Consider the following 41,671-nt stretch of genomic DNA (forward strand, 5'->3'; position numbering starts at 1 on the left):
AGATACTTACGGCTTTGATAAAGACCGAATTGCCGTAATGGGATTTTCCGCAGGGGGTCATCTGGCTTCATTAATGGGACTTTCCAAGAACAATGACGTTACCGATTTCTTTGTGTCGAAAACCACTAAAGCGTTTGATTTTAAGGCCGTGGTGGATTTCTACGGACCTGCCGAACTGATTTTATTCCCAGGGGCCAATGATGCTAAATCGCCTGAAGCTTTATTGATAGGTGCTCCTCCTCTTGATAGACCTGACTTGGCCAAGATTGCTAGTCCGGTAACCTATGTTGATGAAAACGACCCACCTTTTCTGATTGTTCATGGGGAAAAAGATGATTTGGTTTCATTAAGGCAGTCCCATCTGTTAAGTTCATGGTTGACGGCAAAAGGAGTTGAAAACGAATTAATCGTAGTTAAGGATGCACCTCATTTTGGAGAAATGTTCGATGTACAAGAGATACGAACAAAGGTTCTTGCCTTTTTGCAAAGACACCTACAGAACTAAGTAGTATTAATTAAAATGAACGCATATGAAAGCGAAGGGAAATAATTTAAATAGAAGAAATTTTATATCAAAATCTGCCCTTCTGGGAGCGGGTATGGTGGCAGGCCCAATGGCCTTTGCCAATGGGAAAAATTCACCTAGTACAATTGAGGGTTTAAAAGCAGCTTCCAACCCTGAAAAGCGGATGTTGGGCACACTTGAGGTCTCGGCAATCGGGCTGGGCTGTATGAGCATGAAAAGTGGCAGCTACAATCCACCAAGGGATACCAAGGATATGATTCCCGTAATTCGTGGGGCTTATGATTTGGGTGTTACCTTTTTTGATACGGCCGAAGTGTACGGCCCGTTTACAGATGAGGAATTGGTTGGTGAGGCACTGCAGCCCATTAGGGACAAAGTGGTCATTGCCAGTAAATTCGGGTTTGAGCTTTCGACCGGAAGTCGTGGGGGAAGAAATAGCAGGCCAGAAAATATTAGAAAAGCGGTTGAAGGTATGCTGAAACGCCTTCGTACCGATCGTATCGATTTGTTGTACCTACATCGTTTGGACCCAAACGTTCCGATTGAGGACGTTGCCGGAACGGTCAAGGATTTGATAGAGGAAGGGAAGGCGCTCCATTTCGGACTTTCAGAAGTTTCACCAACGACCATACGAAAGGCCCATGCCGAGCAGCCCGTTGCTGCCCTTCAGAGCGAATACTCCATTATTCAGCGTACCCTTGAAAATGAAGTGATAGATACCTGTGGAGAATTAGGAATTGGTTTTGTTCCTTGGGGACCGGTATGTCGTGGATTTTTAGGCGATAAGTTCAACGAGCATAGCCGTTTTTCAAGTGATTCCCGCTTATCTCAAGTGCCCTATTTTACACCGGAAGCTATTGAAGCGCACATGGAGGTGCTCACGTTGGTACGCGAATGGGGTCGAAAAAAAGATGCCACTCCGGCCCAGATAGCTTTGGCCTGGGTCATGGCACAAAAGCCTTTTATTGTTCCTATTCCAGGAACTACGAAACTGCATCATGTGAAACAGAACCAAGGTGCACTGAACGTTGCTTTTTCCGATACGGAATTAAAGGAGTTCAGGAATGCTTTGGAACAGATACAACTGGTAGGTGTCCGTGGGCCGGAAACTGCCTTGGTAGACCAATAGAAGGATACGTCAAAAAACTGTAGTTATCGATATTAAAAATATGGATTCTTCCCTCTCAACAAATCAAAAAACCTATATTCATATAGCCCAAAATTTTTTGATGCACCTGAGAGGACAATTCCCCATTAGAGAGGACACACAACCCATAAAGTTGCGCAAAGCTTCAGATTTTGCGGAAATATTAAATATTCATGTAAACTCTTTGAACAGAGTTGTAAAATTATATACGGGTAAAACGACTACCCAAAATATTAATGAACGTTTCATTAAGGAAGCAAGGGGATTGCTCAAAAGAACCGACTGGTCAATTACTAAGATAGCCGCGGTCTTAGGCTTTATGGAAGTAAATCATTTTAGTGCCTTTTTCAAAAAACATGTGGGACATACGCCAACAGATTACCGGAAATTAAAGATTAAGAAATGATAATATCTCGTTTACTATTCCTTATTTTCTTGGTATCCGGATGGTGCAGTGCCCAAGGGACCGTGAACGAAGCGGACAACATACTGATTGTATATTTATCAAGGACGAATAACACTAAGGTTGTGGCCGAAATGATCCATGAAAATGTGGGCGGTAATCTGGTGGCGCTGGAATTAAAAAATCCTTATCCACAAAACTACAAGTCGATTGTGGCACAAGTGGCAGAAGAAAATCGCACCGGGTTTCTTCCGCCCTTAAAAACACAGATAAATATAGACAAGTATGAAACCGTTTTTTTAGGCTTCCCCACATGGGGAATGCAACTGCCTCCGCCAATTAAAAGCTTTTTGACCCGGCACGACCTTAAGGATAAAACGGTCATTCCTTTTAACACCAATGCTGGGTACGGTATTGGAAGTAGCTTTAGAACGGTGGAAAGCCTTTGCTCCGATTGCAACATTTTAGAGGGGTTTTCGGTAACCGGGGGTATTGAGAGGGATGGAATTTACTTGGCCATAAAAGGGAACCGTAAAGTAGAAGTGAAAGAATTACTTGTGGAATGGCTTGAAAAGATTAAACCCCTGACTATCAAAAACTAAAAACAATTAGGATTTTGACAAAGTAGGTTAAAACTGTTTGAATTTCGTAGGCAACACCCAATATATAATCTTTATTTTTAAGTAAATTTTTTAAAAATGGCAATATTCAACTTAAATATTAACGGATCGGAACACAGTGTAGATGTTGATTCAAATACTCCAATGCTATGGGTACTTAGAGACCATATTAAATTGGTAGGTACTAAATATGGTTGCGGTATCGCTCAATGTGGTGCCTGTACGGTGCATTTAGGTGACAATGCGGTACGTTCTTGCCAATTACCTGTTTCGGCTGTTGGGGAGCAAAAAATCACGACCATTGAAGGACTGTCGGAACATGGTGATCATCCTGTACAAAATGCTTGGCTTGAAATCGATGTACCCCAATGCGGATATTGCCAGGCAGGGCAGATAATGTCGGCCTCGGCCTTGTTGAAAAGGAATCCCAATCCGTCGGACGAAGAAATTGAAAGCGCTATGAACGGGAATATCTGTAGGTGTGGAACGTATACGCGAATCAAAAAAGCAATAAAAACAGCCGCTAGTTCGGAAAACGTTTAATTAAAAAAATTAGGAGATGACAAAGCTAAAGACGCATATGGGACGTAGGGCCTTTATCAAGAATACAAGTTTGGCAAGTGGAGGTTTGGTACTTGGCTTTAGTATTTTAAACTCCTGCAAATCTGAGCAGGCAAAAGAGATGGCTGTCAGGGAAATGCCCAAAGAATGGTTCGAGATGAATTCGTATTTGAAAATCGGTGATAACGGGGTTGTAACCATTTATACGCCCAATCCGGAATTCGGTCAGAATATAAGAACATCTATGCCCATGTTGGTAGCAGAAGAGTTGGATGTAGATTGGAAAAATGTACTGGTTGAACAGGCGCCCTATCATGCAGACAAATATGGATTTCAATTTACGGGGGGCAGTAGGGGAATAAGTGCCCGATGGGAGCCGCTTAGAATGGCCGGAGCAACCGCAAGGCAGATGTTGATAGCGGCGGCGGCAGAAACCTGGCAGGTACCCAAGGAAGAGATTACCGCAGAAGCAGGAGTATTACAACATGCAGCCACCAAAAAATCGGCCGGTTACGGAGAAATGGCTTCAGTTGCAGCAACACTTACCGTACCCGAAGAAGTACAACTAAAAGAGGTAAAGGATTTTAAACTGGTCAGCCGTTCGCAAAAAAATGTAGATGCAAAAAGCATTGTAACCGGTAGGCCTCTATTTGGCATGGATATTCAAGAGGAAGGAATGTTGATCGCCATGATCGAACATCCACCAGCTTTTGGTTTGACCTTAAAATCAGTGGATGGTGAAGCGGCCAAAGCCATGCCTGGAATCAAGGATGTGGTTACGATCAAGAGTTTTAAGGACGGATATGAAAAAGGCGGTTTCGACACCAACGCATTTCCTGAATTGGTTGCGATAGTGGGCAACTCAACTTGGGAGGTGATGCAAGCTAAAAAGAAATTAAAAGTTGAATGGCAACCCATTACCGCCTATTCGGAAACAATCGCTGGGTTTGGTGGAAAACAAACGATTAACATACCCGCAGGACTGGAATCTACCACGACCCATAAATCACAAATGGAAGCACTTGCTGCAAAACCGGGAAAAGTTGTCCGAAAAGATGGAAATCCAGAAGTAGCCTTCAAAAATGCAACAACAATTTTGGAAAGAAGTTACTCGGCGCCTTTTCTTGCTCATAATAACATGGAGCCCTTGAATGCTTTTGCCCATGTAGCAGGCGAAAAGGCGAAAATTGCAGCACCAATACAGATTCCGTCTTTGATCATCCCTACCATTGCTAGTAGTCTGGGAATACCGAAAGAGAATATTGAGATGGACCTTCCAAGAATGGGCGGTGGTTTTGGACGCAAGGCCTATGCCCACTTTGTAGTGGAAGCGGCCCTGATTTCACAAAAAGTCAATGCACCTATCAAGTTAGTATATAGCCGTGAAGACGATATGACCAATGGTATTTATCGCCCAACCTATCACGCAACCTATCGCGCGGCATTTGATGAAAACAAAAATTTAACGGCATTACATGTTAAAGCAGGCGGGGTGCCGGAGAGTCCATTGTTCGCCAATCGTTTTCCGGCAGGGGCCATTGATAATTATATGGCAGAAGAGTGGACCATTGATTCCAACATTTCCATAGGTGCCTTTAGAGCTCCACGATCTAATTTTATGGCCGGTGCCGAACAAGCGTTCTTGGATGAAGTTGCTGAAACCATGGGCAAGGACGCCATTCAATTTCGCTTGGACCTGCTAAAACGCGCCAAGGAAAATCCTGTAGGCGAACGGAATGATTATGATGCTGATAGGTACGCCGGAGTCCTGGAATTGGTTCGTGAAAAATCGGCTTGGAAAGAAAATGATACAACAAAACATCGAGGAGTATCGGCCTATTTTTGCCATAACTCCTATGCGGCGCATGTACTGGATTTAAAGATGGAAAACGGTAAACCCGTAGTTGAAAAAGTAGTTTGTGCCATTGATTGTGGAGTGGTGGTAAATCCTGATGCAGCAACAAACATGGCCGAGGGAGCCATTACCGATGGTATTGGTAACGCCTTTTATGGGGAATTGACCTTTCAGGATGGGGTGCCACAGAAAAACAATTTCCACCAATATCAAATGATTCGCATGAACGACGCGCCGAAAGAAATCGACGTACATTTTGTGCAGAATGAAATCGACCCAACGGGTATGGGAGAACCTCCGTTTCCCCCTGTTTTTGGAGCGGTGGCCAATGCTTTGTACAAAGCAACGGGCCAACGGCATTATGAACAACCTTTTGTTACTGGAAATCAAATAGTAGGATAACCGATTATACCTAACTTAACGGTTGGCCTTTAATAAACAGCTATATACAAACGTTCATTTATTGCCGGATTCATTTTTTGAAAGATGGTCTTAAGAATTGAACTTTTTTTGGGACAATCAAAAACTGACCTTTTTGCACATTTCGTCCCAAATACTTACCCCAAAACTTTGCGCTTGGATCCTGTGGAATTTTTGTAGTGTTCCGGCAGATAAGCGTCAAGTAAAAATTCCATAGGGCGCAACCTACTCCTGGTCTGGAACACTATCTTTTTCCCTTAACCATTTACGGTACGATTCGTAGTGCTGAGGATATAGGTCGAAATATCCTTTTAAATGGGAAATTACTTCTTGCTCTCCCTTCGCAAAGGCCTTTTCCTGGATTTTGTCAATTCGAGATGATTTGAAAGCCAGATAACCTATGACAACCAAGGATATGAACCAAATCGAGTAATGAATCCACAACTGTATCTTTGGAACCAATCTTGCTTTTGAAATCTTATTCCCGATATCCTGAACAGATTTCTGTAGTCTTTCGGTTTTGGTCTTCTCGGAATTCAAATGTTCCCGGAGCAATCGTTCGATTTCCGAAGTATCGGGCATTACTTTGATGTTGTCCATATTTTGGGTCAGCTGTTCCAATCTAACGATGGACTTGTTGAACCCGTCCAGCTCGTCGGTGAGCAGTTCCATTATCTCGTCCAGTTTTTTATATCCCATAATTCTCGGTTTTAAATTCCAATTCCCGTGTCGATGGCCTTTTTTATGGTTTTCTTGATGATGTTCTTGGCGATGCCCGTAGCGAGGTTGGTACCCAGTTCCACCGTTTTCCCTAGTAGTTGGACCGATTTTCCGATTTCTTTTGGTTTGGCGATCCCTTTGTTCCGGGATAGTTGTGCCATTATCCTTCCCCCGGACATGGAACGGTGTACCTCGCTGGCCTTGAAATTATGGCCTTCATATTGGAACCGGAATCCCTGTAACTTATTGGCCCGGTTTATTGTCGGGATGACTTCCACGTTCCTTTCTTGCATGACCTTGATGTAGGAGTCCAATGTTCTTGGTCTATCGCTTTCCATTACTTTATGATGGATGTCCTTTATTTCCAGCCGGACCTTTATGGAATCCAGTTCCTTTTCCAGTTGTACCTCCTTGACCGTCGTCAGCCCCATTTCCTTGGCCACGCTCTCCGCCGCCAGTTGGCTGCGCTTCCCGATAAAGCTGTCGTTATAGGTCTTGCCATCGAAACCGATACGGTTCACGTACAGATGCACGTGGGTATGTGCCTTGTCCCTGTGTACGAAGGCGATGGCCTGCCGTTCCTTCAGCTGCATTTCTTTTATGAACCGTTGGGTCATTTCCCTTAGTTGTGCCTTGGTCAAGTTCCTGCCATCCTCCCGGGTCGGGCTGAGGACAAAGCTCAGGGTGTTCTTTTGGCAACGCGTGTTCTCCTCCTGGACCAGCCTGAACTCTTCGGTGATCTCTTTGGGGTTTTCCCCTGCCAGGTGTTGACTGAAGACTACCTCGGCACCCTTCTCCTGGTTCCAACCGTAATCGATACTTGTCCCAGTGTGTGCTATGGATGTCCCTTTTCCTATCATTTCTTTGTTCTTTTGAAGTTATAGAGGTGTTTTCTTATTTCCGCTGCCAAGGTCTCGACCTCGTTGGCCAGTTTCGGATTGTGCTTCCTGAACATATTACCGATGCGTGTAAAATTCCCCTTGTACTTCACCAGCATTCTATAGTGGGCCAATTGTTCCTCGGTCAAACGTTCGATGACCGAATTTCCAAAAGTCGAACTGCGGCAATATTCGGAGAGGGAAATACCGGCCCTTTCCGCCCTTTTCTTGAGCAGTTTCTTCTCGTAGACGGAGCACCGGAACTTGATATAGGTCCTTTTCATTTCTTTTTTACTTTGCGACCGCCGGGAGCAAAGCAAGATCGTTTTTGTGGCAACAAAAACACATCTTGCGCTTCCTGACCAAATCCATTTTTAGCCTTAAAAATCAACCATTCGTTCATGTCCTTATACCCCTCGTATAAACTTGATTTGTCCAAACAGTTATTGGAACGGGCCATCAAGTTTTGGGTCGTTGCTTTACCGGTCGTATCATTGTCCAGATAAAGGTCGATTCGGTCGTAAGGATCCATTAGCTTAATCGCTTTTTTGACCAATGCCGTGGAGTTCAGGACCAGAAAATCATATACCAAATTTGATTCTTCAGTACCCTCTAAAATGGATAATAGGTCGAACATGCCTTCTGTAACGATGAGTTTTCGGTTTCCATTTTTGATGTGGGTAATATCCTTGGGCGAGCTGGAATTCTTATAGTATTTGTTCCGCAGTTCCCATCCACCGGAATCGTTCTTCAATCCTATGGCGAAGTATCGTCGTCCCTTATGAAGATGATGGACCTCCCTACAAATGGTCGATGCCGTAGAAATGGAAATTTTTCTTTCCGACAAATATTTAATTAGTCCATAATGCCGAATAGGACGTGCATGGAGAATTTCTAGCCCTGTATCCTTCTGGATTCCAACAGGAGGCCGCTGCTGAAAAGAAAAAGAGGTCTGGCCCTGTTCCAAGAACCTTAAGGCCTCTCTGACGGAAGATCCGTCGATTTGGCATATCAGGTCGATTACATTGCCACCTATGCCCGCCCCATGGTCGTACCATCTGTTCAGTTTCTTGGACACCTTGAAAGAGGCTTGGGTCTCCGGCCGGAACGGACTCAGGAACCAAGCTTCTTTTTCGGTCGATCTGGTCGGTAAGTGCCCGAGTTTTGCCAGCGCTTTTTCGATGGGAAAAGCTCGGGCTCTTTCACATGTTAACTTGTTTGTTCTTTCTTTTTTCATAAGCCGAATGGTTTTGGGCAAATTTTTGATTTTTTGATGAAAAACTATCGGGAAGCCAGTATTTGCAATGGTTTCCTTGGCATCGTTTTCTTCATCGATTCATCGTTTTCATGTTTTTTCCATTTTTTTCTGTCATCGTTTTATTTTTTGATGAACAAATGATGATATAATGATGACGGCCTCGACACCGATAGCCATTGGGAACAGCTCAATCCGTCATCGATTCATCGAAATTTTCAAGCAAAAAGGATTTTTCCACGGTAAAGTAGCGACCCTTGGCGTCCACTAGCTGCATGGAGGCGTCCTGCCAGATGACCGGTTTTTGATAGCTTAGGGAATTGTCCTTGTTTTTCAATTTCCAATCCCTTTTCAGCAACCTTCTGAGCTGGGTCAGATCGGTCTTTATCCTTGTCCGGTTCAACAACTGCAATGCATCCAAGGGGCAAAGGTGTATTTCATCGGTATCGAACTGTTCCATGGCACCAAGAAGAATCGTAGCAAGTTCCTTTTCAACCCTATTACGGTTGTTCTGCACCAACTTTTTTAACGCAGCTGTTCTAATCTGTTTTGGGGTAAACCACATTCTAGTGGTATGCTCGGACGATAATCGTCGTTTTTGCAGATAGTACAGGAAAGCCGGTATTTCGGATACGAGTTGTTGGAGGAAATCCGTTTTCTCTTTTTTGAGCACTGGTATCTTCAGTACCCAAAACCGGGTCTCGTTCCCGTCTATCTTGATAAAATTGTCCTCGTTGTTGCTACAAAGGACGAACTTACCGAAGAACTCCACTTCCCGCTTGTCCTTTCCCTTGGCCTCCAATTTGTTGATATTGGTCGTGCTCAGGTACTTGATGCGCTCGGTAAGCTCTTCCTTGTTGAACAGTACCTCGTCGATACAGATGAGAAGCTTGTTGGCCCAATCCGCATTGAACTGGCTGCTGAAACTGTCATTGGTCAGATAGGTCAGGTTGTTTTCGAAGATGGCCTTCAACCACTTTAAAAAAGTGCTCTTGCCCGTGGAACGTTCCTTGGAGACCAGGCAGAGAATGGGCAGTACCTGTACCGGTTTTGTATACAGTAATTGCAGGTAGTCCAATCCCAGTTCATAGTGCTTCCCGAATATGTGTTCGACGAATCCCAATGAGGTATGGTATTCCCCTTCTTTGGGTATTGCCGGTAACGGGGAATAGGTATTGTAGAACCCTTTGTATTCCTGCTTGAAATCGATATGGCTCGGGATACAGGTAAAGCCATCGTACTTGGGCACCTTGCTCAAATAATCCTTCCCATGGTCCTGACGGATGGTCTCGATGTTCCAATGGACCAAGATCTCGTTGAAATGTCCGGCGATAGTTGGTGCCTGTACCAATTTGTAGTACGAAGTGCCCACCCTTAAATAAGGAATTGATTTCATATGATAAGGTTTTAGAAGCCAAAGGTGATTCCAAAGGCATGCTGTGAATCGACATAAAATTGACAATCGGTAATGCCTAACGAAGAGGTTCCGCTATAGTTCCGGTTTCGGGAACGGGTCTGCGTTCGTTCTGGAGCAGCCAATCGACGATTTTCTTCCTTTCGAAAAATATCAGTTTCCCGTTGGGTTTGGAGTGCGGGATATGCCCCGCGGCGGTAAGTTTGTACAGATAGCTTCTGGATATTCCCGTATAGTCACAGGTTTCCTCAAAGGTCAGTACCTCTTTATTGGCCATCAACAGTCTTTCCAAACGGTCGAGCCGTTCGAGTATTAAAAAATTGTCCATTTTGTTTCTTTTTTGGGTTGCGAAATGAACAAAAGCGCTTTTGTTTTCTTTTAAAGAATTCCTGGTATAAAGGTAAAAAGAAGGAGGTGTAAAGGTAAGGTCGACCGTTTTATTTTATCCACAACTATTTGACAAACAATGACTTGTACCAAATCGGTATAAATGAAACCAAATATCATTTAGTGAATAAAAGTTGGTTTCAAAACGATACAAATGGTACCATTTGCGCTTTTCTTAAAACGGAGGGATTTTGGAGTTATCAACAATTGAAATTGAGGATTAAGAAAATAGGGCCTTATTTGAAAAGATTCAAACCAGTTTATTCTAGAGCTTCAAAATCCTATAATCGGCAGGAATTATCTTCCAGAAGTTTTGAAAATCGAAAGCTTTACAGTGCAATGAAAAATCGTAAAGCATTTAAATTTTGATGAGAAATCCGTATCTCCTACTGATTTGGTTTCAAATACATCCAAATAGTACCAATTAAAACTATACAAGAATTAAAATGGATTATGTGCAAATTATGTGCAAATAAAAAAGGCTCCAGGAGTGAAAACTCTCTGAAGCCTTGCTATTGCTAGCTCCTCCTCTTGGGCTCGAACCAAGGACCCTCTGATTAACAGTCAGATGCTCTAACCAACTGAGCTAAGGAGGAAAATACCGTACTTTATCCTTTAAAGCGGCTGCAAATATAATTGTTTTTTAAAATTTGCCAAACAAAAAAAAGCGGTTTTTCTATTTAAATAACCATTTATACAAATCGTTTCCGTTTGCAAACAACAATAGCGCTATTAAAAGGAAGAATCCAGTCATTTGGGCATATTCCAAAAACTTGTCACTTGGTTTCCTTCCCGTAATCATTTCATATAAAAGGAACATCACATGCCCTCCATCCAATGCTGGAATTGGAAGAATATTCATAAAGGCAAGTATGATGGAAATAAAGGCTGTAGCGCTCCAAAATGCAGGCCAATCCCAACCATCGGGAAAAAGACCTCCAATAGCCGCAAATCCTCCTACACCCTTGTAGGCTCCAGTAGAAGGATTAAAAATCTTCTTCATCTGTTTTACGTATCCGCCTAGTGTACTTACACCTTTATCAATTCCAGCTGGAATCGATTCCAAAAAGGAATACTTCACTTTCTCAATATCAAAATATCCCTTTTCCGAGTAGTCCTCAAAAGTTTTAAATCCAACGATTACACCCAATTTCCCTTCATCAGAAACTTGGGCTTCCATGGGAATATTTTTTCCGTTTCTGTTTACAGTCAACTGAACTTTACTCCCTTTGCTTTTTTCTAAAATGGGAACTACCTCATCTTGATACTGTACCGTTATCCCATTAATAGCTACAATGGCGTCTTTTTCCTGCAACCCTAGGCTTTTGTTAGGTGAATCTTCCGGTACTTCACGAATAACAAAAGGTGTTCTTAAACTTAAGAAGCGAGCCTTGTCCTCATCTTCCAACAATGTGGCAATGAAATCCACGGGGATTTCTTGGTCAAAGGTTCTCCCATCTCGTTTAATGGTTATCGTATTTCCATTAATGATCTCCAGGGGAAGGGCTCCAAATTTTTCCACCTTTTCACCATCCACGGCAACAATCAAATCTCCAGTTTGTATCCCTAATTCATCTCCAATAGCTTTTTGAGTTACAAGGAAACCGTCTTTAAGACTATCTGCAGGAATATATTCTTCCCCATAGGAAAAGGCCATACCTATATAAATAATAACGGCCAAAATAAAATTGACCGTAACGCCACCTAACATGATTATTAATCGTTGCCAGGCGGGCTTACTTCTAAATTCCCAAGGTTTAGGTTCTTCTTTCATGGCTTCGGTATCCATACTTTCGTCGATCATACCGGCAATTTTAACATAACCCCCTAAAGGAAGCCAACCTATTCCATATACCGTTTCACCAATTTTCTTTTTAAAAAGGGAAAATTTTACATCAAAGAATAAATAGAATTTCTCTACGCGTGTCTTAAATAATTTTGCGGGTATAAAATGACCAAGTTCATGAAGCACAATCAGTAAGGAAAGGCTTAAGAAAAATTGAATAGTCTTTATAACTATGGGGCTCATTAGCGTCTTCTAAAAATTAAATCGGACAAAAGTACATTTTTACAAGGTCTTAAAAAAAGAAAGTCGTTAGCCTCCTTCTATTTTTAAGAATATTTTGGCTTCCTCGACGTCATATTATTTGAATCGATCCATGCGCTAACGTACCTTTACAAAAAAATTGGCATGCGCTCTTTCTTTGGAAAGTTTAAAATTTTTGGACTGGTAATGTTGGGGATTTCAGCTGTTATCATCTATTTATTCTATAACGCCCTACAGCCAAAACAAATTCTACCTATTTACACACCAGCTATGGTAAACACCGAATTGGTGGCCGAGGAAATACAACATGTACGTAAATACCATACCATTGAAGATTTCGCTTTGGTCAACCAAAATGGAGACACAATAACACAGGAAGATTATAAGGATAAGATTTATATTGCCGATTTTTTCTTTACCACTTGCCCTACGATTTGTCCTATCATGACCAAGAATATGGCCTCAATACAAGACAAAATTGGAGATGATGTTATGCTGTTATCCCATTCCGTTACTCCACAAATTGATTCTGTGGCCCAGCTTAAAAAATACGCTCTAGAAAAAGGGGTTGATGACTCTAAATGGAACTTGGTCACTGGAGATAAAAAGCAAATCTATGAATTGGCCAGAAAATCTTACTTAGCTGTAAAAACCGATGGTGATGGAGGTCCTTTCGATATGATTCATACAGAAAACTTTATTTTGGTCGATAAAAAAAAGAGAATACGCGGGTTCTATGATGGAACCAATAAGGAAGATGTTCAACAATTATTGGAAGACCTAGAGATACTCAAATCGAGCTATACCGAATAAAGGGTATAAAATGAATCCTTAAACTCGCTACAACAGATATATGTTCGATAATCCTTGGTTTTGATAAAATTTGGGTTACTTTTGCTTAATTATATTGAATCTAAATAAGAATTGGAGACAACAGTCGCACGTTTAAAGAGAGGTCAGAAAGGAATTATCAAGGAGTTTACCGAGGATTTACTTCCCATTAAACTACTAGAATTGGGCTGTCTTCCTGGCAACGAAATAGAACTTGTACAAGTTGCCCCTTTAAAGGATCCTATATATATCAATGTAAATGGTTCCCACATTGCTATAAGGCGAATTATCGCCGAACAAATTGCCTTGGAAATTATTGAAGATGATGTTGCGTTATGAGCAAACAAATCAATGTAGCCCTTATTGGAAATCCAAATACAGGTAAAACTTCGGTCTTCAACCAACTTACCGGTCTTAATCAAAAAGTTGGTAATTATCCAGGTATAACCGTTGAAAAAAAAGAAGGAATTTGTAAGCTTCCTAGAGGTGTTAGAGCGCATATCATTGACCTTCCTGGAACTTACAGCTTAAACACAACTTCCCTTGACGAGAGTGTTGCAGTGGAACTTTTGCTCAATAAAAATGACAGGGACCACCCCGATGTTGCCTTAGTCGTATCTGATGTAGAGAACCTTAAAAGAAATCTCCTTCTTTTTACACAGATAAAGGATTTAAAAATCCCGGCCATCTTAGTAATCAATATGGCCGATAGAATGACCCGAAAGGGCATTAGCATCGATATCGAACTTTTAGAGGAAAAACTCGATGCCAAGATTGCCTTGGTAAGTACGCGAAAAGGTACGGGTATAGATAAGCTAAAAGAGCTTATTTCGGATTATAAAAACTTATCAAAAGTTCCAAATGTAGATACTACCGTTATCGCCCCGGAATATTTTGAAAAGCTCAAAAAAACATTTCCAAAAGAGGATATTTATAAGCTATGGTTGGTCATAACTCAGGATGTCAATTTCATGCCCATCCAAAAAAACTTGATTAAGGATGCCTCCTCCTTTAGCACAAAGTCAAAGTCCGAATTAAAAAGATTACAGCAAAAAGAAACCATATTAAGGTATCAGTTTATCAACGGCATCCTAAAAGAAACGTATAAGGTAGACATCAATGCCGCCAAAGGATTCAGGGCTACCCTTGACAAAGTACTGACGCATAAAATCTTTGGCTATCTAATTTTCTTTATCATACTATTAACCATTTTTCAAGCCATTTATGGTTGGAGCGAATATCCGATGGATATGATCGATGGATTCTTTGCCTCCGCTACGGAATGGGTGAAGGAAACCTTACCGCCTGGTGTATTTACCAATCTTATTGCTGAGGGTGTTTTGGCTGGTATTGGTGGAATTGTCATATTCATACCCCAAATAGCTTTTCTATTTCTGTTCATTGCCCTTTTGGAAGAAACAGGGTATATGAGTAGGGTGGTATTTCTGATGGATAGAATCATGAGACCCTTTGGGCTAAGTGGAAAAAGTGTGGTCCCATTAATATCTGGAACGGCTTGTGCCATTCCTGCTGTAATGGCGACAAGAACCATTGAAAACTGGAAAGAGCGGTTGATTACCATCTTGGTAACCCCATTTACTACATGTTCCGCACGGTTGCCGGTGTACCTCATTATTATTGCTTTAGTCATTCCCGAAGGGAGTTTTTTAGGATTGAGTTTTAAGGCTCTAACCTTAATGCTCTTATATCTTTTGGGGTTTGCCGCGGCCATTTTATCCGCTATGGCACTCAATAAAATATTGAAAATAAAAAGTAGGTCTTTCTTCGTAATTGAACTTCCAAACTACAAACTACCCCTACTTAAAAATGTGGGATATACGGTACTGGAAAAAACCAAAAGTTTTGTCTTTGGCGCAGGTAAGATAATTTTGGCCATCTCCATTATTCTTTGGTTTCTGGGTTCTAACGGATACTCCGACAATTTTAAAAATGCAGAGTCGATCGTAGCGAACCGTATAGAAGAAAATGGCTTTTCGGATAACAGCAAAACCTATATTGAAAACAATTTAGCACAGTATCAAGCTTCATTGAAGAATGAAAAAATAGACAGAATGTCACCTGAATTTAAGGATTCTGTACAGGTAATGAACTCCAATTTAGAAGAGAAGGCATTGAATCAAGAAATAGCTAGTTATAAATTAGAACATTCTTATATGGGCTATATGGGAAAAGCAATAGAACCCATTGTACGACCCTTGGGATATGATTGGAAAATCGGAATTGCTGTATTAACATCCTTTGCCGCAAGAGAGGTTTTTGTGGGTACTTTGGCAACAATCTATAGTGTTGGCAACGATGAAGAGGAAACCATTAAAAACAGAATGGCCGCAGAGGTAAACCCAGTAACCAAGGAACCCTTGTTCAATTTAGCTTCCGGTATTTCATTATTGTTATTTTATGCCTTTGCCATGCAATGCATGAGCACATTAGCTGTAGTGAAAAGGGAGACCAATTCTTGGAAATGGCCCACTTTCCAATTGGTATTTATGAGTCTGTTTGCTTATATTGTTGCTTTGATTGCCTATCAAATCTTAAAATAAATGGAGATACTACAACACATATTGGTTTACTTGACCGTGGCGATTTCTTTAGGCTATCTAGTTTTTAAATTTTTATTGCCCAAAACACTGTTCTCGAGTGGAAAGGATAATTCAAAAGCCTGTGGCCAGGATGATTGTGGTTGCCACTAAAGAAGTTCAAACCTCAACACTGGGCCTTTGCTTTGTTAAGGAATCAATAAAAATTTCACAATAATATCCAAAAGGATATGGTTTTATACATAGGGATACTTTAGTTTGTACTCTAGTCGAATCACCGTATGAATAAAGCGAAAACCTTTTTTATTTGGGGCCTTTATATTTTATTTACTCCTTTTCTTTTGGCCCAAACCTTAACTTCCACGGTATTGGATAGTACTACTCAAAAACCTGTTCCTTATGCCACGGTTTTACTAAACAACAAGGGAGTAATTACGAATGAAGAGGGGAAATTTACTTTTTTGATGGATGAAGGAGTGCAGGAAATGGACTCGCTTTTCATTTCCTGTATCGGATATGAGTCCATTGGCAAACCCCTGAAGGAGTTCAAAGGAAAAACTATTCTTTTAGCCCCTAAAGCCATAGAACTCAGAGAGGTTATTGTGTCCAATAAGGACTATACACCAGAGGAAATACTGAAATTGGTGGAGGACAACATCGAAAAAAATTATCACTATGGTTTCACCAAAAAAAGACTGTTCTTAAGAGAGTCCTATTCGAACTATATCGAAAAATCTGATTATCGCATAAAGGAGTCCACAATACCGGCGTTGAACAGGGAGTTTTTAGATAGTGTACTAAGGTCCGTACCCACAAATGACACCTATTATACGGAAGTCCTCGGTGATCTTTACGGAAACGAAGAGGAAGACGATCAGAAGTTAGACTTGATAAAAGCTTCGGAACTCTATGATAAAAGCAGTCGCCTGGACCTAGAAAACTTGGAAGAACGATTTAATGAGATTGTCAAGAAAAATGTAAAAACGGATTCCTACTTTAAGGTAAAATCTGGGTTGTTCGGAACCAAGATGGACGCAGATGAACTTTTTGAAGCCGAAGTGGACTCCAATGACGTTAAATCCCTAAATAAAGAGCTCGAGGAAACTACGGAACGTAAAAAGTTCTTTTCTAACTATAAAAAAAGAACTTTGGCCAACTTATATACCAACCTTCCCATTTTTGAGGATTCGGATTATAATGTACTCTGGAAATCCAGACGGTATGACCTTACTCTGGAGGCATTCACCTTTATTGGGGACAAGGCCTTATATGTCATTGAATTTAAACCAAAAAGATCCGAAGAATTTAGAGGCAAACTATATATAGACGCCAATGATTTTGCACTCGTTAAAATGGATTTTGAAAATGTAGAGCCTCTAAGGAAATTTAAACTTCTTGGCATTTCCTTAAACGAATACTTGGCTAAGGGAAGTATTCTCTTCGGTAAGGATGGCGACGGTAAATACAGTCTTCGCTATTACGAAATTACCAAAGGAAATAGGGTCGGTTTCAAAAGGCCCGTAAAAATCATTGAAAAAAATAAAAACGTAAAGGGACGAAGGAAGCAAAATGAACTTCATCTAAAAATAGATGCAGCTTTTAACGGTCGCAACAAATATGAAGTAGTCGTATTTGAAACGAATCCCATATCTGAATCTGCGTTCGAATCCTTTACAGAAAAAAAGAATGTACTCCCGCAGTACATGCCCAATTATGATCCTGAATTTTGGCAAGGATATAGTATTATGGAACCCAACACGGCCATCAAGGAATTCACTTCTGAAGTGAAAGAAGAAGAATAATCCCATAATATTATTTGAAAAACTAAAAATCGCTTCTTGAGAAGCGATTTTTTTATGTCTCGTTGTAACCTTTTGTAAATTCCTGACTATATAGTGTAAAGGATCAATTAAAAAATACCTTTTGAAGGAACTAACCAACGAAGAATTAATGACATCCGTTTCCAACGGGCAATTGGACACTTTAAAGATTCTCTTTGAAAGGCATCACGTTCATGTTTTTAACTTTTTGTACAAAATGTGCGGCGATAAAATGTTGAGTGAAGATTTGACCCAAGAGGTCTTTTATAAAATCATGAAGTATAGAAACTCCTATCATCATGGGAATTTCGTTTCCTGGATGTTCACTATCGCCCGCAACAGTTTAAAAACACATTTTAAAAGAAACAAACCACATGACGATATTGAAAATGTTTCGTTTAATCTCATTGCCGAAAATGAGGACAATTCCGAGGAATATTCGCAGTTACAATTGGCACTGGCAAAACTAAACACTTCTGATCGAGAATTACTGGTTCTGAATCGTTTTCAGGAGTTAAAATATAATGAACTGGCGGAAATAACGGGAAGTACACCAGGGGCCGTAAAAACTAAAGTCAGTCGGGCACTAAAAAAATTGAGGACCATTTATTTTAAAGAATTATGAAGGTATCACACGAAAAAATAGATTCTTTATTACCATTATATCTAGCAGGTGAATTAGACCTCATAGAGATAGAAATGGTAGAAAAGCACTTGGAAGATTGTAAGGAATGTAGAGATGCTCTTGATTCGTTCAAAAGTCTAACAGAAACCTTTCAACAAGAAGAGGTACAGGTTCCTTCCCAGAACCTCCGCCTTAAATTTCTGGAAGCTTTGGAAGAAGAAAAGAAAAACCAGGGAAGGGTTATTTCAATGAACAAAAAACCTAGTGGACTTACCTTAATTTCATTAGCCAAAATTGCAGCTGGTTTTGCCATTTTGGTCGGCACTTTCATGATGGGTAAAGGTTATGAATCAAAACAAGCAGAATTGGAGTATGCCCTTTTGGAAAACGAGGTATTAAAATCTAAGGAAATGGCCATGCTTTCCCTTATGGATAATCAATCCGCAAGTAAACGAATTCAAGGAGTCAACTTTATTGAGGCCTTTAGGGAGCCTGATGTAGAAATTTTAAATGCCTTAACGGAAAGAATGTTATTCGACGAAAACACCAACGTACGTATTGCAGCCGTAGAAGCCCTGTCTAACTTTTCCGTTTCAGAACGTGTTAAATCGGCCTTTATAACTGCCTTGGAAAAGGAAAAGAACCCAAGTGTACAAATTGCAATCATAAAAAACTTGGTAAGGGTTCAAGAGAAGAAAGCTACTGAACCTATGAAAAAATTATTGGAGTTGGAGGAAACCCAACCCTTTATTAAAGAAGAAATCAAAAAAGGATTACCACAAATTATGTAAACATAAGTGCTGAGCGTAGGCGAAGCATCAAAAAACGAAAAATCATGAAAAAAACCACCTTATTCCTATTTACAATTGCCCTATCCCTTGGATTGCAGGCACAGTCAGAATTTAGTAAGTCTTTAAACGGAATCGAATGGGTAAAAATTGAAACAAAATCGAGCATCACACTTACAACGCACGACAAAAATGAAGTGTTGATCAAAATAAGCGACCCCAATCCCAAGCCCGAAAAGGCGGCAGGACTAAAACTCCTTGGAGCTTCCGGCGTAGACAATACCAATGTTGGGTTTAACGTGGCCCAAGTAGGGAACAACCTGATAGTAGAGAACATTAGAAAAAACCAAGAGGCCACAATTTATTTACCTAAATCACAAAATGTTTCCATCACGAATTCTTGGGGAGGACGTATTACCATTTCCGGATTCTCAGGAGAAGTAGAAGCCAATTCCAATTTAAACGGGGAGCTCGTCTTGGAAAACCTTTCTGGTCCTGTTACGGCGTATTCCCTAAATCATGGAATTAAAATATCATTCGACGACGTAAATCAAAATGCTCCCATTGTGCTTAGTACTACGAACGGTGAAATTGATGTCACCATTCCTTCCTCAGCCAAAGCAGACTTGGAACTTAGCACTTGGAACGGAGATATTTACTCCAACTTTGACATTGCAACGCCTAACAAAGATGGACTCAAATCTATATCCAGTAAGAATATTAAAGGAGCCATCAATGGAGGTGGAACCAACTTAAGACTTAAATCTACCAATGGAAACATTTATTTAAGAAAAAAATAGAACAATCAATAAAACGAACAGTCATGAAAAAACTACACATCACTTTGGTGTTGGGCTTGATCAGCCTTACGCTTTCCGCCCAAAAAATAATTGAGGAAAACATCGATTACAAGAATCAGTATATAGAAATCGTTGTAAAATTTGCTTCGGATATCAAAATACAAACATGGGACAAGTCATTCATTTACTTTAAGGGGGACATAAGCATGAAGGAAGCGAAATACCAAGACGTCTTTAAAATCAATATTGAAAAAAATGCGGATGAAATAAAAATTAGCTCAAATTCCGAGAAAGTCTTTAAGCAGGTATGGGAGGATTATGAAAAGAAATATGGAAAAAAGAAATACTATTTCTCACAAGAAAACGAATATAGGTTCGACTATGTAATTTATATCCCAAAAAACGCAAAATTTAAAATAAGCAGCATTAATGGGGATATGAAGTCCGATATTATAGAAGGAAATTTTACGGCAGACTTAATCAATGGCAATATCGATATAGCAAAATATTCGGGTGACTTGAATCTAACGACGATAAATGGAGAAATAGACCTTAAAATGATGGATGCCAGTTTGGTTGCCGAAACCATCCATGGCGATATCTACGCAGATGAAAAGTTAAAATTTAAATACGCTGACCGTCATGTGGGTTCTAAAATTTCAGGAATAACGGCAAGTGGCAAAAATCGACTCAAGTTGAATACCATAAATGGTAATATGTATCTAAGGTATTAGATCAAATTTTTAATCAGATTATAGAGTAGCAAGCACCAACCTGCTACTAATAGAAGGCCCCCAAGGGGAGTAACTGGACCTAAAAATTTCAGCTTCTTCCCTTTTGATGTGCCTATACATAAACCATATATACTAAAGGAAAAGAGCAATATTCCCAGTATAAAACAATAGACCATGTAACGCTCCGTGGATGTTTCAAGGTTTAGATTAAAACTAATCATTAAAAGTACCAAGGCATGATACATTTGATATTTGACCCCGGTTTCAAAACTTGTCAATTGTTCCGGTGTAAAAGATTTTTTAAGGATATGTGCACCAAAAGCTCCAAAAACAACAGCCAATAGACCATATAGCGCACCTATAAATTGAGCTAAGAGAACCATATTTTAAATTTGGTTGTAAGATAAGTATTCAAAAGAAAAGAGGCCTTCAAAAAAGTAGGCCTCATATGAAATGATATTTCTAGCTTAGTACAATTTATGCTTCGTCATAAAAAAATTGCTCTTTTACGATTTTACCATCCTTAACTTGGTAAACGGCTATTTCAGACGTTTTAGATCTCTGCCCGGATGGTTTGTGCGTGGTATCCATTTCAAAACGAAGTGAAAACCAATTATCCGCAACTATAGGCTCGGATACAGATGTGTCATGCACTTCAAAATTCTCTTGCCACCACTCTCCTTTTTTTTGTATGCCTTCAAAACCTTCAACACGTCCACCCTCTGCGGTTCCATCGTTTTCAATACTCACGATGTTGGGACTGTACAATTCTTGATAGGGTTTTTCAAAGTCTCCTTCCTTACACCACTTAACGAGCTTTTCTGCAATTTCACTGGTTTCCATATTTTTAGATTTTAGGTTGTTTGCTTCAAATTACAAAATCTAAATAAATTGTTGTAGACTAAAACAACCTAATATGTAGATTATCTTAAGTCAAATAAAAATGGTTTCATAACGAATTTATTAAAAAACTTCACCTTTCCTTCTATACATTCTTTTATAAAAGCTTAGAACATAAATCCTGAGATATAGTTAACTTTAGGGGAGAAATAAATAAAATGAAAAAACTCCCATTAATCACTTTGATTGTAATCTCCATTTTTTTATACAATTGTGGAACTCCAAAAAATACTATGGAAAATAGTTCCAAAACGGAAACCATAGATAGAGAACGAACGGATATTTCCTTATTGGACAGAATACGAAAAAAAGGTGGGGTTATTGTTAGAAATGGTGTACCACTAATTAATAAAGCTGCCAATTCATTTAGTTCGGAAGGTAGTCAGGAACCCTTATATGTGCTAAACTCGCAGGTTATAGGTAATTCGTTTGATTCTGTAAATGACCTTGTTGACAGTTTTAATGTAAAATCGATAAGGATATTGTCCGGTTCGGAAGCATCGAGCTATGGTACACAAGGAGGTAAAGGTGTAATCCTTATAACTACTTTTAAATAAAACAAACTTTAGTTGGGAGTCATTCTCATCTTGAGTTTTTCCTGTAAGCCATGAAATAAATTAACGGTCTCCACAGAATCTTTAAGGTTAAGATATAATTTAAGGGAGTCCATATAGACGAGCTTTATCTTGGGTTGCGATATGTTGTCCACAAAAACGTAGGCTTTTTTATCGGTTAAAGAGTCCTGGAACTCCCGAAATATTCCCTTTTCCTTTTCCAGGGCAGAAAACCCATTCAAGCGTTCCATAGGTGGAATTCTTTCTAAGAAAACAACACTGTCCAACTCGGAATATGGTACGGTTTCCACATAAAATCCTGATACAATTCGAATACTATCAGGAGCCGTTTTAATCCAGTTTTTGTAATGCATGGTCAATGCGGAGAGACAGGTAATTATAGTCAATACCAATAATAAATTCCAAAACCAATGTCTCTTTTTGGCAGCCATATCGATCTATTCCATTTTTTTTATAAAGGCAGTCCTCACAATTCTTTTCTCTGAAGAAAACGCTATACAATATCTATAACTTGGTAATTTTAGAAAAATTATTCGGATATCTATCTTTCAACAATATAGTATTGGTTTAACCTAAACCTACATCCAAAGTCATCATAATTATAAATCCCGCTATGAAGCCCATTACGGCAACATCTGAATGTTTATCCTGTTGGGTTTCGGGAATAACTTCTTCAACTACAACAAAAATCATGGCACCAGCGGCAAATGCAAGCGCATAGGGTAAGATGGGTTGAAAAGTTATTACTGCCCAAGCCCCGACAACAGCGGCAAATGGCTCTACCAATGCCGAAGCTTGTCCATACATAAAGCTTTTTCCTCGACTAAGCCCCTGTCTTCTTAATGGCATGGCAACGGCGAATCCTTCAGGAAAATTTTGAAGCCCTATACCCAGTGCCAAGGCTACGGCCCCTCCAATGGAAGCACCTTCAAAACCTGCAGCTACTCCACCAAACAAGACTCCTACTGCAAGACCTTCGGGAATATTGTGCAAAGTAATTGCAAGTGTTAGCAAAGTTGTTCTGTGCCAAGGGGTTTTGACACCCTCTGCCTCACTTTCCTTAAAATTAATGTGCAAATGGGGCAATACCTTATCCAATCCAAAAAGAAAAAATGCACCCAAAAGAAATCCTACGGCCGCAGGAATTACTTTAACGAACCCTTCACCAGGGCTCAATTCTATACCTGGTGCCAAAAGGCTCCAAAAACTTGCGGCTACCATGACACCACCCGTGAAACCCAGCATGGCATCCATCACCGCCCTATTGGGGTTTTTAAAAAAGAATACCAAACCAGCTCCCAAAGCCGTTAACCCCCATGTGAATAGCGTTGCATAAAATGCAGCTAAAATCGGATTTATCGATTCAAAATAATCTATTACCTGACCCATATCAATGCAATTAATTTTTCTCCAAAACTTCCAAAAATAGGTTGGAAGCTATTTGATCGGATATTCTCATTTCTTTATTATTCACCTCAATACTAACGGAACCATCGAAATCCTCTTTTTCCAAAATTTTCAGTGTATCTCCAAGTGAAATTCCATTTTTATCCAAAAACTTTAAAAATGCAGCAGAAGAATCATTTACACCCACACAAACACCTTCAGATCCTAAAGGCAGTTCGCTGATCAGTTTTTTCACTGATTTTTTAAACTCCCCTTCTTTGGATGGTATGGGGTCGCCATGGGGATCAACCCGCGGGTTACCCAAATAGGTATCCAATTTATCTATAAGCTTATCGCTCTTTATATGCTCCAACTGTTCCGCAACCTCATGTACCTCATCCCAGGCAAATCCTAACTTATCCACTAAAAAAACCTCCCATAGTCTGTGTTTCCTAATTATGGAAAGTGCGGTCAATTCCCCATGTTCGGTAAGCGAAACACCTTTATACTTTTTGTATTTCACCATGTTTTTCCCGGACAATTTTTTAAGCATATCAGTGACCGAAGACGGTTTGGTCTCCATTTGAACTGCAATGGCGTTTGTGGATATGGGCTGTTCCTTTCCACTACCCAAATGATATATCGCCTTTATATAATCTTCCTCTGAGAGTGTCATTTCGAATTTTATAAAAGACTAAATTACATTTTTATATCTAAAAACAAATATTTAGATTTGTCTAAATTTATATTTAGTAAAACTAAAATTATATTTTAGGGCATGCTTTTGAGGTTGTTTTTATTCTATGTATTCATTTTCAATTGTTTTCTGGTCTTTACCCAAGATGCCAGTGTTTCTGGTATGATTACCTCTGAAAATGAGACATTACCCTTTGCGAACATTTTTCTAAAGAACACGGAAATAGGAACTTCTTCAAACGAGACTGGAAAATTCGTATTAGAAGGTATTACACCAGGAACATATACTTTGGTCACCTCTGTTTTAGGTTTTAGACCATTTACGAAGAAAATAACCCTGACCAAAAATCAAAACCTGCTTCTTGACATTAGCTTAGAGCCAACAGCTGAAAATCTGGATGAAATGGTGGTGACGGGGACCTTAAAAGCAGTGAGCCGTTCTGAAAGCCCAGTTCCCGTAGAAGTTTACAGTCCAACATTTTTAAAAAAGAATCCAACGGCAAGTATATTCGAAGCCTTGCAAAACGTAAACGGGGTCAGACCGCAAATAAATTGTAACGTATGCAATACTGGGGATATTCATATCAACGGTTTGGAAGGGCCATATACCTTGGTATTGATAGACGGTATGCCCATTGTTAGTGGATTAGGGACCGTATACGGTCTATCTGGTATTCCTAATTCCCTAATTGAACAGATAGAAATCGTTAAGGGACCGGCTTCCAGTCTTTATGGTAGTGAAGCCGTGGGAGGCTTAATCAATATTATCACCAAAAACAATTTAGAGGCGCCCGACTTTGCCGCCGATACCTTTTTAACGGGATGGGGAGAGTACAATTTGGATATAGGTGCTAAAATTGATGTTGGTAAAAAAACGAATGTCCTTTTGGGCGTCAACTATTTCAATTTTGACCAATTGGTGGATAACAATGGAGATAATTTTACGGATTTAACCCTTCAAAATCGTATATCCATTTTTCAAAAATGGAGTTTTGAACGACGGGACAACCGAATATTTTCATTGGCCGCGAGATATTTCTACGAAGACCGATGGGGTGGAGAATTGCAGTGGACACCAGAGTACCGAGGCGGAGACGAAATCTATGGCGAAAGTATTTATACCAGCCGATGGGAAATACTGGGAAACTATCAATTACCCTTCAAAGAAAAATTGTTATTCTCCTTTTCCTACAACGATCATAGCCAAAATTCGGTTTATGGGGATATACCCTACATCGCAGACCAGCGGATTGGGTTTTCACAATTGACTTGGGATAAAAAATTGGGCAAGCACGACCTTTTGTTGGGCACATCACTCCGATATAATTTTTACAATGACAATACGACGGCCACCGTTGTTGCCGACGAGGTTCTAATTCCCAGTGTATTCCTCCAAGATGAAATCAGCCTGGCCAAAAGACACTCCTTGCTGTTAGGTCTTCGCTATGATTATGACAAAAGGCACGGCGCTATTTTTACGCCTAGGACGGCCTATCGATTTAAGGTATCCGAAAATGACATTCTTCGTTTGAACGCGGGAACCGGTTTTAGGGTGGTTAACCTTTTTACCGAAGAACACGCCGCGTTAACTGGAGCTAGAGATGTAATCGTTACCGAAGAATTAGAGCCAGAGCGCTCGTTCAACATCAACCTCAACTATCTTAAAAAGATATATGGGTCTAACGGGACATTTGCAAGTATCGATGCATCGCTTTTTTATACCAACTTCAGCAATGCCATTTTACCGGATTATGACACGAATCCAAATCAGATTATTTATGACAATTTAGATGGCAGGTCAGTTTCCAAAGGGGTAAGCGCAAATATTGATGTCGTCTTTCCTAACGGATTTAAATTTTTATTGGGAGCTACATTGCAGGACGTAAGTCAGACCGAAAATGGCGTCACAACAAGGCAAATTCTTACGGAAAGCTATACCGGAACCTGGAATCTAGGGTATACGTTCAATAGTCTTGACATTACCATAGATTACACAGGGAATTTATACGGTCCTATGCGTTTACCAACTTTGGGGGAAAGTGACCCTAGAAGTGACTATTCACCGCTTTGGAGTGTCCAGAACATCCAGTTTACCTATAAGGGATGGGATAATTTTGAATTCTACGGAGGTATAAAGAATTTGTTGAATTGGACTCCAAACCGAGGAAACCCCTTTATTATAGCCAGGGCTAACGACCCTTTTGACCGGGAGGTTACGTTTGATAACAATGGAAACCCAGTTGCCACACCGAATAATCCAAATGCGCTAACGTTCGACCCCTCTTATGTCTATGGGCCCAACCAAGGTATCCGTGGTTTTTTCGGGATGCGATATAGACTTAATTAATACGTTTTCTTTCCGATAAGATCCCATCTTAAATCCCTATTTTTGGATATGGCCAATTTGGACTACGATTACATTATTATTGGGGCGGGAGCAGCAGGTCTTATGCTAGCCGACGCCATGGGAAAGGATACGTATTTTTCAGATATGTCCATTTTGCTTTTGGATAAGAACAGCAAAAATTCTAACGATAGAACTTGGTGCTTTTGGGAAAAAGGAAAAGGTACATTTGATGATATCCTCTTTAAAAAATGGAATCATATTACTTTTAAGAGTCAAAATTTCTCTAAGAATTATGATATCGGGCCCTATTCCTATAAAATGGTCAGAGGCATCGATTTTTATTCCAATTATTTGAAAAGGATAAAGGATTATGCCAACATTACATTTCTACAGGAAGGAGTAAAAGATATCAAGGAAAACCCGGAAAGGGTACTTGTATCGACACCAACAAACACCTATACTTGTCAAAAAGTGTTTGATAGTCGTTTTGAATACGGTTTAACGAATTCTTCAGGCAAATACCCCGTACTACAACAACACTTTGTAGGCTGGGTCATTAAAACCAAAACCCCAATTTTTGATGTGGACCAAGCGACATATATGGATTTCTCCGTCCCTCAAAGAGAAAATACCAGGTTTATGTATGTACTCCCTTTAGAAGAAAATGTGGCCTTGGTAGAGTACACGCTGTTCTCAGAAAATGTATTGCCCAAAAAGGAATACGAAGCGGCAATTCAAGATTATATTAAGGAACAGCTGAATTGTGAGGGGTTTGAAATTTTAGAAAAAGAGCAAGGTAATATACCCATGACGTGCTTCGATTTCTCAGAGAACAATACGGAGAGAGTTTTGCATATAGGAACGGGGGGAGGCTGGGCCAAACCGAGCACGGGATATACTTTTATGAGTACTTCCAAAAAAATTCCTCAGCTAGTAAACAATCTTAAATCAGAGAAAGATTTCAAGCCTATAAAATCAAAAAAACGCTTTTGGTTTTACGATCTCTTGTTCTTGGATGTGCTCCACTCCAACAATGCAATTGGGCATCAAATTTTTACGAGTCTATTCCAAAGTAGACGACCTCAATTGATTTTTAAGTTTCTGGATGAGGAAACCAATCTTTGGGAAGAAATATATTATATATTGGGTTGCCCCAAAATGCCATTCTTAAGAGCCTTTTTCAGAAGGCTACTTTAAACCGTCCTTCGCATTAGGTTCTCCCCAAATTCTCTAAGTATTATTTTTTTATTATTCGTGATATCTAGGGAATCAAGAATTTTAAAAGCCTTTTCGGTGTAGGATGCTATGGCTTCTTGTGTGGATTTTGCGGCTCCACTTTCTTTAAATATCGACTTTACGGCTTCAATCTTGTCCTCAGGTTCCTTGGGTTGTATGGAATATAAATCTAAAAGTTCCTTTTTGAATGTTGTAGAACCGGACTCAATCGCTTTTATAAAGAGATAGGTTTTTTTATTTTCTATAATATCTCCCCCTACTTGCTTACCAAAAGTTTTTGGATTCCCAAAAACATCTAGAAAATCGTCCTGTAATTGAAAGGCAATTCCAAGATTTAACCCGAAGCTATATATAAATTCTTGATTCTGTTTGCTGGTGTTGGCCACTATGCCACCCATTTTCATGGCCGCGGCAACCAAAACAGCGGTTTTGTACTCGATCATTTTCAAATACTCCGGTAATGAAACATCGTCTCGTGTCTCAAAATCTACATCGTACTGTTGTCCTTCACAAACCTGTAGTGCAGTTTTACTGAACAATTCCGCCAAAGCCCTAAAAGTTTTGGGCTCATAATTTTCGAAAAGCTGATAGGCACAAATAAGCATCGCGTCTCCTGAAAGAATTCCCGTATTGGTATCCCACTTTTCATGAACCGTAGTCATACCCCTTCTTACAGGGGCAGCATCCATGATATCATCATGGACCAAAGAGAAATTATGGAAAACTTCAATGGCCAAGGCTGCATTTAGGGCCTCTTTAAAGTTACCATTAAAAATTTCTGCCGTTAACAATGCCAATACAGGTCTAAGACGCTTGCCTCCCAGTTTTAAAATATAGTTGATGGGTTCATAAAGATTGGTAGGCTCCTGAACAACAAACTTGGAATCCAAATAATCAATGAATTCGGCCCTGTAATAATCAATGGAATGCATGCACCTTTTTTTTCAAAAATACATCCATTGTTACAAAAAGCAGATACATACGTCAGATGTTATAGAAAAAAGATTCAAAAAAATGCAATAGTTTTTAAAATCATCGTCTCTACTATTGAAGACCTAAAGAAAAACCACCAGTGGTTTCTAGAAAACAACAGAATAACAACCTAACCGATTTCTTTGAAGAGGAATATAGTTCACTCAAAGGCTATGTGCGCTCAAAAATAACGCATACAGCAGAAAGTGATGCAGAAGATATTATTCAGGATGTTGCCCTGCGGATATTCTCTAGGCCTTTGGACGCATTACCTATCCAAAATATTGGAGGATTTGTATACAACGCCATAAGAAATAGGATTATCGATGTAATGCGTACCAAAAAGGAAAGGATAGATAACGAAAAAACCCTAGAGCTGCTTTGGACGGAATTTGCAAGCATGTTCTATGAAGATTTTACGGAAGAATATCCGGACCAACTCAAGGAAAGGCTAAAAGAAGCTATTGCAGAACTTAAACCTGTTTATAGAGACATCGTAATCGCCGTAGATTTTGAAGGGTATACCTACCGAGAAATCTCCAAGCAAACAGGAATACCCCCGGGAACATTAATGTCAAGGAGGCACAGGGCCATGTCCCTATTATTAAAAAAATTGGAATTGGTAAAAAAATAAAAACAAAGAATTATGGAAACGAACCAAAACATTGAGAGACACGTTGAAGACACCGTAAAAAAGTCAGTAAAAAAAGGGGTGAAAATATTCTTCTTTATCCTTCTAGGCATAGCTATCGCATTTTTGGTTGGCTATATAGTCATGCGCTTATGGAATTGGTTAATGCCCCATTTGTTCGGGCTGCCACAGGTTACTTATTGGGAAGCCGTGGGTGTTTTAATCCTCGCCAAAATAATCTTTGGATTTGGCGGAGGCGGAAGTCATGACAATAAGAAAAAATCCAAAAAGAAGGAGTTTTTTACAAATCGATGTAAAAGCATGCGCAGGGACTTTTCGGATTGGGACCATTATGATGAATTTTGGAAGGAAGAAGGAGAACAGGCCTATAAAAACTATGTTGAAAGAATTAAAAATAACAATCATGAAGAAGGAGGAGCATAAATCCAAAAAGAAATATAACCTTTTAAATAAAGCCTTCTTTTGGAGCTTGAACAGTTCCAATCTAGGTGACGAGAATCGCAAATCCATATTTCCGGAACAACCTATACTAGAAAATGGAAACAATTAAAGCCTTGAGGTGTTAACAAATTGTAAAACTTTGGAAACTTTTATTGTTTTTAAAGTTTCCATAACTATCTTTGACGTCCAATATGAAAGATAAGATAAGAGAAAAAGCAACGGATATGTTCTTAAACTACGGGTTTAAAAGCATTACCATGGATGACATTGCAAATACCTTGGGAATTTCAAAAAAGACGATTTATTCCGAATACAATAACAAAACGTCCTTGGTAGAAGATTGTGTAATGGGCAAATTCTGTAACATGAGCGACGGAATCAATGAAATCACGGCACAGGAAAAGAATCCAATCGAAGAGCTTTTTGAGATAAAAAAATATGTGTTAAGTCACCTAAAGGACGAAAAGGCCTCCCCGCAATTTCAATTGATGAAGTACTATCCTAAGATTTTTGGCAAGCTAAAAGAACTTCAATATGAGATGATGCAACATTGTGTGACCTCAAATATTGAAAGAGGAATGGAGCTAGGGCTTTATAGACCCAACCTGCATGTTGATTTTATCTCTAGAATATACTTTGCCGGTATGGATAGTATCAAAGACCAGACTCTATTTCCTATAGACCGTTTTCCTACCATTTTTTTAATGGAATCCTATCTGGAGTATCATTTAAGGGGCATTGTTTCCCCTGAAGGCCGAAAAAAATTAAACGAAATCATCAATTCAAACCATCAATAAATGCGTAATCCACTAATCACTTTACTATTGTTCATGGCACTTACAACTGGCCATGCACAGGAACAAACTTACAGTTTTACCTTAGAGGAGGCCGTAGCCTTTGCCCTGGAAAACAATTACAGTGCCATAAATGCGGATAGGGACCTTATAGATGCCCAAAAACAAAAATGGGAAACCATAGCAGACGGCCTTCCTCAAATTTCCGGGGCCGTTAGCTATCAAAACCAATTAAAGCAACCGGTATCCGTAATTCCGGCAGAAATATTCGGTGGGGAACCAGGAACGTTTGCAGAAGTAGTTTTTGGCCAACCCCAAACGGCAACGGCAACGGCAACCCTTACCCAGAAAATATTTGACGGTTCCTACATCGTCGGGGTTCAGGCGACCAAGGCCTTTTTAAAATACAGTGCCAACAACAAGGAAAAAACAGCTATGGATGTAAGGAAATCGGTGGTGGAGTCCTACGGAAATGTTCTATTGGCACAAGAGAGCGTTGCTATCCTAAAAAAGAATAAAGAAACCTTGGACAAAAACCTCTACGAAACCACCAAGCTCTATGAAAATGGACTGGGCGATCAAGAAAGTGTGGATCAGCTTAAGATAACCCTTTCCTCCATTGAAAATCAATTAAAGAACGCCATTCGGTTAGAGAAAATAACCTTACAAATGCTAAATGTGGTCATGGGACTGGATTTGGACACCCCTACCCGATTGGAAGAAAATTTGGAGAACCTGACCCAGAAAAAAATTGAATTCGGGATTATGGATAACGAACTTGATATAGAGAACAATGTTGACTATAAAATGGCGCTAAACCTCAACGAACAGCGCTTTTTTGAGTGGAAATTGGCCAGAAGCAGGGCCCTGCCCACTTTGAACGCCTTTGTCAACTATGGTACGAGCTCCTTTTCGGACTCCTTTACCTTTTTGGATGGCGATCAACAATGGTTCGATTCTTCGGTCCTTGGCTTCGATTTAAATATTCCCATCTTTAGTTCCCTAAAAAGGAACGCCAGTACGCAACGCGCCAAAATAGCCCTGGAAAAGGCAAAAACACAATTGACCGAGGCCGAACAGCAGATCCGGTTACAATTGGAAAATGCCAAAAGCAACTATGTATTGGCCATTGAGCAGTACCAGACCGCAAAAGAAAATCTGAAACTTGCAGAACGCATAGAGCAAAAAAACCAAATAAAATATACGGAAGGGCTGGCCAGCAGTTTTGAACTACGCCAGGCACAGACACAATTGTACACCGCCCAACAAGAATATCTGCAGAATATGGTAGATGTCATCAACAAGAAAACAGCACTGGAAATTATACTTAACGAACAATCCTAAGCAATCGATCAATTAAATATATTATTATGAAAAAATTACTTTTCCTAGCCCTTCCTCTTGGAATATTATCCTGCGGAGGTGATAATAAATCCGTATCGGGGTTAATAGAAAAAGGTGACGTAGAGGCATTAAGGGTTAAAAAGAACGAAATAGTAAGTCAACAAAAAGCACTTGAAAGTCAGCTGGCCCAAATAGATTCCGTTATATCGCTTTATGGAACGGACGAAAAATTTCCCTTGGTAAATACAATTACCGTAGCACCTGAGCTTTTTAGCCATTATTTGGAACTTCAAGGTGATGTTAGTACCAAACAGAACGTTCTCGTTTACCCGGAAATGTCCGGGACCTTACAGCGCGTTTATGTAAAAGAAGGGCAGCGCGTCAACAAAGGGCAACTATTGGCCACTATAGACGATGGCGGTATGGGTAGCCAACTGTCCCAATTAAAGACCCAAGCAGAGCTTGCCGAAACTACTTTTGAAAGAAGAAAAAGGCTTTGGGAACAACAAATAGGTTCGGAAATAGAATATCTATCCGCAAAGGCCGAGTACGAGGCACGTCGCGATGCCGTAAAACAAGCCGAGAGCCAATTGGGAAAATCGTCCGTTCGTGCCCCTTTTTCGGGCATTATAGACGATGTCATCAAAGATCAAGGGACCGTAGTCTCCCCGGGTCCGGGTTCGGAAATATTTAGGATAGTGAACCTTTCCGATATGTATATAGAGGTAGATGTTCCAGAGACCTATCTAGGTCAAATTACCAAAGGAAAAGAAGCCTTGGTTTATTTTCCGATTTTAGGAGATAGCATCCAAACAAAAATCAGGGAGACCGGAAACTTCATAAACCCGGCAAACCGATCCTTTAGTGTAGAAATACCGGTCCCTAACAAGCATGGTAAAATTAAGCCCAACCTTACGGCCAAGGTAAACCTAAACGATTATACCAGTGAGGACGCCATTCTGTTACCATCAAGTATAATTTCAGAAAATGCGGAAGGGGACCAATATGTTTATGTGGCCGAAGAACCCAACGCCGATAACGAAGCGGTGGTCAAAAAAACTTTTATAACCGTTGGAAAAACCCAAGGTCCGTACGTTGAAGTACTTTCTGGTCTGGAGAATGGAAACCATGTTGTTAAGGAAGGCGCAAGAAGTGTAAAGGACGGCCAAAAAGTTAAAATTCAAAAGTAAGATCGGATGAGCGATAAAATAAAGAAAAACGCCGATAAGGAGTTTAAGTTATCTTCTTGGGCCATTGATAATCCTTCGGTCATTTATGTCCTCATCGCCATATTTCTATGGCTAGGATTTTCTGCCTATATGGCAATGCCCAGGGAAGATTTTCCCGAAATTGTAGAAACCAAGGTGTACATAAGCACACCCTATCCCGGCAATACGGCCGAAGATATAGAAAGATTGATTACGGATCCCTTGGAGGACCGCCTTAAAAACCTGAGCAATGTAGTAGAGATCGTTTCTACCTCCCAAGAGGACTATGCCATAATTACGGTCGAGTTCGATGAGGAGATAACCGTGGAACAGGCCAAGCAGAACGTTAAGGACGAAGTCGATTCCGAAAAAGCCAGTGAGGACTGGCCAACCTTCAACGGTGCCAAGGTAGACCCCAATGTGTTCGACCTTAATTTTTCTGAGGAAGTACCCATCATGAACATCAATTTTACGGGAGATTATCCTGTGGAAAAGCTTAAGGATTTTGCGGAATACCTACAGGACGAAATTGAGGACCTACCTGAAATTAAACAGGCCGATATTCGAGGGGCACAGGAGAAAGAGGTTGAAGTAGCCGTGGATATTTATAGGATGATGGCTTCCAAAATAAGTTTTCAAGATGTACTGAATGCCATTGGTAACGGCAACATGACCATATCTGCAGGAAACCTAAAAACCAATGGACAGCGGCGTACCATCCGCGTATTGGGCGAAATAGAGGAACCCGGCGATTTGGAAAATTTTGTGGTAAAATCGGAAAATGGCGCGGTTTACTTAAAGGATATCGCCGAGGTTACCTTTAAAGAGAAGGACAAAACCACTTATGCCAGGGAATTTGGTAGTAACGTGGTCATGTTGGATGTTAAAAAACGTGCCGGTAGAAATGCCATTTCAGCCGCCGATAAAATCAAGGAGATCGTTAAGCAAGAACAGGCCAATTATTTTCCTACGGACCTTCACATTTCCATTGCCAACGATTCCTCTACCCGTACCTTGAACCAAGTGGATGACTTGGTAAACAATATCATTTTCGGGATAATCCTAGTGGTAACGGTCCTTATGTTCTTTTTAGGATTTAGAAATGCTTTGTTCGTGGGGTTTGCTATTCCCATGTCCATGTTTATGTCCTTTATGATCCTATCCTGGTTAGGGTACACCTTGAACACCATGATTCTTTTTGGGATGATCATGGGTCTTGGAATGCTGGTGGACAACGGTATTGTAGTGGTTGAGAATGTTTATCGTTTAATGGACGAGGGCATGTCAAAAATCGAGGCTGCAAAAAAAGGAATAGGGGAAATTGCCTTTCCCATCATTATATCAACGGCAACTACGGTAGCCGCCTTTGTTCCGCTTGGATTGTGGCCGGGCATCTTTGGGCAATTTATGAAATTCTTCCCGATAACGCTATCGGTCGTACTCGGTTCCTCTTTGATAGTCGCCATTTTCATGAATTCCATGCTCGTTTCTAAGTTTATGAGTACCAGTGAAAAGGAGCTTACCCTAAAACAGCTTATAAGAATGAGTATTATTTTAGGTGGCTTAGGTATTTTAATTCTTGTTTTTGGTGGTGCCTTGCGCGGTTTGGGATCCGTACTTATACTTACCGGAATTATGTTCTGGGTGTACAAATACGTCATCAAGGGCGCCGCACAAAATTTTCAGAAAAAGACCATGTCCCGGTTTGAGGATTGGTACGAAACACGTTTAAAACATGCCCTAAGGGGAAAGAACGTATACTGGTATTTTGGACTAACCTTTCTTTTATTGATCGGTGTCTTCGTGCTCTTCGGCATATCCCTGGGCACCGGAAGAACCAAAGTAGAATTCTTTCCGGACAACAATCCCAATGAAATCTATGTTTATATAGAATATCCCGAAGGCACCGCGATCGAAAAGACCAACGAGATTACCCAGGATGTGGAAAACCAAGTGTATGCGCTCTTGGATGATCCTGCCTACAAGAAAAACGGGGAGAACTTTATCGTTACCTCTGCCGTTTCGGTAGTAGGGGAAGGGGCCGGGAACCCTTTAACGGATGGCGGGTCTTCCGCAGAAATGCCCCATAAGGGAAAATTAACCGTAAACTTTGCCGAATTTAAGTATCGTAATGGCATAAATACCGAGAATATAAGGGCCAAGGTACAAGAAGCCGTTAGTGGCATTTACCCGGGTGTCGCTATCTCTGTTGAAAAAGAAGCGAATGGCCCCCCGGCTGGCCCCCCCATTAATATAGAGTTGGAAGGCAGGGATTATGACCAGTTGATCAATACGGCCGAAGACATCCGTAATTTTCTGAACACCAAGAACATTGAAGGTATAGAGGAGCTAAAAATCGATGTAAACAAAAGTAAACCGGCCATGCGGGTCAATGTAGACAGGAAAAAAGCCGGTGAACTCGGAGTCGCCGTAGGCCAGGTAGGCAACCAACTTCGCCGCTCGTTGTTTGGTGAAAAAGCAGGGGTGTACAAGGAAGACGGGGATGATTTTGACATCAACATACGTTTTAACGAGGATTTAAGGTATAACAAGAGTGCCCTCTTTAACCAGAACATTATTTTTAGGGATCCCGCCACGGGGCAGATCAAGGAAATCCCAATTTCCGCTGTTGCCACAGAGACCAATACTTCTGGTTTTAGTGCTATAAAACATAGGGACGGTAATCGTGTGGTAACTGTGTATTCCGGTTTAAAGGCTGGAGGAAACGCCGCGGCCATTGTTGCCCAGATTCAGGAGGAAATGAAACAGTTTGAAGGAATGCCGGACAATGTCAAAGTGGATTATACCGGTGAGATCGAAGAACAGAACAAGCAACAGATGTTTTTGATCGGAGCATTTTTCTCCGGACTTGGCTTGATTATGCTGATTCTTATTTTCCAATTTGGAGGAATCTCCAAACCCTTAATTATTATGATTGCCATATTCCTAAGTTTTATTGGGGTCTTTGGAGGGCTTATGCTTACCGGTTGGTCCTTTGTGATCATGATGACCATGATGGGAATTATTTCCTTGGCAGGAATTGTGGTAAACAATGGGGTCGTATTGCTGGATTATACGCAAATATTGGTAGACCGTAGAAAGGTAAACCTAGGAATGGACGACAAAGATCTATTAACGTTGTCCGATGCATCGGAAGCTATAGTTAAGGGCGGAAAGGCAAGGCTTCGTCCCGTAATCCTTACGGCCATTACCACGGTACTTGGCTTGATTCCCCTTGCTATTGGATTGAATATTGATTTCTTTGCCCTATTCTCGGAGTTTAACCCTCACGTCTATATTGGGGGGGACAACGTGGTGTTCTGGGGACCCTTGGCGTGGACCGTAATATTTGGTCTTATCGTGGCGACCTTCTTAACCTTGATCATTGTACCTGTGTTGTTCAATATTGTATACCGTATCAGGATTAAAGTGAGGGGAGCAGGAAATAGCTAAAAACTATATTCGGTTTTCTAAAAGAATATGCTAAGCATTTAGAAGTTTAAGATTACATAAACAAAAAAGTCCGATACCAAAGTATCGGGCTTTTTTAATAATAGTATTCGGGTCACTAGTTAATTACGACGGATTTTTTACTATCCAGTTTTTCCACACTCGCAATTCTATTATTGTCAAAATTGACCTCTTTTACAGAATCACTCTCCCAGAACAACCATTTACCGGTCTTTACGCCTTGATCATAATTGCCCATGGCAATTTTTTCTCCATTTTCATCGAACATAGTCCATTTTCCTTCCAATTTTTCGTTCAAGAAAAAACCTTGTTGGGAAACTTCACCATTGGCATGGAAATAGGTTGCCTTAACCTTTTCACCCACTTTTTCAAACTTGGGTTCTACTTCTTGGGCATTTGCACTAAAGGAAAGTGCCAAAACTGCCATTATTAGTATACGTTTCATAGAATATATTTTTTAAAAATTACTTTCGACATAACATTAACGTTACAAATATAGAATTATTCTACCATAAATCAATATTTAGGTAACGTTTACTTAACGTTAAATTTACATTGAAATTATAAATATTTGATTGGTAACACCTTACATATTTAATTTTAACGTTTTCTGATTTTGAAAAAAAGCATTCTGTCTAAATGAATCTTTAATCGCCAAGACTTCTTAAATTTGCGCATTTATTAATTGAATCGATATGTACAGAAGTCATACCTGTGGAGAATTAAGGGAATCGCATATAAATACTGATGTTGTTTTATCTGGCTGGGTCCATAAAACCAGGGATAAAGGATTTGTTGTTTGGGTAGATATACGTGATCGCTACGGTATAACGCAGTTGGTATTCGATGAAGACCGTACTTCTGTGGAACTTTTGGAAAAAGCCAGAAATCTGGGACGTGAGTTTGTTATTCAGGTTAAGGGTTCTGTCATTGAAAGAGCTTCTAAAAATGATAAGATACCAACAGGCGCCATAGAGGTGTTGGTTAAAGAACTTTCTATTCTTAATGTTTCCAAAACTCCTCCTTTTACCATTGAGAACGATACCGATGGTGGTGAAGACCTTAGGATGAAATATCGATATCTGGACATTCGTCGTAATCCCGTAAAAAACAACCTTATTTTTAGAAGTAAGGTGACCATGGAAGTCCGAAACTATTTGTCTCAAGAGGGATTTATAGAGGTTGAAACTCCCTATTTAATTAAGTCGACCCCGGAAGGCGCTCGGGACTTTGTTGTTCCCAGTAGAATGAACGAAGGACAGTTCTATGCCCTACCCCAATCCCCACAGACTTTTAAACAGCTTTTGATGGTGGGGGGAATGGACAAATACTTTCAAATTGTAAAGTGCTTCAGGGACGAGGACCTGCGTGCGGACAGGCAACCTGAGTTTACACAAATCGACTGTGAAATGGCCTTTGTAGAGCAGGAAGACATCCTAGAAACCTTTGAAGGACTCACAAAATATTTGCTTAAGGAAATCAATGGAATTGAGATAGATGAATTCCCAAGAATCACCTTTGACGAGGCCATGGCAAAATATGGTAATGACAAGCCCGACATACGTTTTGGAATGGAATTTGGCGAACTTAACGAAGTTGCCCAACATAAGGATTTCAATGTTTTCAATTCCGCCGAATTGGTCGTGGGTATTGCCATCCCTGGTGGTAACTCATATACGAGAAAGGAAATAGACAAACTTACGGATTGGGTAAAAAGACCACAGGTAGGTGCGTTGGGAATGGTGTATTGCCGATGCAATGAAGATGGTAGCTACAAATCGTCCGTGGATAAATTTTACGATCAAGACGACTTGGCCAATTGGGCCAAGGCTACCGGCGCACAGGGAGGTGACCTTATTTGTGTCCTTTCCGGGGACAAAAACAAGGTAAGAGGTCAACTGAGTGCCTTACGAATGGAGATGGCACAACGGTTAGGCCTACGAAAATCGGATGAATTTGCACCGCTTTGGGTGGTTGATTTTCCCTTGTTGGAATTGGACGAGGAGACCGGGCATTACCATGCCATGCACCATCCGTTTACGTCCCCTAAACCAGGGCAATTGGAGCTGTTGGACAAAGATCCGGGAGCGGTCCGTGCCAATGCCTATGATTTGGTATTAAACGGAAACGAAATTGGAGGAGGTTCCATTCGAATTCACGATAAGGAAACCCAGTCCATTATGTTCAAACATCTAGGATTTACGCCTGAAGAAGCCAAGGCACAGTTTGGGTTTTTGATGGATGCCTTTCAATACGGCGCACCGCCACATGGCGGAATCGCCTTTGGGCTAGATCGTTTGGTTTCAATTTTGGGCGGTCAAGAAACCATTCGGGACTTTATCGCCTTTCCTAAGAACAACAATGGTAGGGATGTCATGATCGATGCCCCTGCACCCATCGATGAAGAACAATTAAAAGAGCTAAATCTGAAATTGGATTTATAGGAAATAAAAAATCCCACTTTTAGGTGGGATTTTTATATACCTTTAAATGAAGTTTTTCAGGAATGCCAACCCAAAACAAATCCTTGCTTAAACGTTTGCTCATCTGGAGGTATAAAAATATATCCCAGAAAACTTTTATTTACATACTCAGCGTAATTGTTGGGCTTTTGGCAGGTTTGGCCTCCGTGACCTTAAAGAACATCACCTATTTTATTGAGGCGTCTTTGGAAAAAGGCATCATCTTTTCCCAAAACCAACTATACTTTATCCTACCGATTATCGGGTTGACCTTAGTTTACCTCTATGTGAAATTCGTCCATAAAGAGCGCTTAAAGCATGCAGTGTCTTCAATTTTGTTTTCCTTATCTAAAAAGAGGGGAATTATAGCGCGAAAGCAAATTTTTACCCAGTTAATAGCAGCCCCACTAACCGTGGGTTTCGGGGGTTCCGTAGGTCTTCTAGGTCCGGCCGTAGCATCTGGGGCAGCCATTAGTTCCAACCTGGGCAAATTGTTCCATATTAATGCTAAAACGAGGTCATTGCTTATTGCCTGTGCCTCGGCAGGTGCCATTGCCTCCATATTTCAATCCCCTATTGCCGCCATTATCTTTGCTGTAGAGGTATTTAGTATGGACCTGACCATGCTATCCATGTTGCCCTTACTATTGGCATCGATTTCAGGGGTGCTTACCTCCTACTTCTTTCTGGGAAACGAGGTGCTCTTTACTTTTAATATATCGCGTGCCTTTGAGGTCAAGGATACCTTGTTCTATATTGTCTTGGGAGTAGGTACGGCCGTTGCTTCTATCTACTTCACCAAAATGTACTTTGGTATCCTTAAACTTTTTAAACCGCTTAAAAGTCCCAAATACCGACTTTTGGTCGGCGGATTGGCCATAGGGATCATGTTGTACATGATTCCCCCGCTCTATGGGGAAGGTTTCAGTTTTATAAATAATTTATTGATCGGAGACCATATACAGGCATTGGGCAAAACTCCTTTTGACCAATTCTTGGACAATATTTGGGTCGTCATCGCCCTATTGTTCGGTATTACCATATTCAAGGCTGTAGCGATGACGACTACCCTAGCCGCTGGGGGTGCCGGTGGAATTTTCATCCCCACCATGGTCATGGGCAGTGCCTTGGGCAACGTGGTAGCCAAGGTCATTAATAATTTGGGATTAGGTTTTTCGGTATCCGAAAGTAATTTTACCTTGATTGGTATGGCCGGGCTCATAGCCGGAGTACAGCATGCTCCCTTGACTGCAATTTTCTTAATTGCCGAGATTACGGGGGGATACGGACTTTTTGTCCCGTTGATGATAACCGCTTCCATCTCCTACCTCATTACCAAAAACACGATAGACTATACCATTTATACCCGAGAACTTGCCGAAAGTGGGGATTTGCTGACCCATAACAAGGACAAGGCCGTACTGACCCTAATGCGTTTGGATGACCTAATTGAAATGAACTTTAAAACGGTGAACCAGCATATGACCTTGGGGGAGATGTTACATGAGTCCGTAGCAAAATCTACCCGAAACATTTTCCCCGTGGTGGATCACCAAGAAGCCTTGGTAGGTATAATACTTTTGGACGATATTCGGGAATTCATGTTCGATACCGCCTTATACCAAAGTACCAAGGCCATCACTTTTATGCAAAAACCACCGGAGCTCATTTTTTATGGACGGGACAATATGCAGGCCATTATGCAAAAATTTCAAGATAGCGGTGCCTGGAACCTGCCCGTGGTAAAGGATGGCAAATACCTGGGGTTTGTCTCCAAATCCAAATTATTGACGGCCTACCGCAGGGAATTGATCAACTTTACGGGGAATTAGATTATATTATACATGTAAACGAAATATATGTAATTGTACACATATATAATTGTTGTGCATCATATTGAAAAAAGAAACTCATTACAAAAAATCGGGATAGCCGAAACCCGAATAAAGTAGGCAATATGCAATCAGAATTATGAATAGAACAATCAACCAACTGACTTTAATCGTAGCACTTTTTGTGTTGGCTTTTGGGTTCCAAAGTTGTGAACAAAAACAAAAGGAAGAATCTAAAAAAGTTGAAAAAGAAGTTACAGTTGAATCCGAGAAACCTGAATATTTTCTCTTAAGACCAGAAGTGGAAAAAGCTTACGGATATTCGCACGCTGTGAAAATCGGAAATAGCATTAAAATCTCTGGAGCAGTAAGTATGGACGACGAAGGAAACCCAACCGCAATAGGCGATATAGAACAACAAATGAAAAACTGTTATTCAGACTTGGAAAAAATATTGATACACTATGGTTGTACATTTGATGATGTGGTTGTAGAAAACATTTTTACAACGAATATGGCTCAAATGCTGGAAAAATCAGGATATCGAGCTGAAATTTACAAAAACCATTTCCCGGCTGGTTCTTGGCTCGGAGTAAAGGAATTGGCACTTCCTGAATTTATGGTTGAAATCGAACTGGAAGTACATAAATCCGAATAAAAGTAGCAACGCCTGACAATGGCTACAAGTAATTGCTCGTTCTTGCCGACTTTAGAAATTCCTGCGGAATTCCCAAGTTGATGTATAGTTGGAAGTTAATAGCTAAACCACACAACAACAAACAGCTCACAGCTACATGATAAAGTAGATACGTGCCATAACATAAGTAACCGTTGCACAAGCCATTAATATTCAAAAAAACATGTCCTTTTAAGCCGCTCTAAGCGGCTTTTTCTTTTATCAATCAAAAGTCAATGACAAATTTCGGCTTGTTTTGACGGGGTTCAAATAACCGTTGCAGGCCACTT

Annotated in this window: 42 protein-coding genes and 1 tRNA gene (1 of these 43 running past the window's edge); 28 read left to right on the forward strand and 15 right to left on the reverse strand. The window is 40.4% G+C overall.

Annotation, left to right across the window (positions count from 1 at the left end):
* The 6 genes from PP182_RS03485 to PP182_RS03510 all read left to right on the forward strand — a co-directional run.
* A protein-coding gene (locus PP182_RS03485) for an alpha/beta hydrolase (RefSeq protein WP_272649932.1) crosses the window boundary here: on the forward strand, positions 1 to 505 show its 3' portion. Its footprint begins 401 nt before the window's first position; only the last 505 of its 906 coding nucleotides appear in the window; its start codon lies beyond the left edge, outside the window; its stop codon occupies positions 503 to 505.
* Between the two features lie 25 nt (positions 506 to 530).
* Positions 531 to 1,655, forward strand: a complete 1,125-nt coding sequence (locus tag PP182_RS03490; RefSeq protein WP_272649933.1) for an aldo/keto reductase — start codon at positions 531 to 533, stop codon at positions 1,653 to 1,655.
* Positions 1,656 to 1,755: 100 nt separating this feature from the next.
* The gene (locus PP182_RS03495; RefSeq protein ID WP_272649934.1) at positions 1,756 to 2,079 is read left to right on the forward strand and encodes a helix-turn-helix domain-containing protein; all 324 of its coding nucleotides are present in this window, start codon (positions 1,756 to 1,758) and stop codon (positions 2,077 to 2,079) included.
* Entirely contained in the window at positions 2,076 to 2,678 is a 603-nt protein-coding gene (locus PP182_RS03500) for a flavodoxin family protein (RefSeq protein WP_272649935.1), read from the forward strand. Before PP182_RS03495 ends, PP182_RS03500 begins: the two co-directional genes overlap by 4 nt.
* A 96-nt stretch (positions 2,679 to 2,774) precedes the next feature.
* Positions 2,775 to 3,239, forward strand: coding sequence for a (2Fe-2S)-binding protein (locus tag PP182_RS03505; RefSeq protein ID WP_272649936.1), 465 nt, complete (start codon positions 2,775 to 2,777; stop codon positions 3,237 to 3,239).
* Between the two features lie 16 nt (positions 3,240 to 3,255).
* On the forward strand, positions 3,256 to 5,514 hold the full coding sequence (locus tag PP182_RS03510) for a xanthine dehydrogenase family protein molybdopterin-binding subunit (protein ID WP_272649937.1): 2,259 nt from the start codon (positions 3,256 to 3,258) through the stop codon (positions 5,512 to 5,514).
* Positions 5,515 to 5,757: 243 nt separating this feature from the next.
* Here the strand turns inward: PP182_RS03510 and PP182_RS03515 are convergent, their stop codons facing one another.
* The 8 genes from PP182_RS03515 to rseP all read right to left on the reverse strand — a co-directional run bounded on the left by PP182_RS03515 (position 5,758) and on the right by rseP (position 12,215).
* On the reverse strand, positions 5,758 to 6,231 hold the full coding sequence (locus PP182_RS03515) for a DUF6730 family protein (RefSeq protein WP_272649938.1): 474 nt from the start codon (positions 6,229 to 6,231) through the stop codon (positions 5,758 to 5,760).
* Positions 6,232 to 6,242: 11 nt separating this feature from the next.
* Positions 6,243 to 7,112: a relaxase/mobilization nuclease domain-containing protein gene (locus PP182_RS03520; protein ID WP_272649939.1), complete on the reverse strand. Its 870-nt coding sequence runs from the start codon at positions 7,110 to 7,112 to the stop codon at positions 6,243 to 6,245.
* On the reverse strand, positions 7,109 to 7,414 hold the full coding sequence (gene mbpA, locus PP182_RS03525) for a mobilization protein MbpA (protein WP_272649940.1): 306 nt from the start codon (positions 7,412 to 7,414) through the stop codon (positions 7,109 to 7,111). Before mbpA ends, PP182_RS03520 begins: the two co-directional genes overlap by 4 nt.
* Positions 7,411 to 8,367, reverse strand: a complete 957-nt coding sequence (locus PP182_RS03530) for a toprim domain-containing protein (RefSeq protein WP_272649941.1) — start codon at positions 8,365 to 8,367, stop codon at positions 7,411 to 7,413. The genes mbpA and PP182_RS03530 overlap by 4 nt, the downstream gene beginning before the upstream one ends.
* 208 nt (positions 8,368 to 8,575) lie before the next feature.
* Positions 8,576 to 9,781 carry a primase-helicase family protein gene (locus tag PP182_RS03535; RefSeq protein WP_272649942.1) on the reverse strand — a complete coding sequence of 402 codons (1,206 nt, stop codon included), beginning with the start codon at positions 9,779 to 9,781 and terminating at the stop codon, positions 8,576 to 8,578.
* 76 nt (positions 9,782 to 9,857) lie between these two features.
* The gene (locus tag PP182_RS03540) at positions 9,858 to 10,127 is read right to left on the reverse strand and encodes a helix-turn-helix domain-containing protein (RefSeq protein WP_099543202.1); all 270 of its coding nucleotides are present in this window, start codon (positions 10,125 to 10,127) and stop codon (positions 9,858 to 9,860) included.
* 581 nt (positions 10,128 to 10,708) lie between these two features.
* A tRNA-Asn gene (locus PP182_RS03545) sits at positions 10,709 to 10,782 on the reverse strand.
* 80 nt (positions 10,783 to 10,862) lie between these two features.
* Positions 10,863 to 12,215, reverse strand: coding sequence for an RIP metalloprotease RseP (gene rseP, locus PP182_RS03550; protein WP_272649943.1), 1,353 nt, complete (start codon positions 12,213 to 12,215; stop codon positions 10,863 to 10,865).
* Between the two features lie 162 nt (positions 12,216 to 12,377).
* Here rseP and PP182_RS03555 point away from each other — a divergent pair, with 162 nt between their 5' ends.
* From PP182_RS03555 to PP182_RS03595, 9 genes are all read left to right on the forward strand, one after another.
* On the forward strand, positions 12,378 to 13,046 hold the full coding sequence (locus tag PP182_RS03555; RefSeq protein WP_272649944.1) for an SCO family protein: 669 nt from the start codon (positions 12,378 to 12,380) through the stop codon (positions 13,044 to 13,046).
* A gap of 111 nt (positions 13,047 to 13,157) precedes the next feature.
* Positions 13,158 to 13,403 (forward strand): FeoA family protein, encoded by a 246-nt coding sequence (locus tag PP182_RS03560; protein WP_272649945.1) that lies wholly within the window; start codon positions 13,158 to 13,160, stop codon positions 13,401 to 13,403.
* Positions 13,400 to 15,625, forward strand: coding sequence for a ferrous iron transport protein B (feoB, locus tag PP182_RS03565; protein WP_272649946.1), 2,226 nt, complete (start codon positions 13,400 to 13,402; stop codon positions 15,623 to 15,625). The genes PP182_RS03560 and feoB overlap by 4 nt, the downstream gene beginning before the upstream one ends.
* Positions 15,626 to 15,775 (forward strand): hypothetical protein, encoded by a 150-nt coding sequence (locus PP182_RS03570; RefSeq protein ID WP_272649947.1) that lies wholly within the window; start codon positions 15,626 to 15,628, stop codon positions 15,773 to 15,775. It begins immediately after the preceding gene.
* Between the two features lie 128 nt (positions 15,776 to 15,903).
* On the forward strand, positions 15,904 to 17,424 hold the full coding sequence (locus PP182_RS03575; RefSeq protein WP_272649948.1) for a carboxypeptidase-like regulatory domain-containing protein: 1,521 nt from the start codon (positions 15,904 to 15,906) through the stop codon (positions 17,422 to 17,424).
* Between the two features lie 121 nt (positions 17,425 to 17,545).
* Positions 17,546 to 18,067: an RNA polymerase sigma factor gene (locus PP182_RS03580; protein ID WP_272649949.1), complete on the forward strand. Its 522-nt coding sequence runs from the start codon at positions 17,546 to 17,548 to the stop codon at positions 18,065 to 18,067.
* Positions 18,064 to 18,858, forward strand: coding sequence for a zf-HC2 domain-containing protein (locus PP182_RS03585; RefSeq protein WP_272649950.1), 795 nt, complete (start codon positions 18,064 to 18,066; stop codon positions 18,856 to 18,858). Before PP182_RS03580 ends, PP182_RS03585 begins: the two co-directional genes overlap by 4 nt.
* A 44-nt stretch (positions 18,859 to 18,902) precedes the next feature.
* On the forward strand, positions 18,903 to 19,655 hold the full coding sequence (locus PP182_RS03590; protein WP_272649951.1) for a DUF4097 family beta strand repeat-containing protein: 753 nt from the start codon (positions 18,903 to 18,905) through the stop codon (positions 19,653 to 19,655).
* Positions 19,656 to 19,678: 23 nt separating this feature from the next.
* Positions 19,679 to 20,389, forward strand: a complete 711-nt coding sequence (locus PP182_RS03595) for a hypothetical protein (protein WP_272649952.1) — start codon at positions 19,679 to 19,681, stop codon at positions 20,387 to 20,389.
* Here PP182_RS03595 and PP182_RS03600 read toward each other — a convergent pair.
* A complete protein-coding gene (locus PP182_RS03600; RefSeq protein ID WP_272649953.1) occupies positions 20,386 to 20,772 on the reverse strand; it encodes a DUF423 domain-containing protein in 387 nt (128 codons plus the stop codon). The genes PP182_RS03595 and PP182_RS03600 overlap by 4 nt on opposite strands.
* A gap of 94 nt (positions 20,773 to 20,866) precedes the next feature.
* The gene (locus PP182_RS03605; RefSeq protein ID WP_272649954.1) at positions 20,867 to 21,232 is read right to left on the reverse strand and encodes a nuclear transport factor 2 family protein; all 366 of its coding nucleotides are present in this window, start codon (positions 21,230 to 21,232) and stop codon (positions 20,867 to 20,869) included.
* 215 nt (positions 21,233 to 21,447) lie between these two features.
* Between PP182_RS03605 and PP182_RS03610 the strand changes: the two genes are divergently transcribed.
* Positions 21,448 to 21,846, forward strand: coding sequence for a hypothetical protein (locus PP182_RS03610; RefSeq protein WP_272649955.1), 399 nt, complete (start codon positions 21,448 to 21,450; stop codon positions 21,844 to 21,846).
* Positions 21,847 to 21,854: 8 nt separating this feature from the next.
* Here PP182_RS03610 and PP182_RS03615 read toward each other — a convergent pair whose 3' ends face one another.
* The 3 genes from PP182_RS03615 to PP182_RS03625 all read right to left on the reverse strand — a co-directional run bounded on the left by PP182_RS03615 (position 21,855) and on the right by PP182_RS03625 (position 23,926).
* Entirely contained in the window at positions 21,855 to 22,295 is a 441-nt protein-coding gene (locus tag PP182_RS03615) for a hypothetical protein (RefSeq protein WP_272649956.1), read from the reverse strand.
* Between the two features lie 136 nt (positions 22,296 to 22,431).
* Positions 22,432 to 23,253 (reverse strand): ZIP family metal transporter, encoded by an 822-nt coding sequence (locus PP182_RS03620; RefSeq protein WP_272649957.1) that lies wholly within the window; start codon positions 23,251 to 23,253, stop codon positions 22,432 to 22,434.
* A 10-nt stretch (positions 23,254 to 23,263) separates the two neighbouring features.
* Positions 23,264 to 23,926, reverse strand: a complete 663-nt coding sequence (locus PP182_RS03625) for a metal-dependent transcriptional regulator (protein ID WP_272649958.1) — start codon at positions 23,924 to 23,926, stop codon at positions 23,264 to 23,266.
* Positions 23,927 to 24,028: 102 nt separating this feature from the next.
* Here PP182_RS03625 and PP182_RS03630 point away from each other — a divergent pair, with 102 nt between their 5' ends.
* Positions 24,029 to 26,293 (forward strand): TonB-dependent receptor, encoded by a 2,265-nt coding sequence (locus PP182_RS03630; protein WP_272649959.1) that lies wholly within the window; start codon positions 24,029 to 24,031, stop codon positions 26,291 to 26,293.
* Positions 26,294 to 26,341: 48 nt separating this feature from the next.
* A complete protein-coding gene (locus tag PP182_RS03635) occupies positions 26,342 to 27,490 on the forward strand; it encodes a lycopene cyclase family protein (protein ID WP_272649960.1) in 1,149 nt (382 codons plus the stop codon).
* On the opposite strand, the gene PP182_RS03640 is transcribed toward PP182_RS03635, so the two are convergent.
* A complete protein-coding gene (locus PP182_RS03640; protein ID WP_272649961.1) occupies positions 27,487 to 28,461 on the reverse strand; it encodes a polyprenyl synthetase family protein in 975 nt (324 codons plus the stop codon). The two genes, PP182_RS03635 and PP182_RS03640, sit on opposite strands and share 4 nt — an antisense overlap.
* A 140-nt stretch (positions 28,462 to 28,601) precedes the next feature.
* Between PP182_RS03640 and PP182_RS03645 the strand changes: the two genes are divergently transcribed.
* The 7 genes from PP182_RS03645 (at position 28,602) to PP182_RS03675 (ending at position 36,393) form a co-directional block, all read left to right on the forward strand.
* Positions 28,602 to 29,135, forward strand: coding sequence for an RNA polymerase sigma factor (locus tag PP182_RS03645; protein WP_272649962.1), 534 nt, complete (start codon positions 28,602 to 28,604; stop codon positions 29,133 to 29,135).
* A 12-nt stretch (positions 29,136 to 29,147) separates the two neighbouring features.
* Positions 29,148 to 29,576 (forward strand): hypothetical protein, encoded by a 429-nt coding sequence (locus PP182_RS03650; RefSeq protein WP_272649963.1) that lies wholly within the window; start codon positions 29,148 to 29,150, stop codon positions 29,574 to 29,576.
* On the forward strand, positions 29,557 to 29,703 hold the full coding sequence (locus PP182_RS03655) for a hypothetical protein (RefSeq protein WP_272649964.1): 147 nt from the start codon (positions 29,557 to 29,559) through the stop codon (positions 29,701 to 29,703). The genes PP182_RS03650 and PP182_RS03655 overlap by 20 nt, the downstream gene beginning before the upstream one ends.
* Before the next feature lie 82 nt (positions 29,704 to 29,785).
* Positions 29,786 to 30,391: a TetR/AcrR family transcriptional regulator gene (locus PP182_RS03660; protein WP_272649965.1), complete on the forward strand. Its 606-nt coding sequence runs from the start codon at positions 29,786 to 29,788 to the stop codon at positions 30,389 to 30,391.
* A complete protein-coding gene (locus PP182_RS03665; protein WP_272649966.1) occupies positions 30,392 to 31,732 on the forward strand; it encodes a TolC family protein in 1,341 nt (446 codons plus the stop codon).
* 26 nt (positions 31,733 to 31,758) lie between these two features.
* Complete coding sequence (locus PP182_RS03670) at positions 31,759 to 32,922, forward strand: efflux RND transporter periplasmic adaptor subunit (protein WP_272649967.1); 1,164 nt, start codon at positions 31,759 to 31,761, stop codon at positions 32,920 to 32,922.
* 6 nt (positions 32,923 to 32,928) lie between these two features.
* On the forward strand, positions 32,929 to 36,393 hold the full coding sequence (locus tag PP182_RS03675) for an efflux RND transporter permease subunit (protein WP_272649968.1): 3,465 nt from the start codon (positions 32,929 to 32,931) through the stop codon (positions 36,391 to 36,393).
* 115 nt (positions 36,394 to 36,508) lie between these two features.
* On the opposite strand, the gene PP182_RS03680 is transcribed toward PP182_RS03675, so the two are convergent.
* Positions 36,509 to 36,856, reverse strand: a complete 348-nt coding sequence (locus tag PP182_RS03680) for a toxin-antitoxin system YwqK family antitoxin (protein ID WP_272649969.1) — start codon at positions 36,854 to 36,856, stop codon at positions 36,509 to 36,511.
* Positions 36,857 to 37,106: 250 nt separating this feature from the next.
* Here PP182_RS03680 and aspS point away from each other — a divergent pair, with 250 nt between their 5' ends.
* The 3 genes from aspS (at position 37,107) to PP182_RS03695 (ending at position 41,363) form a co-directional block, all read left to right on the forward strand.
* Positions 37,107 to 38,855 carry an aspartate--tRNA ligase gene (aspS, locus tag PP182_RS03685; RefSeq protein ID WP_272649970.1) on the forward strand — a complete coding sequence of 583 codons (1,749 nt, stop codon included), beginning with the start codon at positions 37,107 to 37,109 and terminating at the stop codon, positions 38,853 to 38,855.
* 62 nt (positions 38,856 to 38,917) lie between these two features.
* Positions 38,918 to 40,705: a chloride channel protein gene (locus tag PP182_RS03690; RefSeq protein ID WP_272649971.1), complete on the forward strand. Its 1,788-nt coding sequence runs from the start codon at positions 38,918 to 38,920 to the stop codon at positions 40,703 to 40,705.
* 139 nt (positions 40,706 to 40,844) lie between these two features.
* The gene (locus PP182_RS03695; protein WP_272649972.1) at positions 40,845 to 41,363 is read left to right on the forward strand and encodes a RidA family protein; all 519 of its coding nucleotides are present in this window, start codon (positions 40,845 to 40,847) and stop codon (positions 41,361 to 41,363) included.
* Positions 41,364 to 41,671 lie beyond the last annotated feature (308 nt).

The sequence above is a fragment of the Maribacter sp. PR1 genome, from assembly GCF_028464145.1.
Lineage (GTDB): Bacteria > Bacteroidota > Bacteroidia > Flavobacteriales > Flavobacteriaceae > Maribacter.

Coding starts and splice junctions, on each gene's coding strand:
- PP182_RS03490 (WP_272649933.1), top strand. CDS start 531: ATGAAAGCGAAGGGAAATAATTTAAATAGAAGAAATTTTATATCAAAA.
- PP182_RS03495 (WP_272649934.1), top strand. CDS start 1,756: ATGCACCTGAGAGGACAATTCCCCATTAGAGAGGACACACAACCCATA.
- PP182_RS03500 (WP_272649935.1), top strand. CDS start 2,076: ATGATAATATCTCGTTTACTATTCCTTATTTTCTTGGTATCCGGATGG.
- PP182_RS03505 (WP_272649936.1), top strand. CDS start 2,775: ATGGCAATATTCAACTTAAATATTAACGGATCGGAACACAGTGTAGAT.
- PP182_RS03510 (WP_272649937.1), top strand. CDS start 3,256: ATGACAAAGCTAAAGACGCATATGGGACGTAGGGCCTTTATCAAGAAT.
- PP182_RS03515 (WP_272649938.1), bottom strand. CDS start 6,231: ATGGGATATAAAAAACTGGACGAGATAATGGAACTGCTCACCGACGAG.
- PP182_RS03520 (WP_272649939.1), bottom strand. CDS start 7,112: ATGATAGGAAAAGGGACATCCATAGCACACACTGGGACAAGTATCGAT.
- mbpA (WP_272649940.1), bottom strand. CDS start 7,414: ATGAAAAGGACCTATATCAAGTTCCGGTGCTCCGTCTACGAGAAGAAA.
- PP182_RS03530 (WP_272649941.1), bottom strand. CDS start 8,367: ATGAAAAAAGAAAGAACAAACAAGTTAACATGTGAAAGAGCCCGAGCT.
- PP182_RS03535 (WP_272649942.1), bottom strand. CDS start 9,781: ATGAAATCAATTCCTTATTTAAGGGTGGGCACTTCGTACTACAAATTG.
- PP182_RS03540 (WP_099543202.1), bottom strand. CDS start 10,127: ATGGACAATTTTTTAATACTCGAACGGCTCGACCGTTTGGAAAGACTG.
- rseP (WP_272649943.1), bottom strand. CDS start 12,215: ATGAGCCCCATAGTTATAAAGACTATTCAATTTTTCTTAAGCCTTTCC.
- PP182_RS03555 (WP_272649944.1), top strand. CDS start 12,378: ATGCGCTCTTTCTTTGGAAAGTTTAAAATTTTTGGACTGGTAATGTTG.
- feoB (WP_272649946.1), top strand. CDS start 13,400: ATGAGCAAACAAATCAATGTAGCCCTTATTGGAAATCCAAATACAGGT.
- PP182_RS03570 (WP_272649947.1), top strand. CDS start 15,626: ATGGAGATACTACAACACATATTGGTTTACTTGACCGTGGCGATTTCT.
- PP182_RS03575 (WP_272649948.1), top strand. CDS start 15,904: ATGAATAAAGCGAAAACCTTTTTTATTTGGGGCCTTTATATTTTATTT.
- PP182_RS03585 (WP_272649950.1), top strand. CDS start 18,064: ATGAAGGTATCACACGAAAAAATAGATTCTTTATTACCATTATATCTA.
- PP182_RS03590 (WP_272649951.1), top strand. CDS start 18,903: ATGAAAAAAACCACCTTATTCCTATTTACAATTGCCCTATCCCTTGGA.
- PP182_RS03595 (WP_272649952.1), top strand. CDS start 19,679: ATGAAAAAACTACACATCACTTTGGTGTTGGGCTTGATCAGCCTTACG.
- PP182_RS03600 (WP_272649953.1), bottom strand. CDS start 20,772: ATGGTTCTCTTAGCTCAATTTATAGGTGCGCTATATGGTCTATTGGCT.
- PP182_RS03605 (WP_272649954.1), bottom strand. CDS start 21,232: ATGGAAACCAGTGAAATTGCAGAAAAGCTCGTTAAGTGGTGTAAGGAA.
- PP182_RS03610 (WP_272649955.1), top strand. CDS start 21,448: ATGAAAAAACTCCCATTAATCACTTTGATTGTAATCTCCATTTTTTTA.
- PP182_RS03615 (WP_272649956.1), bottom strand. CDS start 22,295: ATGGCTGCCAAAAAGAGACATTGGTTTTGGAATTTATTATTGGTATTG.
- PP182_RS03620 (WP_272649957.1), bottom strand. CDS start 23,253: ATGGGTCAGGTAATAGATTATTTTGAATCGATAAATCCGATTTTAGCT.
- PP182_RS03625 (WP_272649958.1), bottom strand. CDS start 23,926: ATGACACTCTCAGAGGAAGATTATATAAAGGCGATATATCATTTGGGT.
- PP182_RS03630 (WP_272649959.1), top strand. CDS start 24,029: ATGCTTTTGAGGTTGTTTTTATTCTATGTATTCATTTTCAATTGTTTT.
- PP182_RS03635 (WP_272649960.1), top strand. CDS start 26,342: ATGGCCAATTTGGACTACGATTACATTATTATTGGGGCGGGAGCAGCA.
- PP182_RS03640 (WP_272649961.1), bottom strand. CDS start 28,461: ATGCATTCCATTGATTATTACAGGGCCGAATTCATTGATTATTTGGAT.
- PP182_RS03650 (WP_272649963.1), top strand. CDS start 29,148: ATGGAAACGAACCAAAACATTGAGAGACACGTTGAAGACACCGTAAAA.
- PP182_RS03655 (WP_272649964.1), top strand. CDS start 29,557: ATGAAGAAGGAGGAGCATAAATCCAAAAAGAAATATAACCTTTTAAAT.
- PP182_RS03660 (WP_272649965.1), top strand. CDS start 29,786: ATGAAAGATAAGATAAGAGAAAAAGCAACGGATATGTTCTTAAACTAC.
- PP182_RS03665 (WP_272649966.1), top strand. CDS start 30,392: ATGCGTAATCCACTAATCACTTTACTATTGTTCATGGCACTTACAACT.
- PP182_RS03670 (WP_272649967.1), top strand. CDS start 31,759: ATGAAAAAATTACTTTTCCTAGCCCTTCCTCTTGGAATATTATCCTGC.
- PP182_RS03675 (WP_272649968.1), top strand. CDS start 32,929: ATGAGCGATAAAATAAAGAAAAACGCCGATAAGGAGTTTAAGTTATCT.
- PP182_RS03680 (WP_272649969.1), bottom strand. CDS start 36,856: ATGAAACGTATACTAATAATGGCAGTTTTGGCACTTTCCTTTAGTGCA.
- aspS (WP_272649970.1), top strand. CDS start 37,107: ATGTACAGAAGTCATACCTGTGGAGAATTAAGGGAATCGCATATAAAT.
- PP182_RS03690 (WP_272649971.1), top strand. CDS start 38,918: ATGCCAACCCAAAACAAATCCTTGCTTAAACGTTTGCTCATCTGGAGG.
- PP182_RS03695 (WP_272649972.1), top strand. CDS start 40,845: ATGAATAGAACAATCAACCAACTGACTTTAATCGTAGCACTTTTTGTG.